We start from the raw sequence: 52,500 nt of genomic DNA on the forward strand, positions 1-52,500 counted from the left end.
ATGGGCAGTGTGCAGCCAAAGACTCGGATCGACAAGCTGGTCGGCACCCATGCCGCCGCGCTTTCAGAGCGGCTGCACGCGCATCGCGAACAGCTTTTCCCGCCCGACGCCAAGCGTGAATTGCGCAAGTTCACCTCGGGCGAGGTGGCGGATCTGCTGGGCGTCAAGGACGCCTATCTGCGCAAGCTGGACCTCGAGGGCAAGGGCCCCTCGCCTGAAACGCGGGCGGGGGGACGGCGCTATTATACCCCGGCCGATATCCAGGATCTGCGAGAACTCCTTGAAAAGGGGGCGAAATCCGCAGGGACCTATCTGCCGGGGCGGCGGGGGGACGACCATCTTCAGGTGATCACGGTGATCAACTTCAAGGGCGGCTCGGGCAAGACCACGACTGCGGCGCATCTGGCGCAGAAGCTGGCGCTTGACGGCTATCGGGTCCTGGCGATCGACCTTGACCCGCAGGCCAGCCTTTCGGCCCTGCACGGGGTCCAGCCGGAACTGGATCTGCCCGACGGGGGCACGATCTATGATTCGATCCGCTATGACGACCCGGTGCCGCTGCGCGAGGTGATCCAGAAGACCTATTTCACCAACCTGGACCTGATCCCCGGCAACCTGGACCTGATGGAGTTCGAACATGCAACGCCCATGGCGTTGCGCGAACAGTCCGGCAACTATTTCTTTACCCGGATTGGCGATGTTCTGGCCGAAGTCGAGGCCGATTACGACGTCGTGGTGATCGACTGTCCGCCGCAACTGGGGTTCCTGACCATGTCGGCGCTGTCGGCGGCAACGGCCATTCTTGTCACCGTGCATCCGCAGATGCTGGATGTCATGTCGATGTGCCAGTTCCTGCTGATGACCTCGAACCTGCTGGGGGTGGTGGCCGATGCCGGGGGGGACATGGACTATGACTGGATGCGCTATGTCGTCACCCGCTATGAACCCGGCGACGGCCCGCAAAACCAGATGGTCAGCTTCATGCGGTCCATGTTCGGGGACCATGTCCTGAACCACCCGGTCCTGAAATCCACCGCCATTTCGGATGCCGGGATCACCAAGCAGACGCTCTACGAGGTCGAGAAGTCGCAGTTCACCCGCGCCACCTATGAACGCGCGCTCGAAAGCCTGAACGCGGTCAATGGCGAGATCGAGGGGCTTATCCAGGCGGCCTGGGGCCGCAAGGGGGGATGATGGCACGCAAGGATCTGCTCAAGAACCTGATGGCGGCACCCGCGCCCGATGATGGCCGAAGCCCCCTGCCCCGGTCCGACCGCGGCGCCATCGGTGCCGTGTCGAAATCCATCAACGAACTGAAGAACCGCGCCATCATCGAGGTGCCGGCCGACATGATCGACAATGCCGGGGTCGAGGACCGGCTGGACGACGATCCGGCCGGGATCGAGGGATTGATGGCCTCGATCAAGGAATATGGCCAGCAGGTGCCGGTGCTTCTGCGCCAGTCGCTGAACCTCGAGGGGCGGTACGACATCGTCTTCGGGCGCCGCCGGGTTGCCGCCTTGCGCCGTCTGGGAATGCCGGTCAAGGCAATGGTCCGCAGCCTGAACGACCGCGAGCTGATCGTGGCCCAAGGGCAGGAGAACTCGGCCCGGAAAGACCTGAGCTTTATCGAGAAGGCCAACTTTGCCCGGCAGATGGTGGCTGCGGGCTATGACCGGAAGCTGGTCTGCGATGCGCTGTCGATCGACAAGACGGTCATCTCGCGGATGCTGACGGTCGTCGAGGCCCTGCCCGACCGGCTGATCCGGGCCATCGGCGCGGCACCTTCGGCTGGACGCGACCGCTGGCTTGCCCTGGCCCAGAAGGCAGAGGGCCGGTCGGTTGACGAACTGGTGTCGCTGGCCGCCGGCCCCGATTCGGACACGCGCTTCGCCGCCGTCCTGGCGGGGCTTGCCACCCCCCCTGCCCGTCCGGCCACCCAGGTCCTGCAAGCCGCCGACGGCGCGGCCCTGGGCCAGGCACGGCGCGGCGCGGCGCGCGCCGTGATCGAGCTTGACGGTCCGGGACGCGACTTCGCCGACTGGCTGATCGACAATATCGCCGAGATTCACCGCGACTGGCTGGAGCGCCGGCCGTGAGCAACAACAAACCCCCACCAACAAGGAGGCACAGGACGGCAAAAGAAAAGCCCCCCAGGACATGACATCCCAAAGGGCCGTTCTCTCGATCTAGCACCTCGAAGATAGCGGCATAAGTTGACAGCTGTCAACACCGTCGGTTCCGGCGTCGGCCTTCATTTGCCTTGTGACATCGCGAATGAGACATATTTCCACCACCTCACAAGGGCGGCGGGCGGAAGCGCATCGTCTTTCGGCGGACGAAACGCCCTTGCCGCGTCCCGCCAGCAATCCGTCGACAAGTGGTCCCTGATCCAGGATCTGACGGACGGGCGCGAGGCCTTGGGGCTGACGGACCGCAATCTGTCAGTCCTGTCAGCGCTGTTGTCCTTCTATCCAGGCCGCGAGTTGCGGTCGGGGGCATTGACGGTGTTTCCATCGAATGCTTCTCTTTCGGCCCGGCTGCACGGGATGCCGGAAAGCACCCTGCGCCGTCACCTGGCCGCGTTGTGCCAGGCGAGCTTGATCAACCGCTGCGACAGCCCCAATGGCAAGCGATACGCAACGCGCGACGGCCAGGGCCGGATCGACCGGGTCTTCGGCTTCGACCTGCGGCCTCTTCTGGATCGTGCTGCCGAAATCGCCGAAGCGGCCGAGGATGCGCGCGAGACGCGCCGACTTGTGCGCAAGACACGCCAGTCGATCTCCCTGCTGCTGCGTGATCTTGCCTTGTCCTCTGCCGAGCCCGGGAATGCAGTCAGGGGCGTGCCTGGCCCGAACTGCAGCGAATGATGCGGCGCAAGCTGGACCTAGCCGCGCTGGCCAGATCGAGTCCCGCCTGCTTTGCTTGCTTGCGGACTTGGGATCCTTGGTCGAAGCACCGGAAATGAGCGGCAATGACAGCCAAAATGAGCGGCACCAACAGAATACAGACTCAGATGATCTTGAATCTGTAAAAGCCGATGAGCCAAACGAACTGCCGCCGCTGGAGCTTGTGCTGAAAGCCGCGCCAGAAATCGCAACCTATGCCCAAGCGCCGGTCCGAAACTGGCATGACCTGGCGAGGGTAGCCGATTTCGTGCGGCCCATGCTGGGCATCACCCGCGAGACCTGGAGCTTTGCCGCCAAAGCTTGGGGAAGGACAGGCGGCGGTGGCCTTGTCCTGCATCCTGCAGCGCTTCAGCGACATTCGAAACCCTGGCGCCTATCTGCGTCATCTGGCGCAAGCCGAACGTTCCGGATCGGCCCGATGATCAAGGCCTTGCTGCGGCGGCAGAAAGCGCCGGGTTTATGCAGTTGACAGCTGTCAACCTTGTCGGTCGAGGAGCAATGGCGGATCAGGCAGGGCGATGAACCAGGAATTGCCGCGTGACGTGCCGTTCCGGACAGAAAGCCTGTTCCGCAAGGGCAGGGGGCTGCGTCCGTTCCGCAACCGTCTGCTGCTGAGAAACCGTGCCAAACGGCCCCGCTTTTGCAACAGGCTGCATCCGCAGGAAAAGTAGGTCTGACAAACGTCCCGGCGTCAGCTATAAGACCGTTGCCGTCCAGGTTGTCGGCGCGGCTCAAGAACGCGTTCAGGGCTGCCTGATGTTCAAGCCGGCCCAGAAGATCGCGATATTCCGAATTGTGAGAGTAAGCCTGGATCGCTGCCATGATGATCTTCCAATCGTCGACGGAAACAGCGGGGCGAAACGCAGGGGCGCTGTGGTTTGGCACATAGCAATACCTACAAACAGAATGCACAAAAACCAACAATACCCCGGAGTTGTTCCCGGACAACTTGACTTTTTGTATAGTGTTATTTTTTGAACGTAAAATCAGCCTCTTACTCTGAAAGATCCTGTTCCGGATGCCGCATAACGGGTATCCGGCGCGCCAGAGGCAGTGGTAAAGGCGCGGGCCCGGTGCCGTGGCACCAGGCAAGGGACGTCAGCCTTTCTTCGTGAGAAGGCTTGCCGGAAGCTCGATATTGATCTCGAGGCTGGACATCTGGTCGCCGCGTTCCATGCGCACATCGACATCCTTGTCGCCGATGATGGGCACATGCTTGCGGATCGCCGCGATGATGTCGCGCTGCAGCATCGGCAGGTAATCGGCCTCGGCCGTGCCGCTGCTGCGTTCATGGGCCAGAAGGATCTGCAGGCGATCCTTGGCGGTCTGCGCGCTTTGGGCCGGGCGCGGCTTGCGGACAAAGCTGAACAGGTTCATGTCGCACGTCCGAACAGACGCTGGAACAGGCCGGGGCGGCGTTCGCCCTGGATGCGCATTTCCACCTGGGTTCCGGTCAGGCGCGAGATCGCGTCCTCATAGGCGCGCGAGGCGGCCGAGGGTTCGTCAAGCACCACCGGCGTGCCGACGTTGGAGGCCTTAAGGATCGCCTTGCTTTCCGGGATCACGCCAAGAAGCGGCACGGCCAGGATTTCCAGCACGTCTTCGACGGTCATCATCTCGCCGCTGTCCACGCGGGCCTGGTCATAGCGGGTCAGAAGGACCTGGGCCTTGATCGGCTCGGCGCCATCGGTTTCGGCGCGCTTGGTCTGGCTGCTCAGAAGCCCCAGCACGCGGTCGCTGTCGCGCACCGAGGACACTTCGGGGTTGGTCACGACCACGGCCTCGTCGGCGTAATACATGGCCATCTGCGCGCCACGCTCGATCCCCGCAGGGCTGTCGCAGACGATATAGTCGAACTCGGCCTTCAGCTCGTTCAGGATCTGCTCGACGCCCTCCTTGGTCAGGGCGTCCTTGTCGCGGGTCTGCGACGTGGGCAGGATGAACAGGGTTTCCAGCCGCTTGTCCTTGATCAGCGCCTGCTTCAGTTTGGCATCGCCCTGGATCACGTTGATGAAGTCGAAGACCACGCGGCGTTCGCAGCCCATGATCATGTCGAGGTTGCGCAGGCCCACGTCGAAGTCGATCACGACCGTCTTGAAGCCCTGCTTTGCCAGCCCCGCCGAGATTGCCGCGGACGAGGTCGTCTTGCCGACGCCCCCCTTGCCCGAGGTGATGACGATGACCCGCCCCAGGGGCGCGTCCTTCTTGGCTTCCGATGTCATGCGATCACCTCCATGCGAAGTTTCTCGTTCTCCAGGTAAATATGCGTGCAGCGGTCGCGGACGGCCCCGTCCAGCGTCTCGCTGGTCTGGTAAAGGCCCGCGATGGCTATCAGTTCGGCGTCCAGGCTTTGGCAGAAGATATGCGCGTTCTCGTTGCCGTGGCAGCCTGCCATGGCCCGGCCGCGCAGCGTGCCATAGACGTGGATATTGCCCGCCGCGATCAGTTCGGCCCCGGATGCGACCGATCCGATGACCGTCAGGTCGCCCTGGTCGGCCACGACCATCTGTCCCGACCGCACGGGCGAGCGGATGACCTTGTTTTCGGCGGGGCGCTGTGGGGCAGGGGCTGCGGCAACGGGGGCCGGGGCCGGTTCGCGGGCGATGGGCGCGTCACGCCCCGTGCTTACGGGGATCAGGCCCAGATCGGCCAGAAGCCCCCCGTCCAGGCCCGGCGCGTTCTGGACGCCGAAGACCCGCAGGTCGCGCTTGCGAAGCCGTTCCACCAGATCGCGGATGCGGTCGGGATCCTGCAGGCCCGGGGCCTGGGCCAGATCCAGCACCATCGGAGCACCGGAAAAGAATTGCGGCGTGCGGCCCAGTTGTTCGCCAAGCTGGGCATGGAAGGCGTCGTCGGCAACATCGCTGTCGATCCGCAGGGCAAGAACGGTCAGGAACCTGCCGCGAACCTGGAACGGGGCAGTTCTGGCCGACGGCATGGCTTGCCGGGCACGGGCGTATCCTTCTGACACGTCGATCCTCTGCTCCTGCTCTGGCGGGTGGCGACTCAAATGTCGGGCCGCTCTTCATTAGGGGGCCATTTCCCACGAAGCGCCCTGATGGGGAAAGACACCGCGTGCGTGCCGGCAGGAACCCGCCGACGCCCTTGACGTGTGATTGCCCCGCCCCGGCAGCCATGTCCAGCCCGAAGGCAAGGACGATGTGGCCAGGGGCGCGGCTGCACCAAAAGGGCGATCAAAGAAATGGATGGCGGGGCCGGCTTCCCTTCAGGCCGCCGGATCCTCGACCGCAAGTCCCTTGCCCGGGGAAGGCGCGGTCGCCTCGGTCGTCGCCGATTTGTCATCGCGCGTGCTGCGGCGCAGCACGATCAGGCCGGAACCCACGATCAGCGCCGCACCGGCGATCATGCCGGTGGCCGGGACGTCCCCGAACACGACAAATCCCAGCAGGGCGCCCCAGACCAGCAGCGAATATTGCAGCGGCGCCACGACCGAGGCATCGGCCAGCTTCAGCGACCGCGTGACCAGCATATGGGCGGCCGTCGCGACCACGCCCAGCAGGAACAGCAAGCCCAGATCGGACAGGGACCGGACAGGCTGCCAGTCGAACGGCGCCAGCACCAGCCCGGCCAAGGTCGCGGCGACAAGCTGGAACAGCACCAGGTCGCGGTCGGGCGTCTCGCGCAGGGACCGGCCAAGGATGACCATCGCCGCAAAGGCCGCCGTGCCCAGCAGGGCGAACAGGACGCCCAGCCCGGACACCTGCAGCGACGGGGCCAGCAGGATCAGGACGCCCGCAAAGCCCACTGCGACGGCGGTCCAGGTCTTGGCCGACACCCTTTCGCCCAGCAGAAGGGGGGACACCGCCACCACATAGATGGGCGCGGCCATCCAGAAGGCCATCACGTCGACCAGCGGCATATAGAAGACAGCCAGGTAGAAGCAGAACACCTCGGCCGTGGCGCAGATCGCGCGAAGGGCCTGCAGGCCGGGACGGGGTGCCGACTTGACCCGCGCCACGACGCCCTTTCCGCGCAGGAAGAAGGGCGCCATCATCAGCCCGGCCGCAAGCGACCGCAGCAGGATCACCTGGGCCACCCCGTAATCGGCCACCAGCCATTTGCCGATCGTGTCATTCAGCGCGAATGCCGCCATTCCCAGCAGCATCAGCAGCGCGCCTGCCAGATTGCCTGACATCCAGAATCCCGCCCCAAGCCGTTTGTTGTCATGCCTGCGGCGCCGTCACCGGCGCCGCAGGCTGTTTGAAAGCCGCCGGATCAGTTGCCTGCGCGCAGTTCCGCCAGGGCCGCCTGCACCTGGTCCACGACATCGGCGCCGATCGCGTCCTTGTGCTTTTCATAGACGACCTGCGATTTCTCCAGCATCTCCTCCTGATCCTCGGGCGAGATGGTGTTGAACTTCAAACCGGCCTCTTGCATCTTCGCCAGTGACTGCTGGTTCAGCTCCTGGATGGCCTTGCGTTCGACATCCCGGCCGACGATCGCGCAGTCGCGCAGCGCCTGCTGTTCTTCCGGCGAATAGGTGTTGAAGATCGCCTTCGAGAACAGGAACAGGAACGGCGTATAGGCGTGCTTCGTCTCGCTGATGTATTCCTGCACCTCGTAGAACTTCGAGGTGTCGATGGTCACATAGGGGTTTTCCTGCGCGTCGATCGCCTTGGTTTCCAGGGCCGAGAAGACCTCGCCAAAGGACATGGGCGTCGCGTTGGCCCCGAAGTTCGAGAAGGTGTCCAGGAAGATGTTGTTCTGCATCACGCGAACCTTCATCCCCTCGAAGTCTTCCCACTGGGTGATGGGCCGCTGAGAGTTCGACATGTTGCGGAAGCCGTTTTCCCAATAGGCCAGGTTGACCAGGCCCACCTCGTCCAGCTTCTGGTTCAGCATGTCGCCGAATTCGCCGTCCATGATGGCATAGGCTTCTTCCGGGGTGCGGAACAGGAAGGGCAGGTCGAAGACGCCAAGCGCCGGCACCATCCCCACCAGCGGCGAGGACGAGGTGACGACCGCTTCCTGCAGGCCACTGCGCAGCGCCTGCGTGGCCTGCAGATCGCCGCCAAGCGCGCCGCCCCAGAAGCCCTGCATCTTCATCTTGCCGCCGGTCTTTTCGTCCAGGCAGGCCTGCATCGCCTGCATCCCGGTATTGACCGGGTGGTCTTCGTTGATGCCGTTCGACACCCGGAAGGTGCGTTCCTGGAACTGGGCCAGGGCCGGGCCGGCTGCGGTCAGTGCGGTGGCCGCGCAAAGGGCGGCGGTCAGGATGGTATGTTTCATGGTCTTTTCCTCCCGTTTCGTTTGGTCTTGTAAGGTCAGTGGAACCAGTTCGCCGGAACGATGACGATGCTGGGGAATGCCACCAGCAGCAGCAGCACCAGGATCTGCGCGATCAGGAACGGCCAGACGCCGGTGATCACCTTGCCCAGCGGCACGCGCCCGACGCCGCTGACGACGTTCAGCACGACGCCAACCGGCGGCGTCAGCAACCCGATGCAGCAGTTCATGATGAACATGACGCCGAAATAGATCGGGTCGATGCCTGCCTTGGTGATGATGGGCATCAACACCGGGGTCAGGATCAGGATCGTGGGCGTCAGGTCCAGGGCGGTGCCGACGATCAGGATCAGGATCATGATGGCCAGCATCAGCAGCTTGGGGTTCTCGATCAGCGGCTCGATATAGCCGGTGATCTCGGCGGGGATGTTGGCGGCGGTGATCAGCCAGGCCGACACAAGGGCCGCGCAGACCAGGAACATGATCGCAGCCGTTGTCCGCCCGGCCGCGATCAGCACCGCTGGCAGGTCGGCCAGCTTCAGTTCGCGATACACGAACATGCCAACGAACAGGGCGTAGAAGGCGGCGATCACCGCGGCTTCGGTCGGTGTGACGACGCCCAGCTTGATGCCGCCCAGGATGATGACCGGCATCCCCAGGGCCCAGACCGCCCGGCCCGAGGCCCGTCCCCGGTCGGCCCAGCTTGCGCGGGGCAGGGTCTCGACCCGGTCGTTGCGGGCCACGATCATCCAGGTCACGGCCAGCGACAGCCCCATCAGGATGCCCGGCACGATGCCCGCCATGAACAGCCGGGAGATAGAGACGTTGGCGGCCACGCCGAAGATGATGAAGGCCATCGAGGGCGGGATCACCGGGGCGATGACGCCCCCCGCCGCGATCAGCCCGGCCGAACGGGGCACGTTGTATCCCGCGCGCGCCATCATCGGGATCAGGATTGCGGCCAGGGCCGCGGTGTCAGCCGCCGCCGAGCCCGAGATCGAGGCCATGATGACCGCCGCGATGATCGCGACAAGGCCAAGCCCCCCGCGGATATGGCCCACGCAGGTGATGGCAAAGTCGATGATGCGCTTGGACAGCCCGCCCGCGTTCATCAGCTCGCCCGCGAGGATGAAGAACGGGATCGCCAGCAGCGTGAAGGTGTCCGCCCCGATCAGCATGTTCTGGGCGATGATCTGCGTGTTGAACATGCCCATGTAGGACATCAGCACCACGCCGCAGAAGATCAGCGCAAAGGCGACCGGGGCGCCGATGGCCATGGCCCCCAGCAGCGAGACGATGAAGATCAGCAGCGTCATTCCTGGTGTCCCCGGGTGCTGCCCTCGGGCAGGCTGTGGTCATGGTCGCCGCCGAAGCTGTTGATCTCGGCCTCGGTGATCCTGCCGGTCAGCAGGCGGAACAGCCGCTCGGCCGTGATGACGATGATGCCGATGCCGGTGAACAGGCCGATGCCGTAAACCCAGGCCATCGACAGGCCGGTGACCGGCGCGCTCATGCTGGCGTTGATGGGCAATTGCTTCCAGGTGCCCAGCGTCAGCACGCCCGCGCAGCCCAGGATCAGCAGGCTGGACAGGCCCATCAGCACAATGCGGCCGCGCCGGCCGAACTGCGCCACGACGGTTTCCATCCCCATGTGCTGGTGGTGGTGATGGGCCACGACCGCGCCGATGAAGGTCAGCCAGACAAAGGCAAAGCGCGCCAGCTCGTCCGACACGGCGATGCCCGAGTTCATGGTATAGCGCATGACGACATTGACGAAGACCATGATCGCCATCGTGGCCAGCAGCAGGGCCAGAAGGATGTCGAGGAACCGGAAGAACAGGTGCGTTGCCCGCGCCATGTCAGATCCTTTCGCCAAGGCCGCGCCCGACCAGGTTGCGCATCAGCGCGCCGACGCCGAAATCCCATGGGGGGCAGCGGTCGGTCCGGTCCACCCAGTTGACCAGCCGGCCCAGGCGGGGGGACGCGATCTCGACCCGGTCGCCGACCTCGTGGGTAAAGCCCTGGCCCGCGCCCCGGCGGTCCTTGACGGGGGCGAACATGGTGCCCAGGAACAGCACCGCCCCGTCGGGATACTGGTGCGACCGGTTCAGAAGCTGGCCGACCAGGTCGGAAGGGCTGCGGCTGATCGCCTCCATCGGGCTTTCGCCGGTCATCACGAAGCCGTCCTCGCCCTCGACCCGCAACGACACGCGCACCTGTTCCAGGTCCCCGAGGGTGAAGCCGTCGTCGAACAGGCGGATGAAGGGGCCGATGGCGCAGGATGCGTTGTTGTCCTTGGCCTTGCCCAGCAGCAGGGCCGACCGCCCCTCGACGTCGCGCAGGTTGACGTCGTTGCCAAGCGTCGCGCCCAGGATCGTGCCGTCCGACCGCACGACCAGCACGACCTCGGGTTCGGGGTTGTTCCATTCGGACATGGGGTGGATGCCGACCCTGTCGCCGCATCCGACCGCCGACATGGGCTGGGCCTTTGTGAAGATCTCGGCGTCCGGGCCGATGCCGACTTCCAGATACTGCGACCACAGGCCCATTTCCTGCAGCAGCGCCTTGACCTGCCCGGCCTTTTCCGACCCGGCCCGGACACCCCGCAGGCTGTCGCCGATCACCGGGGCCAGTCGGGCGCGCACGTCCTGGGCGCGGGCGCTGTCGCCGCGGGCCTGTTCCTCGATCACGCGTTCCAGCATGCTGTCGGCAAAGGTGACGCCCGCGGCCTTGACGGCCTGCAGGTCGACCGGCGCCAGCATGCGACCCGCCGTTCCGTCCAGGAAATCATCCAGGGGCCCAAGATCGGGCAGGCCATCGACCGTGACCGATGCCATCAGGTCAGGGCGTTCCAGAAGGCCGGACATGGTGGCCGAGATGCCTGACAGGTCGAACAGCCGCCCGTCCCGCAGCACGACGGGGCAGGGCCCGTCCAGCCGGTCGGACCAGACCCGACCCAGCAGGATCGCGCGATCCGCATCATCCGGCAAAAGCATGAATGCCTTCAGGGCCTGCGTTGAAGCCACTTGTTCCCCTCCTTCAGGTCGGTGCCCTCCAGCACCGGGTTGTCGATGTCAGACAACCGTATGATCGGACCATAACGATTTTTCCGGCGGCTTGTCCACGGGAAACTTTCCCCGGCCGGCTGTCGCCTTCAGGCATAAACCTCCAGTTGCAGGGCCACGCGTTCGGCAGAATTGCGCATATGGGTCCGCATCGCTTCCCTTGCGCGCAGCGGATCGCGCGCGGCGATGGCATCGCGCAATTCGCTGTGCTCGCGCCGCACGACGGCCACGATCTCGACCAGTTGCAGCCTTTCGCGCGAGGCGACGATGGTCTGCATGATCCGGTCGGAAATGGCGCCGAGGAACTGGACGAAGTAATCGTTGCCGGTGGCCACCGCGATGGTCCGGTGGAAATCCAGGTCGGCGACAATGCCGTCATTGGCATTTTCGCCGGTCGCGGTGATGCGGGCCAGGGCCTCGTCCATCTGCTGCAGGTGTTCTGCCCGGTGATAGGTCGCGGCCAGCCCTGCGGCCTCGATCTCCAGCGGCACGCGCAACTGGAACAGGTCGCGGAAGGCGTGCTTGTCCATCTGCCCGCCATCGTCCAGGCGGATGTGGCGGGTCGGGCGTTCGATCACGAAGGCGCCGACGCCCTGGCGGGTCTCGATCATGCCCTCGTTGCGAAGCTGGGCGATGGCTTCGCGGATGACGGTCCGGCTGACGCCGAAGCTTTTCGACATGGCCAGTTCGGTGGGCAGCTTGTCGCCCGGCTTCAGCGCGCCCTTCTGGATCTGCCGCGAAAACTGCGTGGCGATGCGGGTCGGCAGGTGTTCGGTACGCATGATCTGGGTAAAGTCGCCGCTCATCATCCAACTCCTGTGGGTTCTGCCTGGGGCCGGGTCATCGCAGATCGACCTGGCAGCCTGGATTCATCGTCATCTTCGGGTCTAGCGCGTTCTTGACCAGGGCAAGAAGCTGGCGTTTCACCGCAGGCAGGCGTATGTCGAGATCGGCCTTCTTCAGCCGCCCGATGCCATGTTCCGCGCTGATCGAGCCGCTGTACCGGTCCAGCACCTCGTTCACGATCTTCTTTGCCGTCAGGATCTGGGCGTCGATGCCGGCGGGACCCTGGGCAAAGTCCGGCAGGACGTTCAGGTGGACGTTGCCGTCGCCCACATGGCCATAGGATACGCAGATGCAGCCCGGCATCCGCGCTGTGACCGCGGCCTCGGCCTCGGCCACGAAATCGGCCAGGCGGGACAGGGGCACCGACACGTCGGTCCGCAGGTGCCGGCCACGCTGGGCCTGGCCCAGGTTCATGCCTTCGCGGATCGCCCAAAGGTTGCGGGCCTGAGCCTGCGACTGCGCCACCACCCCGTCGACGGCCAGGCCGGATTCGAAGGCCGCTTCAAGGAAGCGGTGCATCAGGTCGTCGATGTCCACCAGTCCCGAACCCGAGATCTCGATCAGGGCATAGGCGGGATAGGTCGCCTCAAGCGGGATCGGCAGATCCGGCATCGCTTCCCTTGCCAGGTCGATGGCCAGGGGGGGCATGAACTCGAAGGCCGACATCAGGTCGCAGCAATCGCGGCGCGCGCGGCGGTAAAGCTCGATCGCGTCCTCGAGCCGGGGCAGCGCGACAAGGGCGGTTGCGACCTTTTCGGGGGCGGGCAGCAGCTTGATCGACACGGCGGTGACGATGCCCAGCGTGCCTTCCGCGCCGATGAAAAGCTGCTTGAGGTCGAGGCCGCTGTTGTCCTTGCGCAGCTGCGACAGCCCGTCGAACACCTGCCCGTCGGGAAGCACCACTTCCAGCCCCAGGACAAGCTCTCGCGTCATGCCATAGCGCAGCACGTTCACCCCGCCCGCATTGGTGGACACATTGCCGCCGATCTGGCAACTGCCCTGCGCGCCAAGGGTCAGTGGGAAATACAGGCCCACTGCCGCCACGGCCTCCTTGACCTGTTCAAGAACCGCGCCCGCCTCGACCACGGCGGAAAAGTTGTCGGGGTCCAGGCAGCGGATGCGGGACATCCGTTCCAGAGTGACGACCACCTGCCTTGCGGGGCTGTCGGGCAGGGCGCCCAGGACCAGCCCGGTATTGCCCCCCTGCGGAACGATCTGCAGATCCAGGGCCACGGCCGCGCGGACGCAGGCCTGCACCTCGGCGGTGTCGCGCGGGCGCAGGACCGCGATCGCGTCGCTTTGCACGTCGCCATGCCAGTCGCGGCAATAGGGCAGGACCGCCTTGCCGGTCAGCACCATGTCCGGGCCCAGCATCGCGGCCAGACGCTGTGCCGGGGCTAAGTCTTTGTCACCGGAAGCCCCGGCCGCCATATCCGGCAGTTCCTGTTGATCGTGCATCGCCGCGCCTTACGGATATTTATGTTTGCAGGTCATCAGACAATCATACTAATCTAAATCGTCCGGTTTTCCAGCCGGATCTGGAAAGGGAGGGCGCGAATGCATGTGCTGACCATTGGGGCCGCAGGGATGCTGGGCCGCAAGCTGACGCAACGGCTTGTGCAGATGGGCGAACTGGCGGGCAAGCCGCTGGAGGCGCTGACCCTTGTCGACGTGGTCGCGCCCGACACGCCAGAGGGTTTCGACGGCCAGTGCCGCCTGGTAGCCGCGGATCTGTCCGCCCCCGGCACCGCCGCGCAACTGATCCAGTCGCGGCCCGACGTGATCTTCCACTTCGCCGCCATCGTGTCCGGCGAGGCCGAGGCCGATTTCGAAAAGGGCTACCGGATCAACCTGGACGCCACCCGCGACCTGTTCGAGGCGATCCGCCACGCCCATGCCGCCGACGGCTATTTCCCGCGCGTGGTCTTCGCCTCGTCCATCGCGGTGATGGGGGCGCCGCTGCCCTATCCGATCCCGGACGATTTCCACGCGACGCCGCTGACCAGCTATGGCACGCAGAAGGCGATCACCGAACTGCTGCTGGCCGACTATACTCGCCGCGGCTTCTTCGACGGGATCGGCATCCGCCTGCCCACGATCTGCATCCGCCCCGGCAAGCCCAACAAGGCGGCCTCGGGTTTCTTCTCCTCGATCCTGCGCGAACCCCTTGTCGGGCAAGAGGCCGTCCTGCCGGTGCCCGACAGCGTCCGTCACTGGCACACCTCGCCCCGGTCGGCGGTGGGCTTCATGATTCACGCAGCCAGCATGGATCTGTCCAAGGTGGGGCCGCGGCGCAACCTGTCGATGCCGGGCGTCAGCGCCACGGTGGGCGACCAGATCGAGGCCCTTCGCCGCGTCGCGGGCGAAGACGCGGTGAAACTGATCCGCCGCGAACCGGACCCCGCCATCACCCGCATGTGCGAAGGCTGGGCGCCGGGCTTCGAGGCGAAACGCGCCCGCGAATTGGGCTTCGTGTCCGAAGACAGCTTCGACGACATCATCCGCGCCCATGTCGAGGATGAACTGGGCGGCATGCCATGACCCGGATCGCGTTCCTGGGAACCGGGCTGATGGGCGCGCCGATGGCGCGGCGCCTGCTGGGGGCGGGCCACCACGTCACCGTTTGGAACCGCAGCCCCGAAAAGGCGCAGGTGCTGGCCCAGGCGGGCGCCATTCCCGCCGCCGATCCCGCGCAGGCCGTGGCCGGCGCCGAGGTGGTGTTCACCATGCTGGCCGACGGGGCCGCGGTGGCCGATGTGCTGTTCGCGCGCGGCGTCGCCGATGCCATGTCCAGGGACGCGGTGCTGGTGGACACCTCGTCCATCGCGCCCGCGCAGGCCCGCGACCATGCCGCGGCCCTGGCCGCCAGGGGCATCGCGGCGGTCGATTGCCCGGTTTCCGGCGGGGTTCCGGGGGCCGAGAACGGCACCCTTGCGCTGATGGCCGGCGGCGATGCCGCGGTGATCGCCCGCATCGCCGATGTCATGGCGCCGCTGGGCCGGCTGACCCATGTCGGCCCGACGGGGGCGGGGCAGGTCTGCAAGCTGGCGAACCAGCAGATCGTCGCCATCACCATCGGCGCCGTGGCCGAGGCGATGATGCTGGTGTCGTCCGGCGGGGCCGACCGCGCCAGATTCCGCGACGCGATCCGCGGCGGCTTCGCCGAAAGCCGCATTCTGGAACTGCACGGCGGCCGGATGATCGCACGGGACTTCCAGCCCGGCGGGCCTTCCCGGTTCCAGTTGAAGGATCTGAACGCCGTCGCGGATCTGGCGGCGGGCGCGGGGCTGACCCTGCCACTGACCGAAACGGTCCGGGCGGGTTTCAGCGACTTCGTGGCCTCGGGCCACGGCGATACAGACCACAGCGGGCTGCTGCTTCATCTGGAAGCGATGAACGCCGCGCATCCCGAAGCGAGGACCACCGATGACTGACAGCCCGCCCCGCCGCCTGCGTTCGCAGGACTGGTTCGACAACCCGGACCACGCCGACATGACCGCGCTTTATCTTGAACGGTTCATGAACTATGGCACCACGCCCGAGGAATTGCGCTCGGGCAAGCCCATCATCGGCATCGCCCAATCGGGCAGCGACCTGAACCCCTGCAACCGGCACCACCTGGACCTGGCCCGCCGGGTGCGCGACGGCATCCGCGACGCGGGCGGCATCCCGATCGAGTTTCCCAGCCACCCCCTGTTCGAGAACTGCAAGCGCCCCACCGCCGCGCTTGACCGCAACCTGGCCTATCTGGGCCTGGTGGAGCTGCTTTATGGCTATCCCTTCGACGGGGTGGTGCTGACCACCGGCTGCGACAAGACCACGCCGTCCGCGATCATGGCGGCGGCGACCGTGGACATCCCAGCCATCGTGCTGTCGGGCGGGCCGATGCTGGACGGCTGGCACGAAGGCAAGCTGGCGGGGTCGGGCACCGTGATCTGGCAGTCGCGCCGCAAATACGCCGCCGGAGAGATCAGCCGCGACGAGTTCCTGCAGACCGCCTTGGACAGCGCGCCGTCCATCGGGCACTGCAACACGATGGGCACCGCCTCCACGATGAATGCCATCGCCGAGGCGCTTGGCATGTCGCTGACCGGCTGCGCCGCGATCCCCGCCGCCTATCGCGAACGGGGCCAGATCGCCTATCGCACCGGCAGGCGCGCCGTGGAACTGGTGAACGAGGACATCCGGCCCTCGGACATCCTGACGCGGGGGGCCTTCCTGAATGCGATCCGGGTCAATTCGGCCATCGGCGGGTCCACCAATGCGCAGCCGCATCTGATGGCGATGGCCAAGCACGCGGGCGTGGCGCTTGATCCGTCCGACTGGCAGACCCACGGCTATGACGTGCCCTTGCTGGCCAATGTCCAGCCTGCGGGCGCCTATCTGGGCGAACGCTTCCACCGCGCGGGCGGGGTGCCCGCGATCATGTGGGAACTGATGGGGGCTGGCCTGCTGGAAGGCGACTGCCCCACCGTCACCGGCCGGACCATGGCCGAGAACCTTGTGGGCCGCGAGGCCACCGACCGCGAAGTGATCCGCCCCTTCGACGCGCCGCTGATGGACCGCGCGGGCTTCCTGGTGCTGAAGGGCAACCTGTTCGACTTCGCGATCATGAAGACCAGCGTGATTTCCGAGGATTTCCGCGCCCGCTACCTGTGCCAGCCGGGCCACGAGGGCGTGTTCGAGGGTACGGCCTTCGTCTTCGACGGATCGGCGGACTATCACGACCGGATCAACGACCCGGACCTGCCCATCGACGAGAACTCGATCCTGGTGATCCGGGGTGCAGGGCCGCTTGGCTGGCCCGGCGCGGCCGAGGTGGTCAACATGCAACCGCCCGACCGCCTGCTGAAGCGGGGCATCCGCAGCCTGCCGACCCTTGGCGACGGGCGGCAATCGGGGACGGCGGACAGCCCGTCGATCCTGAACGCCTCGCCCGAAAGCGCGGCGGGGGGCGGGCTGGCCTTCCTGCGCACCGGCGACCGCATCCGCATCGACCTGAACCACGGCCGCTGCGACATGCTGGTGGACGATGCCGAGATCGCCCGCCGCCGGGCTGAAGGCCTGCCGCCCGTCCCGCCCTCGGCCACGCCCTGGCAGCGGATCTATCGTGAAACGGTGACGCAGCTTGAAGACGGCGCGACCATCCGGGGCGCCGAGGATTTCCGCCGCATCAGCGCGAACCTGCCCCGCCACAACCACTGAGGGGGCAGGCTCGTCCGTCAACCCGGCCAGCCGTCCAAGGAGATCCTGATGTCCATTGCGCTGTTTGACCTGACCGGCAGGACGGCCCTTGTCACCGGCTCGTCGCGGGGGCTGGGCCGGGCTTTCGCGGAAGGACTGGCCGGGGCGGGCGCGCGCGTCATCCTGAACGGCCAGGATCCCGACCGGCTGGAAGCCGCGGCCGCCGCCATGCGCGCGGACGGGCATGACGTGCTGACGCTGGCCTTCGACGTGGCCGATGAAGATGCCATCGTCGCGGCCTTCCGGCACTTGGATTCCCAGGGGATCGAGGTGGACATCCTGGTCAACAACGCGGGCATCCAGTTCCGCCGCCCCTTGCTGGATCTGGACAGCGACGACTGGCGCCGGGTGATCGACGTCAACCTGACCTCGGCCTTCGTGATCGGCCGAGAGGCCGCGCGCCGCATGGCCCCGCGCGGGCGGGGCAAGATCATCAACATCGGCTCGGTCAATTCGCAGATGGCCCGCGCCACGATCGCGCCCTATACGGCGGCCAAGGGCGGCATCGTGATGCTGACGAAGGCCATGGCCGCCGAATGGGGCGAAAAGGGCATCCAGGCCAATGCCATCGGTCCGGGCTACATGGTCACCGAGATGAACAAGGCCCTGCTCGAGAACCCTGACTTCGACGCCTGGGTCAAGGGACGCACGCCGATGCGCCGTTGGGGCCTGCCGGAGGAACTGGCCGGCACGGTCATCTATCTGGCGTCCGACGCATCCAGCTATGTGTCGGGCCAGGTCATCTATGCCGATGGGGGCATGACCTCGGTGCTGTGACGCCTAGGGGGCGGGATCCTTTCCGAAGCTCCAACCGCCTTCGCCCAGGGCGGGGGCGGCACGGTCATGCGCCATGCGGCTGCGGCCAAAGCGGATGGGCGTGCGCAGGCCTGCGATGCCTTCGGGCGTGATGTGCAAGCCGCGCGCCAGGATCTGGGGTTCCGACAGGGCCTCGGCCACGTCGTTGACGGGACCGGCGGGCACGCCCGCGCCTTCCATCAGGGCGATCAGCTCGGCTCGGGTCCGGCGCGACGTGGCAGCCGTCAGCATCGGCACCAGCCGGTCGCGATGGGCCACGCGGGCCGGGTTGGTGGCGAAGTCGGGATCGGCGGGCAGGTCGGGCAGGCCCAGCACGCGGCACAGCGCGGCGAACTGCCTGTCGTTGCCGCAGGCCAGGATCAGGTGGCCGTCGGATGCGGGGAACAGCTGGTAGGGCACGATGTTGGGATGGGCATTGCCCAGCCGGTGCGGCACCATGCCCCCCAGCAGATGGTTCGTGGCCTGGTTCGCCAGCACCGCCACCCCGCAATCCAGCAGCGACAGATCCAGATGCTGCCCCCGGCCCGACCGCTGTCGTTCGGCAAGCGCGGCCTGCACGGCGATCACGCCGTAAAGCCCGGTGAAGATGTCGATCCAGGCGACGCCGACCTTTTGCGGCTCTCCGTCGGGCGCGCCCGTCAGGTCCATGATCCCCGACATGCCCTGGATCAGGAAGTCGTATCCGGGCTGGGGCGCGCGCGGCCCGTCCTGCCCGAAACCGGTGATCGAGGCATAGACCAGCCCCGGATTGCGCGCCGACAGTGTATCGTAGTCCAGCCCGAAGCGGGCCAGCCCGCCGACCTTGAAGTTCTCGACCACCACGTCGGCGTCGTCGATCAGGGCGCGCAGGCGGTCCAGGTCGGTGGGATCGTTGAAGTCGCAGGTGACCGAGGTCTTGCCCCGGTTCGCGGCGTGGAAATAGGCCGCGACCCTTTCGGTGGTGCCGTCCGCGCGGGGGCGGTCGATGAAGGGCGGGCCCCAGCGGCGGGTGTCGTCGCCCTCGGGCGCCTCGACCTTGACGACCTCGGCGCCCAGGTCAGCCAGCGTCTGGCCGATCCAGGGACCGGCCAGGATGCGCGCCAGCTCGACCACGCGCAGCCCCTTCAGCGGCGCCTCAGCCAAAGGCCTGGATCCCGGTCTGCGCGCGGCCCAGGATCAGCGCGTGCACGTCATGCGTGCCTTCATAGGTGTTCACGGTTTCCAGGTTCTGGGCGTGGCGGATCACCTGGAACTCGCTTGAGATGCCGTTGCCGCCATGCATGTCCCGCGCCATCCGGGCGATGTCCAGGGCCTTGCCGCAGTTGTTGCGCTTGACGATGGAGATCATCTCGGGCGCGAAGCGGCCTTCGTCGAACAGGCGGCCGACGCGCAACGACGCCTGCAGGCCAAGCGCGATTTCCGTCTGCATGTCGGCCAGCTTCTTCTGGAACAGCTGCGTCGCGGCCAAGGGCCGGCCGAACTGGTGGCGGTCAAGGCCGTATTGGCGGGCGCGGAACCAGCAATCCTCGGCCGCACCCATCGCGCCCCAGGAAATGCCGTAACGCGCGCGGTTGAGGCAGCCGAAGGGCCCGCCCATGCCTTCGATGTTGGGAAGCAGGGCGTCCTCGCCGACCTCGACATCCTCCATCACGATCTCTCCGGTGATGGAGGCGCGCAGCGACAGCTTGCCCTCGATCTTGGGGGCGGACAGGCCGGGCGTCCCCTTGTCCAGCACGAAGCCGCGGACCTTGCCGCCATGGGCGTCGGATTTCGCCCAGACCACGAAGACATCGGCGATGGGGCTGTTGGAAATCCACATCTTCGCGCCGTTCAGCACATAGCCGCCTTCGGTCTTCTTTGCGCGCGTCTTCATGCCGGCGGGGTCCGACCCTGCATCGGGCTCGGTCAGGCCGAAGCAGCCGATGAATTCGCCGCTGGCCAGCTTGGGCAGGTATTTGTGCTTCTGATCCTCGCTGCCATAGGCCTCGATGGGGAACATCACCAGCGATGACTGGACCGAGGCCATGCTGCGGTATCCGCTGTCGATCCGCTCGATCTCGCGCGCGACCAGGCCGTAGGAGACGTAGGAGGCGCCGACTCCGCCGTATTCCTCGGCCACCGTCACGCCCAGCAGGCCCGCCGCCCCCATCTCGCGGAAGATCTCGGGGTCGGTGGTCTCGTTCAGATAGGCGTCGGTCACGCGCGGGGCCAGCCGGTCGGCCGCGAAGGCCGCGGCGCTGTCGCGGATCATCCGTTCCTCTTCGCCAAGCTGGTCGTTCAGCAGGAAGGGATCGGCCCAGTCGAAGGCGGCGCCCTTGTGGGATTTCGTGGACATGCGGGATCTCCTGTGTTGGCGACAGCATAGACATTTGCCGGGTGCATCGAAAATGATAAATCTCAATCATTCCATGCACGGGATGAATGTCATGCGCATCCGGCGATACCTGCCCAACCTCAGCCTGCTGCTGGCCTTCGACGGCGTCATGCGGCACGGATCGGTGACGGCCGCCGCGCAGGAACTGGGCCTGACGCAGAGCACCGTCAGCCGCCTGGTCCAGACGCTGGAGGACCAGATGGGCCAGCCGTTGTTCTCGCGCCACCGCCGCCGCCTGGTCCCGACCCAGGGCGCCATCCGCTATCACGCCGACATCTCGGCCGCGCTTGACCTGATCCAGCGGGGCGGCATGTCGCTGATCGCCAACCCCGAAGGCGGAAGCCTGGATCTGGCGGTGCTGCCGACCTTTGGCACCCGCTGGCTGGCCCCGCGCCTGCCGGGATTCATGGCCCGCCATCCCGGCATCCTGGTGAACCTGACCACGCGGTTCCAGCCAGTGGCCTTCGCGACCGAACCCTTCGACGCCGCGATCATCTATCGCCCGGACGCGGACCCGGACCCGAACAGCCTGAAGCTGTTCGACGAAAGCCTGACCGCCTGCGCCAGCCCGGCCTTCCTGAAGGCCCATCCCATCGATGATCCCGGCGATCTGGCGGGGCTGGTCCTGCTGCACCTGCAGACCCGGCCCCAAGCCTGGGCCGACTGGTTCCGGGGCCAGGGCAGGGGGGCCGCGCCTTCGGGCGGAATGGTCATGGACCAGTTTTCCATGATGATCCAGGCGGCGATCTCGGGGCTGGGGGTGGCGCTTCTGCCCGACTATCTGGCCCGCCAGGAAATCGCCGAAGGCCATCTGCTGCCCGTCCTGCGCCCTGCCGTTCCGGGGCGCGGCGGCTATTGCCTGGTCTGGCCCGGCAGCCGGATGGACTTCCGTCCGCTGGTCCATTTCCGAAACTGGCTGGCGGCCCAGGTTGCCGGCTGAACCTGCCGCCCCTGCGACTTCAAGCGGTTGTGACCGCGGGATCCTGTGCTAACGTAACGGCGATTTTCCGATAACAGGGACAAGCACAATGAAATTCACATCGCTGTTCGCGGCCTTCGCCGTCGCCGCCACGCTAGGCCAGGGCGCCGCCGCGCAGGAGATGTCGTTCTTCCGCATCGGCACCGGCGGCACGGCCGGCACCTATTACCCGATCGGCGGGCTGATCGCGAACGCCATCTCGAACCCGCCGGGATCGCGCGCCTGCGACGACGGCGGTTCCTGCGGCGTGCCGGGGCTGGTGGCGACGGCCGTGGCCTCGAACGGGTCGGTGGGCAACGTCAACGCCATCAACGGCGGCGCCCTGGAAGCGGGCTTCAGCCAGTCCGACGTGGCCTATTGGGCGCAGACCGGCACCGGGCTGTGGGAAGGCCAGCCCGCGGTCGAGAAGCTGCGCCTGATTGCGAACCTGTATCCCGAAAGCATCCACCTGGTCACCCGCGCCGACGCGGGCATCGAATCCGTGGCCGACCTGGCGGGCAAGCGCGTGTCGCTGGACGAACCCGGGTCGGGCACGCTGGTCGATGCCAAGATCATCCTGGAAGCCTATGGCCTGTCGGAAGCCGATGTGACGGCGGAATACCTCAAGCCCGACCAGGCGGCGGACCGGATGCGCGACGGCGCGATGGACGCCTTCTTCTTCGTGGGCGGCTTCCCGGCCGGCGCGATCGCCGAACTGGCCAGCCAGCATGACGTGAAGCTGGTCCCGATCGCCGGCCCCGAGGTGGACAAGCTGCTGGAAACCTACAACTTCTTCGCCGTCGACAACCTGCCGGCAGGCACTTATGAAGGCCAGGATGCGGACGTGGCGACCATTTCAGTGGGCGCCCAGCTTGTCACCTCGGCCGACCAGCCCGAGGAACTGATCTACGGCATCACCCAGGCCCTGTATAACGAAAACACCCAGAAGCTGTTCGCGGCGGGCCATGCCAAGGGCAAGCAGATCACGCTGGACAGCGCGACGGCGGGCGCGGGCATTCCGTTCCATCCGGGCGCGGAACGGTTCTACAGGGAAGCGGGCAAGCTTCAGTAAGCGCGGGTCCGATCCGGTTCGAAGGACGCGGGCCCAGGGGTTCGCGTCCTTTTCCGTTCCCTGCAATCCAGGAATGACGAATGTCTGACACTTCACGCCACCTGACCGAAGCCGAACTGCGCGCCATCGAGGAGGAATACGACCCCGAGGCCCGCTTCCGCACCGTCCTGCGCCCCATTGCGATCCTGACGGCGGTGATCCTGTTCCTGCTGTCGGCCTATCACTTCTATACGGCGGGCTTCGGCATCCCGCGGGCCACCACCCATCGCGGGCTGCACATGGGCGTGTCGCTGTTCGTGATCTTCCTCAGCTTCGCGGCCTTCAACAGCGGGCGCCACAAGACCACGGGCTTCGCCATCCTGGGCATCCCGGTCTATGACTGGCTGTTCGCCTTTGCCGGGGCGGTCAGTTCCTTCTATGTCCCCTGGATCTATGACCAGCTGGCCTTTCGGGTGGGCAACCCGCTGACCCTGGACATCGTCATGGGCACGCTGCTGCTGCTGACGCTGATGGAGGCCGTGCGCCGGTCGATGGGCTGGCCCCTGCCGGTGATCGCCGGTCTGTTCATCGCCTATGCCTATTGGGGCCAGTCGATGCCCGGCATCCTGGTCCATCCCGGCGCGGACTGGAACACGATCATCAACCACCTGTACCTGACCTCGCAGGGGATCTATGGCACCGCGCTTGGGGTGATCGCGACCTATGTGTTCCACTTCGTGCTGTTCGGCGTGATGGCGCAGAAGATCGGCCTGGGGCAGTTGTTCATCGACCTGGCGACCGCGCTGACCGGCCGCTTCGCGGGCGGACCCGCCAAGGTGTCGGTCGTGTCCTCGGCGATGCTGGGCACCATCTCGGGTTCGTCCATCGCCAACACGGTAACGACAGGCGCACTGACCATCCCGGCGATGATCAAGATCGGCTTCCGCCGCCATTTCGCCGCCGCGGTCGAGGCCGCGTCATCGACCGGCGGGCAGATCACCCCGCCGGTGATGGGGGCGGTTGCCTTCCTGATGGTGGAATACCTGGGCATCCCGCTGCGCACGATCCTGATTGCGGCCATCGTGCCGGCCTTCATGCACTTCTTCGGCGTCCTGGTGCAGGTCCACCTGGAAGCCAAGCGCCTTGGCATCCGCGGCCTGCGGGCCGAGGAACTGCCCAAGGCCGGCAAGGTCCTGCGCGAGGGCTGGCTGTCGGTCGCGCCGCTGATCCTGCTGGTCTGGATGCTGATGTCGGGCCGCACGCCCTTCCTGTCGGCCTTCTGGGCGATCACGGCCTGCATGGCCGTCTACCTGATCCAGCGGGTCATGGCCTCGGGCGTGGTGGGGGGCATCAAGGAAACCGCCGCCGGCATCTTCGAGGGCTTCGTGTCCGGCGCGCGCCAGTCGCTGTCGGTGACCGCTGCCGCAGCCCTTGTGGGCGTCGTGATCGGCATCGTCACGTTGACGGGGGTGGGCTTCAAGATCGCCTTCATGGTGACCTCGGTCGCGGCCAACGCGGCGGGCGACGTCCATGCCTTCTTGGGCTTCCTGCCGTTCGAGCCCTTCGGCATCGACACGCTGACGCTGCTGTTCACCCTGGTGATGACCGCCGTGGTCTGCATCCTGATGGGCTGCGGCGTGCCCACGACCGCAAACTACATCATCATGGTGGCGGTGGCCGCGCCCGTGCTGGGGATGATGAACGTGGAACCGTTGGTGGCGCATTTCTTCGTCTTCTACTTCGGGGTTCTGGCAGACGTGACGCCGCCCGTGGCGCTTGCCGCCTATGCGGGGGCGGGGATCGCGGGGGCCAATGGCTTCAAGGCGGGCAACACGGCGTTCCGGCTGTCGATGGGCAAGGCCTTGGTGCCCTTTGTCTTCGTCTTCTCGCCGTCCCTGCTGATCGTGACGCAGGCCTTCACGCTGCCCGACTTCCTGCTGGCCTTCACCGGCGCAGTCCTTGGCATCGTGGCGCTGTCGGTGGCGATCACCAACTGGCTGTTCGCACCCCTCTGGGTGATCGAGCGGATCGCCCTGGTCCTGGCCGCCCTGCTGCTGATCGCGCCCGAGCCTGTCTCGACCGCCATCGGCTTTGCGATCCTGGCGGCGGTGACGGCGCGGCAATACCTGGCCGCGCGCGATGCCCCGGCGGCCCCGGCGGGCTGACGACGAAGAACCGGCCGGCGAGGGATGCTTCCGCCGGCCGGAAATCAGGCCGCCTCGATGCTGACGCGCGCCTTTTCGCCGCCCAGGGCCGCGAAGGCCCGCTGGCGGCAGGTCAGGACCAGGATCTGCTGGTCCTGGGCCACGCGGTGCAGGGCGGTGAACATCGCCTCGATCCGGTCGTCGTCGCTGTGGACCAGGGCGTCGTCCAGGATCACCGGCACCTGGGTGCCCGCCCGCGCGAACAGCCGCGCGAATGCCAGCCGGGTCAGGATCGCCACCTGTTCCCGCGTTCCCCCCGACAGGATGTCCAGGGCCTCGGGCTGGCCGTCGCGGGTCAGCACGGCGGGCAGCAGGGTCTGGTCGTCGATCTCCAGCGTGGCGCCGGGATGGATCACCGCCAGCAGAGGCTGCAATTCGCGCAGCACCGGCCCGAGATAGGCGTCCCGCGCCTGGCGCCGCGCCTCGTCAAGCGCCCGGCGCAGGCGGGTCAGCGACTGCACCTCGGCGGCATAGCGCGCGGCGCGGGCCTCGGCGTCGGAAAGCCTGCCGCGGACCTCGTCCAGGCGTTCCTCGATCCCTTCCTCGGCCAGGGTGCCGATGGATCCGTTCAGCATCGCCAGGTCCTCGCGCAGGCGGTCGCGCTGCGCCTTGGCCTGGGCCGCGACCGACTGGGCGCGCGACAGGGCGGCGCGGGCCATGTCCAGGTCGGGGGCGGCCCGTTCCAGCCGCGCGCATTCGGCCTGGGCATCGGCCAGCCCCGACTGGTGGCCCGTCCGGGCGTCACGCAGATCGCGCAGCCGGGCCGTCAGCGCCGCCGGATCGCCGGCCTCGGCGGCTGCCGCGTCATGGGTGCGGCGGGCGGCGGCAAGCGTGGCGGCGGCGGCGGCCCGGGCCTCGGAGGCGGCGCGCAGGGCCGACTGGGCCTCGGCCGCGGCGGCGCGGGCCCCATCCTCGGTGGCGGTGGCGATGGCAAGGTCCGCTTCAAGGGCGGCGGGGTCGCCCGCGTCCTCAGCGCCCGCACCGGCTTCCGCGACCGTCTGGGCATGGGCCTGGCGCAGGGCCTCCAGCCCGTCGGGGGCAAGCTGGGCCAGAAGGGCCTGGGCGCTGCGCAGGCTGTCGTCCAGCCGCTGCGCCTCGACCAGGCGGGCGCGGGCCTGGGCCAGATCCTCGGCCCCGCAGGCGTACAGCCGCTGGGCCAGCGTGGCCGCGGCCTTGTCCAGTTGCGCCCGGTCGCCGCCGGTCTGGGTGCCGGGGTCGATCCGCATGGTGCCGATGCCGGGCAGGTCGAAGTCGCGCGGGCCGGTCAGGCGGTGCGGGCCTTCGGGCAGGTCGGCCCCATCGGCGCGGACCCGTGCGGCGCCGCTATAGGCAAGGGACAGGCTGACCGACTGCGCGTCCAGGCGGGCCTCGGCCCGGTTCAGCTCGTCGGCGGCCTGTTCGGCGGCGGCAAGGGCCTGCGGCGTCACCACCAGCAACCCGCGCTGCGCCCGCTGTGCCTCGATCTCGGCGCGCAGGCGTTCGGCCTCGGCCAGGCTGCGGGCCAGGTGCGTGGCGCGGTCCTGCGCGGCGCGGGCAAGGCGCGCCCGCTGCGCCAGGGCCAGACGGTTGCGCAGGGCGCGGGTGGCGGCCTCGGCATCCCGAAGGGCGGCGGCGGTGTCGCCTTCGGCCTGGGACAGGGTGGCCGTGCGGCTGTCATGACGGGCCGCATCCTCGGTCGCCGCGGCCAGGGCCTGGGCCGCGCGGGCGGCGCGGTCCGACAGCGTTTCCAGCCGCTCGATCTCGGCACGCGCATTGTCGTCGGTGGCCTGTGCCAGGGCCAGGGCGCGCTGCGCCGCCCCCAGCCGGTCGGCATGGGCTTCGGCCTCGGCCAAAGCGGCGCGGGCAGCAGCCAGGGCCTCGGCGCGGCGAAGGTCCTCGGCGGGGTCGTCCAGGGCTGCAAGCTGGCGCTGCGCCTCGCTGCGCCGGGACAGGTCGCCCGACAGCCGCGCGGCCTTGGCGGCAAGCTCGGCCTCCTCGGCGCGCAGGGCCTCGGCCTCGGCCTCGGCCCGGGCCCATTCGCCGCCTGCCTTGGCCTTGCCGGTCGCGGTCGCGAGCCTGCCAAGCGCATCGCCCACCCGCGCCACCACGCCGTCCAGCCTGCGCCCGCCGGTCATCATGTCGATCTCGCCCGCGACCGAGGACAAGAGATCCCGCCGCGCCGACAGCGCCCGTTCGCGGTCGGACTTGTCGCTGGCCGAACTGCCCTCGGGTTCCAGGCCCAGCAGGCCTTGGCGCACCCACAGAAGGCCCGACGGCCCCGACAGCCCCGCCCCCAGCATCCGGTCGATCCAGGCCTCGGCCTCGTCGTCCTGGGCCACCGTCCGCCCGTCGCGCGACACCCTGGCCGAGGCGCGGGTCAGCCACCGCTTTTCCACCCGGTAGCGCCCGTCGGGCAGGTCCAGGTCCGCCGCCACCTCGGGCGCGCCGCCGACATGGGGTTGCAGCGCCTTGATCCCTGCGCGGGTGGCGCGGTGGCGTTCGAAGAACAGCGCGTGGATGGCGTCGAAGAAGGTGGACTTGCCGAATTCGTTGGGCTCGCACAGCACGGTGATGCCGTCGCCGATCCCCTCGATCCGGGCGGTGTGGCCGGCGAAGCGGCGGACGTTGGTCAGTTGCAGCGCGCGGATCTTCATGCCCCCACCTCTTGCGCCAGGGCATAAAGCCGCGACAGCGCGGATGCGGCCACCGCGCGCTCAGTGGCGCTGCGATCCCCGTCGCCCGCCTCGGCCAGCAGCGCCTCGGCCGCCTGGCGCAGCGCGCCCGCGCGATCGATCCCGTCCAGGTCGTCGGGCCGCGCCTCGGTCGCAAGGCCTGACAGGTCGTGGCCGAACCAGCCGAAATCGGGGGCGGCCGCCTGCGCCGCCGCGTCAAGCGCGGCCCGGTCGGACAGGGGCAGGCGGCCGGTGGCGACAAGCCGGACCAGCAGGTTGCGCCGCATCATCGGCAGGGGCAGGGCGCCGTCCAGCCGGGCCAGCGGATCGTCGCCGGGCAGCAGGTCCAGCGTGACGGTCTGCCAGCCCATGCTGCCGGTTTCCACCGGGCGAACCCGCGCCGTCCCGTCCAGCGTCACCAGCAGCGCGCAGCAGGCCGCAGAGTGCTTGAAGCCGTCGGCCTCGGGCGTGCCGGAATACCAGGTGGCCGCGTTCACCTCCATCCGGCCGTGCCAGTCGCCAAGCGCCAGGTAATCCAGGCCGCATCTTTGCGCGCGGTCGGGGGCGATGATGCCCGCCGCGCCTTCCTCGCCCGAGAAATCGGCGATCGCGCCGTGGCCCAGGCCGATGCGCAGGCAGCCGTCGGGGGTGGGGGCGGCCATCGCCTCGGTCAGGTCGCGGCCGGGGCGGCGCTGCGTGCAGGGGGCGGGCAGGACAATCACGCCGGGGGCTAGTTCCACCGGATCGGGGCTGGTGATCGCCCGCAGGTTCGGGGGCGCGTCGGACCCGATGCGCCGCCACAGTTCGGTCGCGGCAAGGCTGTCATGGTTGCCGGGCAGCATGATCCAGGTGATGTCGGCCTCGGCCGCCATGGCGCGCAGGGCGTGGCGCAGCGTGTCGGGGGCGGGGGTTTCCGCATCGAAGGTGTCGCCCGCCAGCAGCACCGTGGCCGCGCCACCGTCCCGCGCGGCCTGGGCCAGCCGCGCGATCGCGCCGTGGCGGGCCTCGCGCAGGCGGTTGCGGATGGCTTCGGGATAGGTGCCGAAGGCCTTGCCCAGGTGCAGATCTGAGGAATGCAGGAAGCGATACATCGGAAAGGGGATCCTTCGGGTCGGCACTGTCGCGGAAGAAGAACAAACCACGCACGCCGCCGGTTAGACAAGCCCCAAGGGCGCAGGATCATCATTTGCTGCCGGATCGGCCGGGACGGCGGGACAGGAACCTTAGCCCGCAAAACCTGTTGTCCTGCCAAGGAACTGGCCGAGAGGGAACCATGCTGGGAAACAAGGTCACCGACAACCAGGGGCAGGACAGCGACACGCGCCTTCAGGCGCTTGCCGCGCAGCGCATCGCCATCGAGGGCGTCTCGATCGAGATCGACGGCGGCCGCTTCCCGGCCAAGGCCGTGGCGGGCCAGCCCGCGGCGATCGAGGCCGACATCTTTTCCGACGGCCACGATTCCATCGCCGCGGCGATCCGCTGGCACCGTGCGGGCGATGATGGGGGCGCGCAGGAGGCCCGCATGGTCTTCCTTGAAAACGACCGCTGGGCCGGGACCGTCACCTTTCCCGAAAACGGGTTTTTCGACTGCACCATCCTCGCCTGGCGCGACCTGTTCACCACCTGGCACAAGGAGGTGACCAAGAAGCTGGCAGCAGGCCAGCGGATCGGGCTTGAGCTTGAGGAAGGCCGCAGGCTGGTCCAGTCCGCGGTCGATGAGGGCGCCGGCGGCGAGGCGCGGGCGACGCTGGTGGGGCTGCTGGCGGCGGATGCGGCCTATGCCGAGGCCACGGGCGACGACGCATCGACGGACGCCGCCCGCTTCGCCCGGATGGGCGATCCTTCGGTGCTGGCCCTGATGCAGCAGGTCGGGCCGCGCACCAACCTGACCGAATACAAGACCCTGCCCGTCTTCGCCGACCGCCGGGCCGCGGCCTTCAGCGCCTGGTACGAGATCATGCCCCGGTCCCAGTCCGGCGACGTGAACCGCCACGGCACCTTCGACGACGTGATCGCGCGGCTGCCCTATGTGCGCGACCTGGGCTTCGACGTGCTGTATTTCCCGCCCATCCATCCCATCGGAAAGACCAACCGCAAGGGCCGCAACAACAGCCTGACCGCGCAGGAGGGCGAGCCCGGCAGCCCCTATGCCATCGGCAGCGAGGCGGGCGGGCATGACGCCATCCATCCCGAACTGGGCAGCTTCGAGGATTTCCGCCGCCTGATCGCGGCCGCGAAGGACCACGGCCTGGAAATCGCCCTGGACTTCGCCATCCAGTGTTCGCCCGACCATCCCTGGATCCGCGAACATCCCGAATGGTTCGACTGGCGCCCCGACGGCACCATCAAGTTCGCCGAGAACCCGCCCAAGAAATACGAGGACATCGTCAACGTCCATTTCTATCGCGGCGCGCTGCCCGACCTGTGGTATGCGCTGCGCGACGTGGTGCTGTTCTGGGTGGACCAGGGCGTGCGCATCTTCCGCGTGGACAACCCCCACACCAAGCCCTTCCCCTTCTGGGAATGGCTGATCGAGGAAGTGCGCGCCAAGGATCCCGGCGTGATCTTCCTGGCCGAGGCCTTCACCCGGCCCAAGGTGATGAAGCGGCTGGCGAAGCTGGGCTATTCGCAGTCCTATTCCTATTTCACCTGGCGCAACGAGAAGCAGGAGATCATCGATTACCTGACCGAGCTGACGCAGGAGGAATGCCGCGAATACATGCGGCCCAATTTCTTCGTGAACACGCCCGACATCAATCCGCGCTTCCTGCAATCCAGCGGCCGCCCCGGTTTCCGCACCCGGCTGGTGCTGGCCGCGACCCTGGGCGGCAATTACGGCGTCTACAACGGCTACGAGATCTGCGAGGCGGCGGCGGTGCCGGGCAAGGAAGAATATCTCGATTCCGAGAAATACCAGATCCGTGCCTGGGACATGAACCAGCCCGGCAACATCCAGGACGACATCCGCCTGATGAACCGCCTGCGCCAAAGCCATCCGGCGCTGCAGGATTTCACCAATCTCACCTTCTACAAGGCGTCCAGCGACAAGGTGCTGTCATACGGCAAGCAGACCGGCAACGACTTCGTGCTGATCCACGTCAACCTGGATCCCCACAACACCCAGGTCTTCGAGTTCGAGGTGCCCTTGTGGGAGTTCGGCCTGCCCGACGAGGCATCCGTCGAGGTGCGCGACCTGATCCACGGCAACAGCTTCACCTGGCACGGCAAGAACCAGTGGCTGGAGCTTGAGCCGCACAGCCGACCCTATGCCATCTGGCAGCTTTTCGCCCCCGGAGTTCCCCGCTGATGAATATTGCCACGACACCTTCCGACGCGAATTTTGCCGTCCGCACCGACGGGATCGATCGCAGCCAGGCAGACTGGTACAAGGACGCGGTCATCTATCAGTTGCACATCAAGGCCTTCATGGACAGCAACGGCGACGGGATCGGCGATTTCGCCGGCCTGATGCAGCGGCTGGACTATGTGCAGGAACTGGGCGTCACGGCGATCTGGCTTTTGCCCTTCTATCCGTCCCCCCTGCGCGACGACGGCTATGACATCGCCGACTACCGCTCGATCAACCCGTCCTACGGGTCGATGAAGGACTTCAAGGCCTTCGTGAAGGAAGCCCACCGCCGCGGCATCCGCGTCATCACCGAACTGGTCATCAACCACACCTCGGACCAGCATCCCTGGTTCCAGCGGGCGCGGCGCGCCAAGCCCGGATCGGCCGCGCGGGACTGGTATGTCTGGTCCGACACGGACGAGAAATGGCCGGAAACCCGGATCATCTTCCTGGACACGGAAAAGTCGAACTGGACCTGGGATCCGGTGGCGGGGGCCTATTACTGGCACCGCTTCTATTCGCACCAGCCGGACCTGAACTTCGACAATCCCAAGGTGCTGGAGGAAGTGCTGAAGGTCATGCGCATGTGGCTGGACATGGGCGTGGACGGGCTGCGGCTGGACGCGATCCCCTATCTGGTCGAACGCGACGGCACCAACAACGAGAACCTGCCCGAGACCCATGACGTGCTCAAGGCCATCCGCGCCGACCTGGACCAGCATTTCCCCGACCGGATGCTGCTGGCCGAGGCGAACCAGTGGCCCGAGGATACCCGCCCCTATTTCGGCGAGGGCGACGAATGCCACATGGGCTTCCACTTCCCCTTGATGCCGCGGATGTACATGGCCCTGGCGCAGGCCGACCGGCACCCCATCACCGACATCATCCGCCAGACGCCCGAGATCCCCGAAGCCTGCCAATGGGGCATCTTCCTGCGCAACCATGACGAACTGACGCTGGAAATGGTCACGTCCGAGGAACGCGACTATCTGTGGCAGACCTATGCCGCCGACACGCGGGCGCGCATCAACCTGGGGATCCGCCGCCGCCTGGCGCCCCTGATGCAGAACGACCGGCGCAAGATCCAGTTGATGAATTCCATGCTGCTGTCCATGCCCGGAACGCCGATCATCTATTACGGCGACGAGATCGGCATGGGCGACAACTACTACCTGGGCGACCGGGACGGGGTCCGCACGCCGATGCAATGGTCGGGCGACCGCAACGCCGGCTTTTCCCGCGCCAAGCCCCAGCAGCTTTACCTGCCCGCGATCATCGACGCGGTCTATGGCCACCAGGTCATCAACGTCGAGGCGCAGGCCGACGACCCGTCGTCCCTGCTGAACTGGATGCGCCGCATGATCACCGTGCGCCGCCAGCATCCGGCCTTCGGGCGGGGCGAGATGATCCTGCTCTATCCGCGCAACCGCAAGGTCCTGGCTTACCTGCGCGAACACGAGGGGCGGGCCTATCTCTGCGTGGCGAACCTGGCCGACAGCGCGCAGGCGGTGGAACTGGATCTGTCCCGCCACCGCGGCACCGTGCCGATCGAGCTGACCGGCCGGTCCGCCTTCCCGCCGGTGGGCGATCTGCCCTATATGCTGACGCTGCCCGCCTATGGCTTCTACTGGTTCGCGCTGAGCGGCGAGGAGGAAACCCCGTCCTGGCATGAATCCATGCCCGACATCCTGCCCGAGTTCATGACCCTGACCACCCGCGACGGGCGCGTGGCGACGGCCATCGGCGGGCGCGAGGGGGCGCAGTTCCGCAACGACGTGCTGCCGCAATGGCTGCCGCTGCAACGCTGGTTCGCGGGCAAGGACAAGGGCATAGGCAGCGTGCGCATGACCCCCCTGGGCGACCTGGACAAGGGCGAGCATGAACTGGTCGCCGTCCATGTGGCCGTGGGCGACGAAGAACAGAGCTATCTTCTGCCCATCTCGGCTCGCTGGGGGGACGAGAACCTGCGCCCCGGCGCGCCGAAGCTGTCCTATACCCTGGCCAAGATCCGCCACACCGCGCGGGTGGGCGCGCTGATCGACGGCGCCTATGACGAACGCCTGCCGCAACTGCTGCTGGAGGGGCTGAAAAAGGACCGCGCTGACGGCGATCTGCGGTTCGAGGGGACCGACGCCCTGCGCGGAATCGAGGATCCGGGCGATCCCCGCCAGCTTGGCGCGGAACAGTCGAACCTGTCCATCGCCTTTGGCGACAAGATCATCCTGAAACTGTATCGCCGCATCCGCGAGGGCGCGCAGCCCGATGTCGAGGTCGCCAAGTTCCTGACCGAGGTCGCGGGCTACAGGCATACGCCCCGCTATCTGGGCCAGGTGGCGCATGGATCGACCACGCTGGCCGCGGCCTTCGCCTTTGTCCCGAACCGGGGCGACGCCTGGTCGGGCATCATCGACGCCCTGGGCCTGGAACTGCACGAGCACGAGACTTGGGCCTCGGCCGGCGAGGCGCGGCCCGAAACGGTCAGCTATGACTTCCCGCTCAGCGTGGGCGCGCTTCTGGGGCAGCGGACGGCGGAATTGCACAAGGCCCTTGCCACGGAAACCGACAACCCGGACTTCGCGACCGAGGATCCGACGCCTGACCAGCTTGGGCAATGGGCATCCGATGCCGAAGCCGAGGCGCAGGCCCTGCTGGACCGGCTGGAACAGGCGCAACTGCCCGACGAGGCCGCGCCCCTGGCCCGGTCGCTGCTGGACCGGCGCGACGACCTGCTGTCGCGGCTGCGGGCGGTGGCCGACATTGCGCCGGGCTTCAAGCTGTCGCGCATCCACGGCGACTTCCACCTGGGGCAGGTGCTGCTGGCCCAGAACGACGTGGCGATCATCGACTTCGAGGGGGAACCCGCCCGCAGCCTTGCGGAACGGCGGCAGAAATCCTCGCCCCTGCGCGACGTGGCGGGGATGCTGCGGTCCTTCGACTATGCCGCGATGACCGTCGCCTCGCGCCAGCGGGACAGCTTTGGCGGGGCGGAACGCGGCCAGGACCGGATCGAGCATTGGCGGCAATCGGCGATGCGCGATTTCCTGGACGCCTATCGCAGCCATTCGAAAGGGGTGGCCAGCCTGCCCGAAGATGAGGCAGCCTGGCAGGTGCTGCTGGACTTCTTCCTGCTGCACAAGGCTATCTATGAGGCGGGCTATGAACTGAGCAACCGGCCCAACTGGATCGGTATCCCCCTCAAGGGCATCCTCGAACTGCTGGGACAAAGCGACACATGACAACAGCCTTGGCAAGCGACATCGAGGCCATCCTTCGCGGTAGCCATTCCAATCCCTTCGCCATCCTCGGCCCGCACGAGGGCGAGGTGCGGGTCTTCGCACCCCAGGCATCCGAAGTCGCGGCGGTGTCGGGCGACCGGCGGTTCCCGCTGGAACGCGTCCACCCCGAGGGCTTCTTCGCCGGGCCAGTCGAGGGGGACCATTACCGGCTGGAAATGTCCTCGGGCGACCGGACATGGACGGTCGAGGATCCCTATCGCTTCGGCCTGGTCCTGGGCGAGATGGACGAATACCTGCTGGCCGAAGGCCGCCACCGCCAGCTTTACGAAAAGCTGGGCGCCCATCCCATGACCCACGAGGGCGTCGCGGGCGTGGCCTTCGCCGTCTGGGCGCCCAATGCCCGGCGGGTCAGCGTCGTGGGCGACTTCAACGCCTGGGACGGCCGCCGCCATCCGATGCGCAGGCGCCTTGGCCCCGGCATCTGGGAGCTGTTCATTCCCGGCCTGTCCGTGGGCACGCTCTACAAATACGAGATCATCAGCGCCCATGGCGAGCGGATGCCACTGAAGGCCGATCCGGTGGGCTTCCTGCACGAACAGTCGCCCGGCACGGCGTCCGTCATCAGCAAGCTGCCCGATTATTCCTGGCAGGACGCCGGATGGATGGCCGGGCGGGCGGAACGGCAGGACCGCAAGGCCCCCATCTCGATCTACGAGGTCCACCTGGGATCCTGGCGGCGCGGCGGCGAGAATGAAGTCCTGGATTACGACGCCATCGCCGACCTGCTTGTCCCCTATGTGACGGACATGGGCTTTACCCATGTCGAGTTCCTGCCGGTGTCGGAACATCCCTTCACCGGGTCATGGGGATACCAACCCATCGGCCTGTTCGCGCCCACCAGCCGATACGGCTCGCCCGAGGCCTTCGCGCGGCTTGTGGACCGGCTGCACGGGGCAGGGATCGGCGTCATCATCGACTGGGTTCCCGCGCATTTTCCGTCCGACGCCCACGGGCTTGGCCGCTTTGACGGCACGGCGCTTTACGAACATGCCGATCCGCGCCAGGGCTTCCACCAGGACTGGAACACGCTGATCTACAACTTCGGCCGGCAGGAGGTGGCGAATTTCCTGCAGGCCAGTGCGCTGTACTGGCTGGACAGGTTCCATGTCGACGCGCTGCGCGTGGATGCGGTGGCCTCGATGCTGTATCTGGACTATTCGCGCCAGCCGGGCCAGTGGATCCCCAACCAGTTCGGCGGGAACGAGAACCTGGAAGCCATCGACTTCCTGCGCGGGGTGAACGAACGCGTTTGCGCCGACCATCCCGGCGCCATCACCATTGCCGAGGAATCTACGGCCTTTCCCAAGGTCAGCCGCCCCGTCAGCGACGGCGGCCTGGGCTTCGGGTTCAAGTGGAACATGGGCTGGATGCATGACACGCTGGGCTATTTCCGGCGCGATCCCATCCACCGCCGCCACCACCAGAACGACCTGACCTTCGGCATGGTCTATGCCTGGTCCGAGGATTTCGTCCTGCCGCTGAGCCATGACGAGGTGGTCCATGGCAAGGGCTCGCTGATCCGGCAGATGGCGGGGGATCGCTGGCAGAAGTTCGCGAACCTGCGCGCCTATTTCGGCTTCATGTGGACCCATCCGGGCAAGAAGCTGCTGTTCATGGGTGGAGAGTTCGCGCAGGACCGCGAATGGAACCACGACCAGTCGCTGGACTGGCATCTGCTGGACGACCCGCTGCACGGCGGGATGCAGAACCTGATCCGCGACCTGAACCACCTGTATCGCGACCAGCCCGCGCTTCACCGGCTGGATTGCGAACCCGAGGGCTTTGAATGGATCGATGCCAGCGACGCGGCCCAAAGCGTGCTGGTCTATCTGCGCAAGTCCGACGACGGCTCGCCCCCGGTCGTGATCGTCTGCAACCTGACGCCGCAGGTCCACCACGATTACCGCATCGGCCTGCCGCAACCGGGCGCCTGGCGCGAGGCACTGAACACCGATGCCGAGACCTATGGCGGATCGGGCGTCGGCAACGGTCGGATCCAGGCCGAGGACCAGTCATGGCATGGGCGGGCGGCATCGGCCAGCCTGACCCTTCCGCCGCTTGCGACAATGGTGCTGGTGCCCGCCTAGGGCGCCCGCCCCCCGCCGTCAGCGCTTAGCCAGGCGGCGGACCAGCAGGTGCAGGGCCACTGCGCCCGCCGCTGCGGCCGCCAGCACGGCCAGCAGATGTTCATGCGCTTCCAGCGGTCCCAGAAGGGCGGTGAAGGCCTGGCCCAGCATCCCGCCAAGGCTGACGAACAGCCAGGCCCAGATCAGCGAGGCCAGGGCGTTGATCGCCATGAAGCGGCCCGCCGGGTAATCGGTCATGCCGATCGCTATCGGGCTGACCGTGCGCAGCCCATAGGCAAAGCGGAAGCCGAAGACGAAAAGGCCCGGCTGGCGGTCGAAGACCCGGCGCGCCTTGGCAAAGCCCCGGCTGGCGGCAAGCGCGCGAAGCCGCGGCAGATCGCGCCACCTGCGACCCAGGAAGAACCAGGCCTGGTCCCCCAGGAACGACCCCGACGCGGCGGCCAGGATCAGCCAGTCCCTGTCCAGAAGCCCGCGGCGCGCCATGGCGCCGCCCACCATGACAACCGTTTCCCCTTCGATCACCGCGCCGATGCCCACGGCGGGCAGGCCATAGGCCGCGATCAGGCTCTCGATGTTCATGACGGTTTCCTTTCGGCCGGCGGTCCATCCCTAGCATGGCCGGGCCGCGGATGCGGTGGAAATCTCCAGCGGCGGGCGGGGGTTGCGTGGCTTTCGGGTCACTGTCCATTTAGCCAAATTGTCTGGTCCCTGCCTGTGGGATAGCAGGCAAATCGTGGTTTTCATGGTTCGGGTTTTTTCCATCATGCGTCTTGGCTTTTTCGCTGCTGCATCTGTCGGCTGCATTCTTGGGGCGGTTTCAGCGGGCGAGGCCGCGACGCTGGGCGCGACCGACCTGCTGCGCCAGTTCAACCTGGTCACCAAGGGTGACGTGACCGGCAGTTCCGGTTTCCATGTCGATGGCCGCGCGCTTGTGGGCGGCGACTATAAGGTCCAGGCCGGCAGCGTCGTTTACATGAACCGCAAGGGCGATGCCTCGGACCACGACGAATTCATCGTCAAGGGCCGGGTGGAGTCGCAGGTTCATGTCAACAATGGCGGAAGCGCTGCGGCCGGCCAGGGGCTGGACAAGCTGAACATGAACGGCGGCGGATCGAAATCCGCCTATGCCGAAGGCTCGGCCCCGGCCGGCTATGTCCAGACGCTGTCCAACTATGCCGCGACGCTGGGATCGATGGCGGCTTCGTCAAGCGGCGTCGTGCGCCAGGGGTCGGTCCATGACCGGACCAACACCTATTCCATCTCGGGCGTGGCGGACGGCATCGGCGTCCTGTCCCTGACCGAGGCCGACATCCGCGCCGACCGCGACTTTCGCTTTGACCTGGGCAAGGACGTGGACTGGGTCGTGGTGAACGTCCGCGCCACCCAGACCGACAAGACCTTCCGGCTGGGATCGACCTTCAAGGCGCAGGATCGCAATACCGCCAGCAAGGTCGTCTGGAACTTCATCGGCTTTGACGACGTGATCTTCGACGCCATGTTCGCGGCCGGCGCGATCCTGGCCGATGGCAGCCGCGTCCAGACCACCGGCGGCAATATCGAGGGCAGCGTCTTCGCCGACCGCTTCCACGGCCTTAGCGAGTTGCACTTCACCGGACTGGGCGAAGGCCGCCTGCCGGGGGACGAGGTTCGGCAGCCCGCGCCCGTTCCTCTGCCCGCCGGGATGCCGCTGCTGCTGTCGGGCTTCGGCCTGCTGGCCTGGGCGCACCGCCGCAAGCGGGCCTGAGCCACGGCTTCACGGATGCAGAAAGGCCCCGCCATCGGCGGGGCCTTTTGCCGATCTAGGGCTGGTCGGGCGCGATCCGCCAGACCGTGTTCGACAGGTCGTCCGCCACGATCAGCGCGCCGCGCGGATCCAGCGTCACACCCACCGGGCGGCCCCGCGTGTTGCCGGCATCGACCAGAAAGCCCGACACGAAGTCCACGGGATCGCCCGCCGGGCGGCCGTCCCTGAAGGGCACGAAGACCACCTTGTAGCCCACGGGGTCGCTGCGGTTCCAGCTTCCGTGCATCCCCACGAAGGCACCCTCGGCGAAGGCCCCGCCCATCACCGGGTCGGAAAAGGCGACCCCAAGCGCCGCCACATGGGCGCCAAGCGCGTAATCGGGGGTGATGGCCTCGGCCACCAGGCCCGGGTTCTGCGGCTGCGCGCGCGGATCGACGGTCTGGCCCCAATAGCTGAAGGGCCAGCCATAGAAGCCGCCTTCCTGCACCGCTGTCAGATAGTCGGGGACCAGATCCGGCCCGATCTCGTCACGTTCGTTGACCACGGACCAAAGCTGGCCGCTTCCGGGCTGGATCGCCAGGGCGGTCGGGTTGCGCAGGCCGGTGGCATAGGGGCGGTGCGCGCCGGTCTGGGCATCGATCTGCCAGATCATCGCGCGGTCTTCCTCGGCCTCCATGCCCCGTTCGGTGATGTTGCTGTTGGACCCGATGCCCACATACAGGAACCGCCCGTCGGCACTGGCGGTCATGGCCTTGGTCCAGTGGTGGTTGATCGCCTTGGGCAGGTCTGTCAGCGTCACGGGCGGGCCGCTGGCCTGGGTCTGCCCCTCGGTATAGTCGAAGCGGACCACGGCGTCCTGGTTGGCCACGTAGATGAAGTTCCCGATCTGCGCCAGGCCATAGGGCGAGTTCAGCCCATCGGCAAAAACCCCCTGCATCTCGTAGGCACCGTCGCCATCGGCGTCGCGCAGCAGGGTCAGGCGGTTGCCGCCGCTGACCGGGCTTTTGCCAAGCGCCTTGATGAAGCCCGCGATGATGTCCTTGGGCCGCAGGGCGGGCGCGCCCTGGCCCTTGCCCTCGGCCACCAGGATGTCGCCGTTGGGCAAGACCAGCGTCTGGCGCGGGATCGCCAGGTCGGTGGCGATGGGCGTGATCGTATAACCCTCGGGCACGGTGGGCAGGTCGTCGCCCCACATCGCGGGGCGCGGGATCACCATGTCGGGCAGAAGCCCGCGCCGGGGCTCGGGCAGGCGGACCTCGGTGCCCTGGGTCACAACCTCTTGCGCCGTGGCCGAAAGCGGCAGCGCCGCCAGGGCCGAGATCATCAGGATGCCGCGCATCATGCCCACCTCTTGCTGTGAAAACCGCTGAAACCCACCCAGGACGCCAGAAGCGCCAGCAGGGCGGAAACGCCGGACAGCCACAGGGCCTCGGGCATGATGGCCCAGGCGTCCTTGGAATGGGCCAGGGCGTTGACGAAGCCCAGGACCCACATGGCCAGGACCAGGACGAAATAGACCAGCCGTTTCCGGTCGCCCCGGTTGGCGCGCGGGAACAGCGCGATCAGCGCCCACAGCAGGACAAAGCCGCCAACCAGCAGCCCGCCTGCGTTCAGCCATTGGGCGAAGTTCGACCACTGGATCTGGAAGCTGCGGGCATAGGCGATGTCGCTGGCCAGCGTTCCCAGGAACAGCGGGAACGGGAAGGACAGCAGGATGGCGTGAAGCGGGTGCAGCGACCTGCGCGGCAGGTCTGCGTCAAGGGCGACCACGGCGTTTCCTTTCGGTGAAAGCGGGCTGGTCCGAGAGGCCGGGCAGCGAAACCATATCTTCGCCAACGCGTGGATCGGCCAGATGTTTCACGCCTGCGTTGCAAAAAGGGGATGCAAGACCCCTCTGGACCTTCGCCCTGGGGGCGGCTAGCCTGCGGGCAACACTATCCGTTGGGGCGTCCCGTCGCGGGGCTGAGAGGTGCATTGCGCACCGACCCATCGAACCTGATCCGGGTCATGCCGGCGGAGGGAACGGATAGGCAGGCAGTGCCGCCCGTTGCCGCACGTCGTCTGCCGACTCCACCCCTGTCCATGACCCGCCACGCGGAACAAGGAAGGGGGCATATGACACCGACCGTCTTGACCATCGCCGGATCCGACAGCGGCGGGGGCGCAGGCCTCCAGGCGGATCTGAAGACCGTCTCGGCCCTTGGCTGCTATGGCGCCAGCGTCGTCACGGCGGTGACGGCGCAGAACACCCGCGCGGTGACCGCCGTCCACCCGCTGCCGCCCGACCTGATCGCCGCGCAGATCCGGGCTGTCCTGGACGACATCGCGGTCCATGCCGTCAAGATCGGCATGGTCGGATCGCCCGAGGCGACCCGCGCCGTGGCGGACGCCCTGCGCGACTGCGCCGTCCCCATCGTGCTGGACCCGGTGATGATCGCCAAGTCGGGCGACGTGCTGGCCGGCCAAGCATCCATCGCCGCCCTTGTCCGCGACCTGCTGCCCCTGGCCCATGTCCTGACGCCCAACCTGCCCGAGGCCGCGCGGCTGCTGGGCGACCAGCCGGCCGAGACCGAGGCCGCGGCCCTGGTGCAGGGCATGGCCCTGCGGGCGCTTGGACCGCAGCACGTGCTGATGAAGGGGGGGCACGCCAGCGGTGCCCATTGCACCGACATCCTGATCGGCCCCGGCGGCTCCGCCCGCTTCACCGCGCCCCGGATCGGCACGCGGAACACGCATGGGACGGGCTGCACCCTGTCATCGGCCATCGCGGCGGGGCTGGCTCAGGGGCTGCCCGTGGCGGATGCCGTGGGGCGGGCGCATGGCTGGCTGCACGGGGCGATCCGGGCCGCGGACGATCTGGCGATCGGCGGGGGCAACGGGCCGGTGCATCATTTCCACGCGCTCTGGCCCCGCCGCGCGGGGGCCGCCGCATGAGCGTCACGGTCATCGGCGGGGGCGTGATGGGCCTTTGCGTCGCCACGGAACTGCAAGGGCGCGGCATCTCCGTGGCGGTGCGCGACGAAGGCCCCGGCCCGCGGGCCTGTTCCTGGTGGGCGGGCGGGATGCTGGCCCCTTGGTGCGAGGGCGAAAGCGCCGAGGAAGCCGTCACCCGCCACGGCCTGGGTGCCGCCGACTGGTGGCAGGCCCAGGGGGTTCCGGTCGCGCGCAACGGCACGCTGGTCGTCAGCCTGTCGCGCGATGCGGCGGCGCTTGACCGCTTTGCCCGGCGCAGCCGGGGCCACCGGATGCTGGACGCCGAAGGCATCGCCGCGCTTGAGCCCGACCTTGCGGGCCGCTTCGCCCGTGCGCTGTTCTTCGCGGACGAGGCGCATCTGGACCCGCGCCGGGCCCTGGCAATCCTGTCCGACCGTCTGGGGCGGACCGACAGCGTCGCGGGTCAGGTCATCGACTGCCGGGGCCTGTCCGCCCGCGACGCGCTGCGCGACCTGCGCGGCGTGCGCGGAGAGATGGTCGTGATCCGCTGCCCCGAGATCGCGCTGTCACGCCCCGTCCGCCTGCTGCATCCCCGGATGCCGCTTTACGTGGTCCCGCGCGGCGACGGGGTCTTCATGCTGGGCGCGACCATGCTGGAAAGCGACCGGCGCGGCCCGCCCACGGCGCGGGCGGTGCTGGAACTGCTGTCGGCGGGTTTCGCCCTGCATCCCGCCCTGGCCGAGGCCGAGGTGCTGGAACTGGGCGCCGACGCCCGCCCGGCCTTTCCCGACAACCTGCCCCGCATCCGCCGGATGGGGGGCGTCATCCACGCCAACGGCCTTTACCGTCACGGCTTCCTGCTGGCCCCTGCCGTCGCCCGCATGGTGGCCGATCACCTTCAACACCAGACCAGACCGGAGTTCATGGATGCGGATCACGATTAACGGCACCCCGCAGGACAGCAGCGCCGCCACCCTGGCCCAAGCCCTGGCCGAGGCCGGCCTGACCGGCCGCATCGCCACCGCGCTGAACGGCCACTTCGTCCCCGCCACCTTGCGCGAAACCACGCCCCTCCGCGACGGCGACGCGATCGAGGCGCTTGCGCCCATGCAGGGGGGCTGACCGATGCCCGTCTTCTACGGCACCACCGTCGACAGCGCGCTGATGCTGGGCACGGCGGGATATCCCTCGCCCAAGGTGCTGGCCGACGCCTTCGCCCGGTCGGGCGCGGGCGTGGCCACCGTGTCGCTGCGCCGCGAAAGCGGCGGCGGGCAGGATTTCTGGGCGCTGATCCAGTCGCTGGGCGTGACCCTGCTGCCCAACACCGCAGGCTGCCACACCGCGCGCGAGGCCGTGACGACCGCCCGGATGGCCCGCGAGGTCTTCGGCACCGACTGGATCAAGCTGGAGGTGATCGGCAACACCGACACATTGCAACCCGATGTCTTCGGCCTGGTCGAGGCCGCGCGGATCCTGTCCGCCGAGGGCTTCAAGGTCTTTCCCTATTGCACCGAGGATCTGGTGGTCTGCGAACGCCTGCTGGAGGCGGGCTGCCAAGTGCTGATGCCCTGGGGCGCGCCCATCGGGTCGGGCCTGGGGCTGAACAACCCGCATGGGCTGCGGGCGCTGCGGGCGGCATTTCCCGACGTGGCCCTGGTCATCGATGCGGGCATAGGCCTGCCCAGCCATGCCGCTGCGGCGATGGAGATGGGCTTTGACGCGGTGCTGCTGAACAGCGCCGTGGCCCGCGCAGGCGATCCCGCCGCGATGGCCGGTGCCATGGCCGCCGCCATCCGCGCCGGGCGCGAAGCCTGCCTGGCCGACCCGATGGAGCGGACCGACATGGCCGTCCCCTCGACCCCCGTGATCGGAAGGGCCTTCCTGTGACGCTGCCGCGCTTCTATCCCGTGCTGGACAGCGCCGACTGGATCGCCCGCGTCCTGCCGCTGGGCGTCAGGCTGGTTCAGCTTCGCGCCAAGGACCGGCCCGAAGGCGACCTGCGCGACCAGATCGCCCGCGCCCGGGACCTGTGCCGCAAGCACGGCGCGATCCTGGTCGTCAACGACCACTGGCGGCTGGCGATCGACCTGGGCTGCGACTTCGTCCACCTGGGGCAAGAGGATCTGGACAGGGCCGACCTGCCCGCGATCCGCGCCGCCGGGCTGCGAATGGGGATCTCGACCCATGACGAGGCTGAACTGGACCGCGCCCTGGACTGCCGCCCCGATTACGTGGCGCTTGGGCCGGTCTGGCCGACGATCCTGAAGCAGATGAAATGGCACAGCCAAGGCGTCGAGAAGCTGACCCGGTGGAAGGCGCGGATCGGGGACCTGCCGCTTTGCGCCATCGGCGGGCTGACGCCGCACCGCGCCCGGCTGGCCATCGCGGCAGGCGCGGACGTGGTGGCCGCCGTGACCGACATCACCCTGAACCCCGACCCCGACGCGCGGGTCCGCGAATGGCTGGACATCGCATGAGATATGCCCGCCAGGCCGTCCTGCCGCAGATCGGGGACGCGGGCCAGGCCCGGCTTGCCGCGGCCCATGTGCTGGTGGTCGGCGCGGGCGCCCTGGGCATCCCTGTGCTGCAATACCTGGTGGGCGCGGGCGTCGGCCGCATCACCCTTGTCGATCCCGACCGGGCCGAGGTTTCCAACCTGCACCGCCAGCCGATCTATGGCCGACACATCGGCCAGCCCAAGGCGCTGGCCGCCGCCCTGGAAATGGCCGCGCTGAACCCCGACACGACCGTCGCGCCACTTGTCGCGCGGCTGGACCCGGCCAATGCGCCGGACCTGGTGGCGCCCGCCGACGTGGTCATGGATTGCGCCGACAGCTTTGCCGCGACCTATGCCATGTCGGATGCCTGCCTGGGCGCGAAACGCCCGCTGATCGCGGCATCCGTCCTGCGGATCGAGGGCTTCGCGGGCGGCTTTTGCGGCACCGCGCCCTCGGTCCGGGCGGTGTTCCCGGATCTGCCGGCGCAGGCGGGCAATTGCGCCACGGCGGGGGTGATGGGTCCGATGGCGGGGCTGATCGGCGCGTTGCAGGCGCAGATGGCGCTTGCGGTGCTGCTGGGGCTGCGCCCCTCGCCCCTGGGGCAGATGATCCGCTTTGACGGCCTGCGCCCGGCCAGCTTCCGCTTTGACGGCGCGCCGGAACCCGCCACCGGCCACCGCTTCATCGCCACAAGCCAGCTGCGCCCCGGCGACCTGGCCGTGGATCTGCGCGGCCCCGACGAGGCCCCGCATCCCTTCGTTCCGCACGCCTTGCGCCAGCCCGACGGCCTGCGTCCCGCCGAGGGCCAGCGGGTCGTCCTGGCCTGCCGGTCAGGGCTGCGCGCCTGGACCGCCGCCGACCGCCTGCGCCAGCACTGGCCGGGCGAGATTGCCCTGATCGCCCTTGGAGACCCCGCATGAAACCCCTTGCCCTGACCCTTGGCCTGCTGTCCGGCGGGCCCGCCGCCGCCCAGGATCTGTCGCTGATGCTGGACTGGTTCGTGAACCCCGACCACGCGCCCATCATCGTGGCGCAGGAACTGGGCTTCTTTGCCGATGCCGGTCTGACGGTCGATATCGCCGCCCCCGCCGATCCGGCGGATCCGCCGCGGATGCTGGCCTCGGGACAGGTGGATCTGGCGGTGGGATATCAGCCGCAACTGCATCTGCAGGTCCACGAGGGCCTGCCCCTGACCCGCGTCGCCACCCTTGTCGCCACGCCGCTGAACTGCCTGACGGTGATGGCCGACGGGCCGGTGCAGGGGGTCGCCGACCTGAAGGGCCGCAAGGTCGGCTATTCCGTGCCGGGCATGGAAACGGCGCTGATGGGCGCGATGCTGGACCGCGCCGGCCTGACGCTGGACGACGTGGAACTGGTCAATGTGGGCTGGTCGCTGTCGCCCGCGCTGATGTCGGGCCAGGTGGACGCCACCCTTGGCGGTTTCCGCAATTTCGAATTGACGCAGATGCGGCTGGAAGGGGCCGAGGGCCGCTGCCTGTTCGTCGAGGAACAGGGCATCCCCGCCTATGACGAACTGATCCTGCTGGCCAATCCGCAGACGATGGACCCCGACGCCACCGCCCGCTTCGTTGCCGCGATGGAACGGGGCGCGCATTACATCCTGAACCACCCCGAAAAGGCCTGGCAGGTCTTCCGCGAGGCCCATCCCGACCTGGACGACGAATTGAACCGCCAGGCCTGGGCCGACACGCTGCCGCGCTTTTCCCAAAGCCCCGGCGCGGTCGATCACGCCCGCTATGCCCGGTTCGAGGCCTTTCTGCGCGACGCGGGCCTGATCGACACCGTGCTGCCCGTCGGGGCCCTGGCCACGGATCCGGGCGCATGAGCTATGGCACCTGCTTTCCCCTCTGGCGTGCGGGCGCGCCGGATTGGGACGCCTATGTCCGCGCGCCCTTTGTCACCGCCCTGGCCGATGGCCGCCTGCCGCGCGGGGCCTTCCTGGCCTATCTGGCGCAGGACTACCTGTTCCTTGTCCATTTCGCCCGCGCCTGGTCCCTGGCCGTGACCAAGGCGGGCAGCCTGGCCGAGATACGCGCCTGTTCCGCCACCGTCCATGCCCTGCTGGAGACCGAGATGCGGCTGCACCTGGACCTGTGCGGCCGCGCCGGGATCACCCCGGACGCCCTGGCCGCCACCGCCGAGGCGCCGCAGAACCTGGCCTATACGCGCTATGTCCTGGAAGCGGGCTATAGCGGCGATTTCCTGGACCTGCTGGCGGCGCTTGCCCCCTGCGTCCTGGGATACGGAGAGATCGGCGCCCGGCTTCTGGCCGGACCCCATGCGCCCGATTACGCGGACTGGATCGCCACCTATGGCGGGCCGGATTATCAGGCGCTGTGCCACGGCACCGCTGCGCTGATCGACAATGCGGTGGAAAGCCGGCTGGGGGCGGGGGCGCGGGATCTGCCCCGCTGGACGCAGCTGCAGGACCGCTTTTCCACCGCCACCCGGCTGGAAGCGCAGTTCTGGACCCTGGCCGGGTGATCCGCCTTGCCCTGGCCTTCCTGCTGGCCTGGCAACTGGCGGTCTGGGCCTTCGGGATCCCGCGCTTCCTGCTGCCCGGCCCCTTGGCCGTGGGCCGCGCCATGCTGGACGCCCCGGACCTGCTGGCCCGCGCCGCGCTGACCACCCTGGCCGAGATCGCGGCGGGATTCGTCATCGGCGCGGGGCTGGGGGTGGTGCTGGCGCTGCTGATGGGGCTGCTGCCCGCCCTGCGCCGGGCGCTGTTGCCGGCGATGACCTTCAGCCAGACCGTGCCGATCTTCGCCTTTGCGCCGCTTCTGACGCTGTGGCTGGGATACGGCATCGCCCCCAAGATCGCGATCGTCGCGCTGATGGTGTTCTTTCCCGTCGCCTCGAGCTTTGGCGACGGGCTGGCGCGCACGCCCAAGGTGTTTCGCGAACTGGCAGACAGCATGGGCGCCACGCCGCTGGAGGCGATGCGCATCGTGCGCATCCCCGCCGCCCTGCCGGATCTGGCCAGCGGATTGCGGATCGCCGCCGTCTATGCCCCGGCGGCGGCGATCGTGGGCGAATGGGTGGGCGGGTCGCGCGGGCTTGGGGCGGTCATGATCCAGGCAGGTGGGCGCATGAAGATCGACCAGATGTTCGCGGCCCTTGCGGCGACGGTTCTGATCGCGGTGGCCTTCAAGGCCCTGGTATCCCGCCTGGCACTGCGGCTGGAACGTCACGCGGCGGGAGGCTGACCGCCCTTAGCAATAGCGTTCCACGAAGGCCATCTGGTGATCGCCATAGCGGTCGCCCTGGGCAAAGCCCGCGGGCAGGATCCGCTCGATCAGGGCGATGTCGTCCTTGTCCAGCGTCACGCCCTGCCAGTCGCGCAGATGGTCCGCCGTCCGCGTGCCGGGGATCGGGATGATGTGGTCGCCTTGCGCCAGCACCCAGGCAAGCGCCGCGCCCGGAACCGTCCATCCCCGTGCGGCGCAAAGATCGCGAAAGGGCCGGATGGCGGCGATGTTTGCGGAAAAGTTCGGCTCGACGAAGCGCGGGTTGGTGTCGCGGAAATCGATCCCCGCGCGGAAGTCGCGCGCCAGGGGCTCGCGCCCGAACATCCCCCGCCCCAGCGGCGAGAAGGCGACAAAGGCCACGCCCAGTTCCCCGCAGGCCTGGATCAGGCCAAGCTGCGGCAGGCGGGTCCACAGCGAGAACTCGTTCTGGACGGCCGTCACCGGATGTTCGGCATGGGCGCGGCGCAGGGTGGCGGGCGCGACCTCGGACAGGCCGTAGCCGCCGATCTTTCCTTCCTGGACCAGCCTGCCCATCGTCCCGGCCAGATCCTCGACCGGGATGTCGGGCTGGCGGCGGTGGACATAGTAAAGGTCCACGTGGTCGCGGTTCAGCCGCCGCAGCGAGGCTTCCAGGCTTTGGCGGATATAGGCCTCGTCATTGCGGACCGTGCGGGGCGGCCCGGTGACGATGCCGCATTTTGTGGCGACATGGATGTCGCGGCGGCCCCATGCGCCGATCACCTGCTCGGACAGGCCGTTGCCATAGATGTCGGCCGTATCGACATGGGTGATGCCCGCATCCGCAGCCGCGTCCAGGCAGGCAAGCGAGGTCGCCCTGTCCGTCGGGCCGAAGATGCCGCCAAAGCTCATCGCGCCAAGGCCGATGGCGCCGACCCTCCGGTCCCCAAGCCGCCGTTGTTCCATTCCCGCCTCCTGTGTGCCGCAGGAGGGAAGCCGGGTTGGCCGGGACAGTCAAGCGCGGGCGGGGCGCCGTGCCGGCGCAGCATTGGACAATCCGCCCGTGGACAGGGCGTGCAAATCCGATCTACTGCTTGCCAAAAAGCGGGATCGATCTTGACCATTGATGATTTCATTGCCCGCTGGTCGGCATCGGGCGGAGCCGAGCGGGCCAATTTCCAGCAGTTCGCCATGAGCTGACGCAGCTTCTGGAGGTTCCGGCCCCCAAGCCCGCCACCGCCGATGCGCAGAACGACGACTACCGTTTCGAGCGGCCCGTGACCTTTATCCACACCGGCACGCAGTCGCGCGGCTTCATCGACCTTTACCGGCGCGGTTGCTTTGTCATGGAGGCCAAGCAGGGCACGGGCGCCGCGCCGGATGAAAGCCAGCTTGACCTGCTGGCCGGGGCGCCCGTGGTGCAGCGCCAGGGGCACGGCCTGCGCGGGTCGCGCCGCTGGGACGACACCATGCTGCGCGCCCGCAATCAGGCCGACGGCTATGCCCGCGCCGTTGCGCGCGAGGATGGCTGGCCGCCGTTCCTGCTGGTCGTCGACGTGGGCCATGTGATCGAGGTTTATGCAGACTTCTCGGGCCAGGGGCAGGGCTATACGCAGTTCCCGGACGGCAACCGCTACCGCATCACGCTGGACGACCTGCGCCATGAGGCGACCCGCGCCCGCCTGCAAGCCATCTGGAACGATCCGCACAGCCTCGATCCCACCCGCGTCAGCGCCCAGGTCACCCGCCAGGTGGCAGCCCACCTGGCCGAGCTGGGCCGGTCCTTCGAGGCCCAGGGCCATGCCCCCGAGGCCGTGGCACGCTTCCTGATGCGCGCCCTGTTCACGATGTTCGCCGAAGACGTGCAGCTGATCCCCGAAGGCGCCTTCTCGAAGCTGCTCAAGGACCGGCGCGGCCATCCCGAACATGCCGCCCCCATGCTGGAAAGCCTGTGGGCCACCATGAACAGCGGCGGCTTTTCCCCCGCCCTGTCCTGCGACCTGAAACGCTTCAACGGCGGCCTGTTCCGCGAGGCGACGGCCCTGCCCCTGTCCGCCCTGCAGCTTGGGCTGCTGATCCAGGCCGCATCCCACAACTGGCGAGAGGTCGAGCCCGCGATCTTCGGCACCCTGCTGGAACGCGCGCTGGATACGCGGCAGCGCCACAAGCTGGGCGCCCATTACACGCCCCGCGCCTATGTCGAACGGCTGGTGAACCCCACGGTGATCGAGCCGCTGCGGGCCGAATGGCGCGACATCCAGGCCGCGGCCGTCACGCTGGCGGGCCAGGACAGGCTGGCGGATGCCCGCGCGACCGTGCGCGACTTCCACCGCCGCCTGTGCGAGGTGCGGGTGCTGGATCCGGCCTGCGGGTCGGGAAACTTCCTGTATGTCGCGCTTGAACTGATGAAGCGGCTGGAAGGCGAGGTGATCGCCCTGCTGCGAGAGCTGGGCGAGGATCAGGGCGCCCTGGCCCTGGCGGGCCATACCGTCGACCCGCACCAGTTCCTGGGCATCGAGGTGAATCCCTGGGCCGCCGCCGTGGCCGAATTGGTGCTGTGGATCGGCTATCTGCAATGGCATTTCCGCACCCATGGCACCGCCAGCCCGGCCGAGCCTGTCCTGCGCGATTTCCGCAACATCGAGAACCGCGACGCCGTTCTGTCCTGGGACGGCACCCGGCCCCGGACGGACGCGGCGGGCGGGCCGGTGACCCGCTGGGACGGGGTGTCCACCATCCGCCATCCGGTCACGGGCGAAGCCGTGCCCGATCCGGCCGCGCGGGTGCAGGTTCTGGACTACCTCAGGCCCCGCCCGGCCAAATGGCCCGAGGCCGAGTTCATCGTGGGTAACCCGCCCTTTATTGGCGACAAGCGGATGCGCGAGGCCCTGGGCGACGGCTATGCCGAGGCGCTGCGCGCGGCCTATCCCAGGATGCCAGAAAGCGCGGACTTCGTGATGTTCTGGTGGGAAAAGGCGGCCTTGGCCGTGCGGGCGGGCAAGACCCGGCGCCTTGGCTTCATCACCACCAATTCGCTGCGCCAGACCTTCAACCGGCAGGTGCTGGAACCGCATCTGTCGGCCCCGAAAAAGCCCCTGTCGCTGGCCTTCGCCATCCCCGATCACCCTTGGGTCGATGCGGGCGACGGCGCGGCGGTGCGGATCGCCATGACCGTGGCGGCCCCCGGATCGCTGCCGGGACGGCTGTTCACCGTGACCGAGGAACGCCGGGGCGAGCGCGAGGCCGAGGGGCGGCCCGTCACCCTGTCCAGGCAGGTGGGCAAGATCCATGCCAACCTGCGGATCGGGGCGGATGTGGCGGGGGCCAAGCCGCTGCGGGCCAATGACGGCATCTCCTCGCCAGGGGTGAAGCTGCACGGGGCGGGCTTCATCGTCACCCCGGCCGAAGCACGGGCGCTTGGCTTGGGCACCGTGCCGGGGCTGGATGCGCATATCCGCGCCTATCGCAACGGCCGCGACCTGACCGCCAGCCCGCGCGGCGTCATGGTGATCGACCTGTTCGGCCTGTCCGAACCCGAGGTGCGGACCCGGTTTCCCGCTGTCTATCAGCACGTCCTGGACAACGTGAAGCCCGAACGCGACCAGAACAACCGCGACAGCTACAAGCGCAACTGGTGGATTCACGGCGAGCCGCGCCGCGATCTGCGCCCGGCGTTGGAAGGGCTTGAACGCTACATCGTGACCGTAGAGACGATGCAGCATCGCTTGTTCATGTTTCTGGACGGCTCGATTCTGCCTGACAACCGGCTCGTGGTCTTCGGGCTAGACGATGCCTTCCAACTTGCGGTTCTTTCTTCCCGCATCCATGTCGTCTGGTCACTTTCCGTTGGCGGCGTGCTGGAAGATCGGCCTGTCTACAACAAGACCGTCTGCTTCGACCCCTTCCCCTTCCCCGACGCCACCGAGGCCCAGAAGTCCCGCCTGCGCGCCTTGGGCGAGGAACTCGACGCGCATCGCAAGGCGCGGCAGGCCGCGCATCCCCGGCTGACCCTGACGGCGCTCTACAACGTGCTGGAAAACCTGCGCGCCGGCGAAAGGATCGAGGGGCGCGACAGGGAAACCTATGACGCGGGCCTTGTGGGCATCCTGCGCGACATCCACGACCGCATCGACGCCGCCGTGGCCGAGGCCTATGGCTGGCCCGCGGACTTGGACGACGAGGCCATCCTGACCCGCCTGGTCGACCTGAACCGTGCCCGCGCCGCCGAGGAAGCGTCGGGCCTGGTCCGCTGGCTGCGCCCCGATTACCAGAACCCCGCAGGCCGCATCGCCGCCGCCAGGGACCGGCAGGCCCAGCTGGACATGGGCGCGGCCCCCGATGCCGCCGACAAGGCGGCGTGGCCCAAGGCCCTGCCCGAACAGATCGCCGCCGTCCGCGCCGTCCTGTCCGACTTGGGCGAGGCCACGCCCGAACAGGTCGCCCGCAAGTTCAAGCACGCCCGCGCTTCCTCGGTAAAGCCGCTGCTGGAAAGCCTTGGCGCCCTGGGACAGGCCCGCCTGATCGAGGGCGGACGCTTCGCGGCCTGATCTGCTGGCGAAACGCCTTTCCCCCTGCGGCTGGCAGGTTCCGCCACAGGGACGCGCCACGATCATGGTTGCGCCGGACAGGCCAGAGGATGCCGTCGCGCACCGTCGAGCCGGGCCTTCAGCGCGCCGCAAAAGGCTCCAGGGGTTTCTGGCCCCCTCGGCGGGATCGGCACAGGCTTTGCGACAATCCACGACCGATGTCTTGGGTGGTCAGCCCGACGGCCCGGCAAGCGTGCGGCAGCGGCATTGGCGTCAGTGGTCCGTGCCTGGATCCTGCCCGGGATAGAAAAGGCCCGCATCGCGCGGGCCTTTGGTTCATGACAAAGTCGCCGTCCGGCGGCCGGTCGGGGTCAGGCCGCCTTCTTGCGCCGGCGCAGGGCGGCAAAACCCCCGACGCCGCCCAGAAGCAAGAGCGCGGATGCCGGAAGCGGCACGGGCGCAGGCGCCACGTCCTCAACCCCGTAGACGTTCACATGCGACAAGCCGCCGCCTTTCTTGAAGTTCACAAGAAAGTCGAACATTCCCGCGCCAGCCACCTTGAACGCCGCCCAGTCGAAGCCGTCCTTGCCGCTACCGACCTTCAATGCGACGATCAGACTGCTGTAGGGCAAGACATCGTTCAGCGTGAAGCGTCCGGACTTGCCACCGCTGAGGGTGCCGCTCAAGGCGCCTTCCTCCAGGTCACCAACCGAGTCAGATTTGTCCAGCAGTGTGAGGCTGGATATGACGGGGCCTGAAACGAGGGTAAAGGTGTTGTTCCCTACAGTCGTCCCGTTCAGGATGGGGTCGTGCTTGGCATTGCCGTTCACGTTGCCCGTCCCGTAGGCATAGCAGGCCGTGGCGGGATCCAGCGAAATGCTATAGCTCCCATCTCCGCAAGTTGCAGCCGAAGCACCTGTCGCCATCATGGCAAGAACGCCGGCGGCGGTGATTTTCTTCAAATATCCCATGAGCGACCTTCACTCGTTACTTGGTACATCCCTCGAATAGCAAGTTTGCTGAAAAACGCATCTGTCTTTTTGGCAGGCACGCAGCTTGAAGAAGGGCGACCCTCAGCCACCCCGGATGCACCTTGAGGTTGTGCCGAGCCTCGGTCGCAGCGCAGCAAAAAGCCCCGCCAAACAGGCGGGGCATGCTGAAACACGGCACTGGGAACAACAAACTCTGTAGAAAAGAACTGACGAACATTGTGGAAACCCTCCTTCACGCGGAAAGTTCCACAAAATTAATTAAAATCAGTAGTTTACAACCTGAAGGAGATTTTTGTTTCCTGTCTGGGCCGTGTCCGGGATGGCTGATGAACCAGCGGGCATGGCGTTTGTCACTGACAAGCAAGGCGAAAGCAGCGGCACCGGCGCCTTCGATCCTTGTCCCGGTCGACCTTGCTTACCCCAAGCGGTGCCTCCTTTTCCGCCGCTGGGCCGTTAAGGGACCAGACGATCAAATGGAGGACCGATCATGACAAAGGCCACCT

44 protein-coding genes, 1 pseudogene and 1 riboswitch are annotated in these 52,500 nt (G+C 67.7%); of the genes and pseudogenes, 26 read left to right on the forward strand and 19 right to left on the reverse strand.

Annotation, left to right across the window (positions count from 1 at the left end; genetic code table 11):
- The first annotated feature begins 9 nt into the window (after positions 1-9).
- From repA to FIU66_RS13960, 5 genes and pseudogenes are all read left to right on the forward strand, one after another.
- Positions 10-1,194 carry a plasmid partitioning protein RepA gene (repA, locus tag FIU66_RS13940; protein WP_167623531.1) on the forward strand — a complete coding sequence of 395 codons (1,185 nt, stop codon included), beginning with the start codon at positions 10-12 and terminating at the stop codon, positions 1,192-1,194.
- A complete protein-coding gene (gene repB, locus FIU66_RS13945) occupies positions 1,194-2,099 on the forward strand; it encodes a plasmid partitioning protein RepB (RefSeq protein WP_167623597.1) in 906 nt (301 codons plus the stop codon). Before repA ends, repB begins: the two co-directional genes overlap by 1 nt.
- Positions 2,100-2,258: 159 nt before the next feature.
- Positions 2,259-2,870 carry a plasmid replication protein RepC gene (gene repC, locus FIU66_RS13950; RefSeq protein ID WP_167623532.1) on the forward strand — a complete coding sequence of 204 codons (612 nt, stop codon included), beginning with the start codon at positions 2,259-2,261 and terminating at the stop codon, positions 2,868-2,870.
- Positions 2,871-2,964: 94 nt separating this feature from the next.
- Positions 2,965-3,331, forward strand: a pseudogene (repC, locus tag FIU66_RS13955) (replication initiation protein RepC).
- A gap of 96 nt (positions 3,332-3,427) precedes the next feature.
- Positions 3,428-3,580, forward strand: coding sequence for a hypothetical protein (locus FIU66_RS13960; RefSeq protein WP_167623534.1), 153 nt, complete (start codon positions 3,428-3,430; stop codon positions 3,578-3,580).
- A 427-nt stretch (positions 3,581-4,007) separates the two neighbouring features.
- Here the strand turns inward: FIU66_RS13960 and minE are convergent, their stop codons facing one another.
- The 10 genes from minE to FIU66_RS14010 all read right to left on the reverse strand — a co-directional run bounded on the left by minE (position 4,008) and on the right by FIU66_RS14010 (position 13,498).
- Positions 4,008-4,286, reverse strand: coding sequence for a cell division topological specificity factor MinE (gene minE / locus FIU66_RS13965; protein WP_201281133.1), 279 nt, complete (start codon positions 4,284-4,286; stop codon positions 4,008-4,010).
- The gene (gene minD, locus FIU66_RS13970) at positions 4,283-5,131 is read right to left on the reverse strand and encodes a septum site-determining protein MinD (RefSeq protein WP_167623535.1); all 849 of its coding nucleotides are present in this window, start codon (positions 5,129-5,131) and stop codon (positions 4,283-4,285) included. Before minD ends, minE begins: the two co-directional genes overlap by 4 nt.
- On the reverse strand, positions 5,128-5,880 hold the full coding sequence (minC, locus tag FIU66_RS13975; RefSeq protein WP_229849414.1) for a septum site-determining protein MinC: 753 nt from the start codon (positions 5,878-5,880) through the stop codon (positions 5,128-5,130). Before minC ends, minD begins: the two co-directional genes overlap by 4 nt.
- Before the next feature lie 255 nt (positions 5,881-6,135).
- A complete protein-coding gene (locus FIU66_RS13980; protein ID WP_240544793.1) occupies positions 6,136-7,065 on the reverse strand; it encodes a DMT family transporter in 930 nt (309 codons plus the stop codon).
- Between the two features lie 80 nt (positions 7,066-7,145).
- Complete coding sequence (locus tag FIU66_RS13985) at positions 7,146-8,159, reverse strand: TRAP transporter substrate-binding protein (RefSeq protein WP_167623536.1); 1,014 nt, start codon at positions 8,157-8,159, stop codon at positions 7,146-7,148.
- A 35-nt stretch (positions 8,160-8,194) separates the two neighbouring features.
- On the reverse strand, positions 8,195-9,472 hold the full coding sequence (locus FIU66_RS13990; RefSeq protein ID WP_167623537.1) for a TRAP transporter large permease: 1,278 nt from the start codon (positions 9,470-9,472) through the stop codon (positions 8,195-8,197).
- On the reverse strand, positions 9,469-10,014 hold the full coding sequence (locus FIU66_RS13995) for a TRAP transporter small permease (RefSeq protein ID WP_167623538.1): 546 nt from the start codon (positions 10,012-10,014) through the stop codon (positions 9,469-9,471). Before FIU66_RS13995 ends, FIU66_RS13990 begins: the two co-directional genes overlap by 4 nt.
- A 1-nt stretch (position 10,015) precedes the next feature.
- Positions 10,016-11,152: a fumarylacetoacetate hydrolase family protein gene (locus FIU66_RS14000; protein WP_194585780.1), complete on the reverse strand. Its 1,137-nt coding sequence runs from the start codon at positions 11,150-11,152 to the stop codon at positions 10,016-10,018.
- 158 nt (positions 11,153-11,310) lie between these two features.
- The gene (locus FIU66_RS14005; RefSeq protein WP_167623540.1) at positions 11,311-12,030 is read right to left on the reverse strand and encodes a FadR/GntR family transcriptional regulator; all 720 of its coding nucleotides are present in this window, start codon (positions 12,028-12,030) and stop codon (positions 11,311-11,313) included.
- A gap of 31 nt (positions 12,031-12,061) precedes the next feature.
- On the reverse strand, positions 12,062-13,498 hold the full coding sequence (locus FIU66_RS14010) for an FAD-binding oxidoreductase (RefSeq protein WP_167623592.1): 1,437 nt from the start codon (positions 13,496-13,498) through the stop codon (positions 12,062-12,064).
- Positions 13,499-13,624: 126 nt separating this feature from the next.
- Between FIU66_RS14010 and denD the strand changes: the two genes are divergently transcribed.
- From denD to FIU66_RS14030, 4 genes are read left to right on the forward strand one after another with little or no spacing between them, the layout of a single operon-like run.
- Positions 13,625-14,608: a D-erythronate dehydrogenase gene (gene denD / locus FIU66_RS14015; RefSeq protein ID WP_167623541.1), complete on the forward strand. Its 984-nt coding sequence runs from the start codon at positions 13,625-13,627 to the stop codon at positions 14,606-14,608.
- Positions 14,605-15,501 carry an NAD(P)-dependent oxidoreductase gene (locus tag FIU66_RS14020; protein WP_167623542.1) on the forward strand — a complete coding sequence of 299 codons (897 nt, stop codon included), beginning with the start codon at positions 14,605-14,607 and terminating at the stop codon, positions 15,499-15,501. The genes denD and FIU66_RS14020 overlap by 4 nt, the downstream gene beginning before the upstream one ends.
- A complete protein-coding gene (locus FIU66_RS14025) occupies positions 15,494-17,272 on the forward strand; it encodes an IlvD/Edd family dehydratase (protein ID WP_167623543.1) in 1,779 nt (592 codons plus the stop codon). Before FIU66_RS14020 ends, FIU66_RS14025 begins: the two co-directional genes overlap by 8 nt.
- A gap of 48 nt (positions 17,273-17,320) precedes the next feature.
- A complete protein-coding gene (locus FIU66_RS14030; protein ID WP_167623544.1) occupies positions 17,321-18,088 on the forward strand; it encodes a glucose 1-dehydrogenase in 768 nt (255 codons plus the stop codon).
- A gap of 3 nt (positions 18,089-18,091) precedes the next feature.
- On the opposite strand, the gene FIU66_RS14035 is transcribed toward FIU66_RS14030, so the two are convergent.
- Positions 18,092-19,249: a CaiB/BaiF CoA-transferase family protein gene (locus FIU66_RS14035; protein WP_167623545.1), complete on the reverse strand. Its 1,158-nt coding sequence runs from the start codon at positions 19,247-19,249 to the stop codon at positions 18,092-18,094.
- Entirely contained in the window at positions 19,242-20,441 is a 1,200-nt protein-coding gene (locus FIU66_RS14040; RefSeq protein WP_167623546.1) for an acyl-CoA dehydrogenase, read from the reverse strand. The genes FIU66_RS14035 and FIU66_RS14040 overlap by 8 nt, the downstream gene beginning before the upstream one ends.
- Before the next feature lie 91 nt (positions 20,442-20,532).
- On the opposite strand from FIU66_RS14040, the gene FIU66_RS14045 reads away from it, so the two are divergent.
- The 3 genes from FIU66_RS14045 to FIU66_RS14055 all read left to right on the forward strand — a co-directional run bounded on the left by FIU66_RS14045 (position 20,533) and on the right by FIU66_RS14055 (position 24,654).
- Positions 20,533-21,420: a LysR family transcriptional regulator gene (locus tag FIU66_RS14045; protein WP_167623593.1), complete on the forward strand. Its 888-nt coding sequence runs from the start codon at positions 20,533-20,535 to the stop codon at positions 21,418-21,420.
- Between the two features lie 88 nt (positions 21,421-21,508).
- Positions 21,509-22,510: a TAXI family TRAP transporter solute-binding subunit gene (locus tag FIU66_RS14050; protein WP_167623547.1), complete on the forward strand. Its 1,002-nt coding sequence runs from the start codon at positions 21,509-21,511 to the stop codon at positions 22,508-22,510.
- 80 nt (positions 22,511-22,590) lie between these two features.
- Positions 22,591-24,654: a TRAP transporter permease gene (locus FIU66_RS14055; RefSeq protein ID WP_167623548.1), complete on the forward strand. Its 2,064-nt coding sequence runs from the start codon at positions 22,591-22,593 to the stop codon at positions 24,652-24,654.
- Positions 24,655-24,698: 44 nt separating this feature from the next.
- On the opposite strand, the gene FIU66_RS14060 is transcribed toward FIU66_RS14055, so the two are convergent.
- Together FIU66_RS14060 and FIU66_RS14065 are read right to left on the reverse strand one after the other, a co-directional pair.
- Positions 24,699-27,326, reverse strand: a complete 2,628-nt coding sequence (locus tag FIU66_RS14060; RefSeq protein WP_167623549.1) for an AAA family ATPase — start codon at positions 27,324-27,326, stop codon at positions 24,699-24,701.
- Positions 27,323-28,435, reverse strand: coding sequence for a DNA repair exonuclease (locus FIU66_RS14065; RefSeq protein ID WP_167623550.1), 1,113 nt, complete (start codon positions 28,433-28,435; stop codon positions 27,323-27,325). Before FIU66_RS14065 ends, FIU66_RS14060 begins: the two co-directional genes overlap by 4 nt.
- Before the next feature lie 182 nt (positions 28,436-28,617).
- Here FIU66_RS14065 and FIU66_RS14070 point away from each other — a divergent pair, with 182 nt between their 5' ends.
- Genes FIU66_RS14070 through glgB form a run of 3 tightly spaced genes read left to right on the forward strand, consistent with a single transcriptional unit; the run spans position 28,618 to position 36,076 of the window.
- Positions 28,618-30,651, forward strand: coding sequence for an alpha-1,4-glucan--maltose-1-phosphate maltosyltransferase (locus tag FIU66_RS14070; protein WP_167623551.1), 2,034 nt, complete (start codon positions 28,618-28,620; stop codon positions 30,649-30,651).
- The gene (gene treS / locus FIU66_RS14075) at positions 30,651-33,929 is read left to right on the forward strand and encodes a maltose alpha-D-glucosyltransferase (RefSeq protein ID WP_167623552.1); all 3,279 of its coding nucleotides are present in this window, start codon (positions 30,651-30,653) and stop codon (positions 33,927-33,929) included. Before FIU66_RS14070 ends, treS begins: the two co-directional genes overlap by 1 nt.
- Entirely contained in the window at positions 33,926-36,076 is a 2,151-nt protein-coding gene (gene glgB / locus FIU66_RS14080) for a 1,4-alpha-glucan branching protein GlgB (RefSeq protein WP_167623553.1), read from the forward strand. The genes treS and glgB overlap by 4 nt, the downstream gene beginning before the upstream one ends.
- An 18-nt stretch (positions 36,077-36,094) precedes the next feature.
- On the opposite strand, the gene FIU66_RS14085 is transcribed toward glgB, so the two are convergent.
- Positions 36,095-36,655, reverse strand: coding sequence for a DedA family protein (locus FIU66_RS14085; protein ID WP_167623554.1), 561 nt, complete (start codon positions 36,653-36,655; stop codon positions 36,095-36,097).
- A gap of 184 nt (positions 36,656-36,839) precedes the next feature.
- On the opposite strand from FIU66_RS14085, the gene FIU66_RS14090 reads away from it, so the two are divergent.
- A complete protein-coding gene (locus FIU66_RS14090; RefSeq protein ID WP_167623555.1) occupies positions 36,840-37,820 on the forward strand; it encodes a collagen-binding domain-containing protein in 981 nt (326 codons plus the stop codon).
- A gap of 55 nt (positions 37,821-37,875) precedes the next feature.
- Here FIU66_RS14090 and FIU66_RS14095 read toward each other — a convergent pair whose 3' ends face one another.
- Positions 37,876-39,162, reverse strand: coding sequence for a sorbosone dehydrogenase family protein (locus FIU66_RS14095; protein WP_240544794.1), 1,287 nt, complete (start codon positions 39,160-39,162; stop codon positions 37,876-37,878).
- Positions 39,159-39,590 carry a DUF2231 domain-containing protein gene (locus FIU66_RS18195; protein ID WP_202380229.1) on the reverse strand — a complete coding sequence of 144 codons (432 nt, stop codon included), beginning with the start codon at positions 39,588-39,590 and terminating at the stop codon, positions 39,159-39,161. Before FIU66_RS18195 ends, FIU66_RS14095 begins: the two co-directional genes overlap by 4 nt.
- A 162-nt stretch (positions 39,591-39,752) precedes the next feature.
- A riboswitch (TPP riboswitch) is annotated at positions 39,753-39,859 on the forward strand.
- A 76-nt stretch (positions 39,860-39,935) separates the two neighbouring features.
- Here FIU66_RS18195 and thiD point away from each other — a divergent pair.
- Genes thiD through FIU66_RS14140 form a run of 9 tightly spaced genes read left to right on the forward strand, consistent with a single transcriptional unit; the run spans position 39,936 to position 46,479 of the window.
- Positions 39,936-40,754: a bifunctional hydroxymethylpyrimidine kinase/phosphomethylpyrimidine kinase gene (gene thiD, locus FIU66_RS14100; protein WP_167623557.1), complete on the forward strand. Its 819-nt coding sequence runs from the start codon at positions 39,936-39,938 to the stop codon at positions 40,752-40,754.
- A complete protein-coding gene (locus tag FIU66_RS14105; RefSeq protein WP_167623558.1) occupies positions 40,751-41,698 on the forward strand; it encodes an FAD-dependent oxidoreductase in 948 nt (315 codons plus the stop codon). Before thiD ends, FIU66_RS14105 begins: the two co-directional genes overlap by 4 nt.
- Complete coding sequence (gene thiS / locus FIU66_RS14110; protein ID WP_167623559.1) at positions 41,682-41,876, forward strand: sulfur carrier protein ThiS; 195 nt, start codon at positions 41,682-41,684, stop codon at positions 41,874-41,876. Before FIU66_RS14105 ends, thiS begins: the two co-directional genes overlap by 17 nt.
- Before the next feature lie 3 nt (positions 41,877-41,879).
- Positions 41,880-42,641 carry a thiazole synthase gene (locus tag FIU66_RS14115; protein WP_167623560.1) on the forward strand — a complete coding sequence of 254 codons (762 nt, stop codon included), beginning with the start codon at positions 41,880-41,882 and terminating at the stop codon, positions 42,639-42,641.
- Positions 42,638-43,231 (forward strand): thiamine phosphate synthase, encoded by a 594-nt coding sequence (locus FIU66_RS14120; protein WP_167623561.1) that lies wholly within the window; start codon positions 42,638-42,640, stop codon positions 43,229-43,231. Before FIU66_RS14115 ends, FIU66_RS14120 begins: the two co-directional genes overlap by 4 nt.
- On the forward strand, positions 43,228-44,172 hold the full coding sequence (locus tag FIU66_RS14125; RefSeq protein ID WP_240544791.1) for a HesA/MoeB/ThiF family protein: 945 nt from the start codon (positions 43,228-43,230) through the stop codon (positions 44,170-44,172). The genes FIU66_RS14120 and FIU66_RS14125 overlap by 4 nt, the downstream gene beginning before the upstream one ends.
- A complete protein-coding gene (locus FIU66_RS14130; RefSeq protein ID WP_167623563.1) occupies positions 44,169-45,098 on the forward strand; it encodes an ABC transporter substrate-binding protein in 930 nt (309 codons plus the stop codon). Before FIU66_RS14125 ends, FIU66_RS14130 begins: the two co-directional genes overlap by 4 nt.
- On the forward strand, positions 45,095-45,757 hold the full coding sequence (locus tag FIU66_RS14135) for a TenA family protein (protein WP_167623564.1): 663 nt from the start codon (positions 45,095-45,097) through the stop codon (positions 45,755-45,757). Before FIU66_RS14130 ends, FIU66_RS14135 begins: the two co-directional genes overlap by 4 nt.
- Positions 45,754-46,479 carry an ABC transporter permease gene (locus FIU66_RS14140; protein WP_167623565.1) on the forward strand — a complete coding sequence of 242 codons (726 nt, stop codon included), beginning with the start codon at positions 45,754-45,756 and terminating at the stop codon, positions 46,477-46,479. Before FIU66_RS14135 ends, FIU66_RS14140 begins: the two co-directional genes overlap by 4 nt.
- Before the next feature lie 6 nt (positions 46,480-46,485).
- Here FIU66_RS14140 and FIU66_RS14145 read toward each other — a convergent pair whose 3' ends face one another.
- Entirely contained in the window at positions 46,486-47,445 is a 960-nt protein-coding gene (locus FIU66_RS14145) for an aldo/keto reductase (protein ID WP_167623566.1), read from the reverse strand.
- A gap of 242 nt (positions 47,446-47,687) precedes the next feature.
- Here FIU66_RS14145 and FIU66_RS14150 point away from each other — a divergent pair, with 242 nt between their 5' ends.
- A complete protein-coding gene (locus FIU66_RS14150; RefSeq protein WP_370528963.1) occupies positions 47,688-51,026 on the forward strand; it encodes a class I SAM-dependent DNA methyltransferase in 3,339 nt (1,112 codons plus the stop codon).
- 350 nt (positions 51,027-51,376) lie between these two features.
- On the opposite strand, the gene FIU66_RS14155 is transcribed toward FIU66_RS14150, so the two are convergent.
- Positions 51,377-51,976 carry a VPLPA-CTERM sorting domain-containing protein gene (locus FIU66_RS14155; RefSeq protein WP_167623567.1) on the reverse strand — a complete coding sequence of 200 codons (600 nt, stop codon included), beginning with the start codon at positions 51,974-51,976 and terminating at the stop codon, positions 51,377-51,379.
- Positions 51,977-52,500: the final 524 nt, after the last annotated feature.

This window comes from Paracoccus sp. AK26 (genome assembly GCF_011801365.1).
Taxonomy (GTDB): Bacteria; Pseudomonadota; Alphaproteobacteria; order Rhodobacterales; family Rhodobacteraceae; genus Paracoccus; species Paracoccus aerius.

What these genes read in the sequence shown, in the direction of transcription:
- FIU66_RS14040 (WP_167623546.1), bottom strand. Translation starts at nt 20,441, where the DNA reads ATGTCCACGAAATCCCACAAGGGCGCCGCCTTCGACTGGGCCGATCCC.
- FIU66_RS14055 (WP_167623548.1), top strand. Translation starts at nt 22,591, where the DNA reads ATGTCTGACACTTCACGCCACCTGACCGAAGCCGAACTGCGCGCCATC.
- FIU66_RS14095 (WP_240544794.1), bottom strand. Translation starts at nt 39,162, where the DNA reads ATGATGCGCGGCATCCTGATGATCTCGGCCCTGGCGGCGCTGCCGCTT.
- minE (WP_201281133.1), bottom strand. Translation starts at nt 4,286, where the DNA reads ATGAACCTGTTCAGCTTTGTCCGCAAGCCGCGCCCGGCCCAAAGCGCG.
- FIU66_RS14005 (WP_167623540.1), bottom strand. Translation starts at nt 12,030, where the DNA reads ATGATGAGCGGCGACTTTACCCAGATCATGCGTACCGAACACCTGCCG.
- thiD (WP_167623557.1), top strand. Translation starts at nt 39,936, where the DNA reads ATGACACCGACCGTCTTGACCATCGCCGGATCCGACAGCGGCGGGGGC.
- treS (WP_167623552.1), top strand. Translation starts at nt 30,651, where the DNA reads ATGAATATTGCCACGACACCTTCCGACGCGAATTTTGCCGTCCGCACC.
- FIU66_RS14115 (WP_167623560.1), top strand. Translation starts at nt 41,880, where the DNA reads ATGCCCGTCTTCTACGGCACCACCGTCGACAGCGCGCTGATGCTGGGC.
- denD (WP_167623541.1), top strand. Translation starts at nt 13,625, where the DNA reads ATGCATGTGCTGACCATTGGGGCCGCAGGGATGCTGGGCCGCAAGCTG.
- FIU66_RS14000 (WP_194585780.1), bottom strand. Translation starts at nt 11,152, where the DNA reads ATGCTTTTGCCGGATGATGCGGATCGCGCGATCCTGCTGGGTCGGGTC.
- FIU66_RS14135 (WP_167623564.1), top strand. Translation starts at nt 45,095, where the DNA reads ATGAGCTATGGCACCTGCTTTCCCCTCTGGCGTGCGGGCGCGCCGGAT.
- FIU66_RS13980 (WP_240544793.1), bottom strand. Translation starts at nt 7,065, where the DNA reads ATGTCAGGCAATCTGGCAGGCGCGCTGCTGATGCTGCTGGGAATGGCG.
- FIU66_RS14025 (WP_167623543.1), top strand. Translation starts at nt 15,494, where the DNA reads ATGACTGACAGCCCGCCCCGCCGCCTGCGTTCGCAGGACTGGTTCGAC.
- FIU66_RS14145 (WP_167623566.1), bottom strand. Translation starts at nt 47,445, where the DNA reads ATGGAACAACGGCGGCTTGGGGACCGGAGGGTCGGCGCCATCGGCCTT.
- FIU66_RS14050 (WP_167623547.1), top strand. Translation starts at nt 21,509, where the DNA reads ATGAAATTCACATCGCTGTTCGCGGCCTTCGCCGTCGCCGCCACGCTA.
- FIU66_RS13985 (WP_167623536.1), bottom strand. Translation starts at nt 8,159, where the DNA reads ATGAAACATACCATCCTGACCGCCGCCCTTTGCGCGGCCACCGCACTG.
- FIU66_RS14010 (WP_167623592.1), bottom strand. Translation starts at nt 13,498, where the DNA reads ATGGCGGCCGGGGCTTCCGGTGACAAAGACTTAGCCCCGGCACAGCGT.
- glgB (WP_167623553.1), top strand. Translation starts at nt 33,926, where the DNA reads ATGACAACAGCCTTGGCAAGCGACATCGAGGCCATCCTTCGCGGTAGC.
- thiS (WP_167623559.1), top strand. Translation starts at nt 41,682, where the DNA reads ATGCGGATCACGATTAACGGCACCCCGCAGGACAGCAGCGCCGCCACC.
- FIU66_RS14060 (WP_167623549.1), bottom strand. Translation starts at nt 27,326, where the DNA reads ATGAAGATCCGCGCGCTGCAACTGACCAACGTCCGCCGCTTCGCCGGC.
- FIU66_RS14045 (WP_167623593.1), top strand. Translation starts at nt 20,533, where the DNA reads ATGCGCATCCGGCGATACCTGCCCAACCTCAGCCTGCTGCTGGCCTTC.
- minD (WP_167623535.1), bottom strand. Translation starts at nt 5,131, where the DNA reads ATGACATCGGAAGCCAAGAAGGACGCGCCCCTGGGGCGGGTCATCGTC.
- FIU66_RS13995 (WP_167623538.1), bottom strand. Translation starts at nt 10,014, where the DNA reads ATGGCGCGGGCAACGCACCTGTTCTTCCGGTTCCTCGACATCCTTCTG.
- FIU66_RS14125 (WP_240544791.1), top strand. Translation starts at nt 43,228, where the DNA reads ATGAGATATGCCCGCCAGGCCGTCCTGCCGCAGATCGGGGACGCGGGC.
- FIU66_RS14065 (WP_167623550.1), bottom strand. Translation starts at nt 28,435, where the DNA reads ATGTATCGCTTCCTGCATTCCTCAGATCTGCACCTGGGCAAGGCCTTC.
- FIU66_RS13960 (WP_167623534.1), top strand. Translation starts at nt 3,428, where the DNA reads ATGAACCAGGAATTGCCGCGTGACGTGCCGTTCCGGACAGAAAGCCTG.
- FIU66_RS13990 (WP_167623537.1), bottom strand. Translation starts at nt 9,472, where the DNA reads ATGACGCTGCTGATCTTCATCGTCTCGCTGCTGGGGGCCATGGCCATC.
- FIU66_RS14130 (WP_167623563.1), top strand. Translation starts at nt 44,169, where the DNA reads ATGAAACCCCTTGCCCTGACCCTTGGCCTGCTGTCCGGCGGGCCCGCC.
- FIU66_RS14105 (WP_167623558.1), top strand. Translation starts at nt 40,751, where the DNA reads ATGAGCGTCACGGTCATCGGCGGGGGCGTGATGGGCCTTTGCGTCGCC.
- FIU66_RS14090 (WP_167623555.1), top strand. Translation starts at nt 36,840, where the DNA reads ATGCGTCTTGGCTTTTTCGCTGCTGCATCTGTCGGCTGCATTCTTGGG.
- FIU66_RS14155 (WP_167623567.1), bottom strand. Translation starts at nt 51,976, where the DNA reads ATGGGATATTTGAAGAAAATCACCGCCGCCGGCGTTCTTGCCATGATG.
- FIU66_RS14085 (WP_167623554.1), bottom strand. Translation starts at nt 36,655, where the DNA reads ATGAACATCGAGAGCCTGATCGCGGCCTATGGCCTGCCCGCCGTGGGC.
- FIU66_RS14070 (WP_167623551.1), top strand. Translation starts at nt 28,618, where the DNA reads ATGCTGGGAAACAAGGTCACCGACAACCAGGGGCAGGACAGCGACACG.
- repB (WP_167623597.1), top strand. Translation starts at nt 1,194, where the DNA reads ATGGCACGCAAGGATCTGCTCAAGAACCTGATGGCGGCACCCGCGCCC.
- FIU66_RS14030 (WP_167623544.1), top strand. Translation starts at nt 17,321, where the DNA reads ATGTCCATTGCGCTGTTTGACCTGACCGGCAGGACGGCCCTTGTCACC.
- FIU66_RS14020 (WP_167623542.1), top strand. Translation starts at nt 14,605, where the DNA reads ATGACCCGGATCGCGTTCCTGGGAACCGGGCTGATGGGCGCGCCGATG.